The organism is Caulobacter sp. 10L414 (assembly GCF_056395525.1).
Window position 1 is genome coordinate 1 of record NZ_JBFTJR010000036.1, and the last position, 54,142, is coordinate 54,142.

Annotated in this window: 46 protein-coding genes and 2 pseudogenes; 24 read left to right on the forward strand and 24 right to left on the reverse strand. The window is 69.5% G+C overall.

What is annotated here, in order from left to right; genetic code table 11:
* A pseudogene (locus AC1DCG_RS15145) lies at nucleotides 1-351 on the reverse strand (hypothetical protein); the annotation flags it as partial.
* 47 nt (nucleotides 352-398) lie between these two features.
* Nucleotides 399-2,450 (reverse strand): TonB-dependent receptor domain-containing protein, encoded by a 2,052-nt coding sequence (locus tag AC1DCG_RS15150; protein WP_477027740.1) that lies wholly within the window; start codon nucleotides 2,448-2,450, stop codon nucleotides 399-401.
* 251 nt (nucleotides 2,451-2,701) lie between these two features.
* Between AC1DCG_RS15150 and AC1DCG_RS15155 the strand changes: the two genes are divergently transcribed.
* Nucleotides 2,702-3,232 (forward strand): dihydrofolate reductase family protein, encoded by a 531-nt coding sequence (locus AC1DCG_RS15155; RefSeq protein ID WP_477027741.1) that lies wholly within the window; start codon nucleotides 2,702-2,704, stop codon nucleotides 3,230-3,232.
* Between the two features lie 153 nt (nucleotides 3,233-3,385).
* Here the strand turns inward: AC1DCG_RS15155 and AC1DCG_RS15160 are convergent, their stop codons facing one another.
* The gene (locus AC1DCG_RS15160; RefSeq protein WP_477027742.1) at nucleotides 3,386-5,182 is read right to left on the reverse strand and encodes a DUF885 domain-containing protein; all 1,797 of its coding nucleotides are present in this window, start codon (nucleotides 5,180-5,182) and stop codon (nucleotides 3,386-3,388) included.
* A gap of 100 nt (nucleotides 5,183-5,282) precedes the next feature.
* On the opposite strand from AC1DCG_RS15160, the gene AC1DCG_RS15165 reads away from it, so the two are divergent.
* The 5 genes from AC1DCG_RS15165 (at nucleotide 5,283) to AC1DCG_RS15185 (ending at nucleotide 10,228) form a co-directional block, all read left to right on the forward strand.
* Complete coding sequence (locus tag AC1DCG_RS15165; protein ID WP_477027743.1) at nucleotides 5,283-5,705, forward strand: DUF2946 family protein; 423 nt, start codon at nucleotides 5,283-5,285, stop codon at nucleotides 5,703-5,705.
* 122 nt (nucleotides 5,706-5,827) lie between these two features.
* Nucleotides 5,828-7,873, forward strand: coding sequence for a TonB-dependent receptor family protein (locus tag AC1DCG_RS15170; RefSeq protein WP_477027744.1), 2,046 nt, complete (start codon nucleotides 5,828-5,830; stop codon nucleotides 7,871-7,873).
* Nucleotides 7,870-9,204 (forward strand): PepSY-associated TM helix domain-containing protein, encoded by a 1,335-nt coding sequence (locus AC1DCG_RS15175; protein WP_477027924.1) that lies wholly within the window; start codon nucleotides 7,870-7,872, stop codon nucleotides 9,202-9,204. Before AC1DCG_RS15170 ends, AC1DCG_RS15175 begins: the two co-directional genes overlap by 4 nt.
* Before the next feature lie 2 nt (nucleotides 9,205-9,206).
* Nucleotides 9,207-9,644: a copper chaperone PCu(A)C gene (locus AC1DCG_RS15180; RefSeq protein WP_477027745.1), complete on the forward strand. Its 438-nt coding sequence runs from the start codon at nucleotides 9,207-9,209 to the stop codon at nucleotides 9,642-9,644.
* A gap of 2 nt (nucleotides 9,645-9,646) precedes the next feature.
* On the forward strand, nucleotides 9,647-10,228 hold the full coding sequence (locus tag AC1DCG_RS15185; RefSeq protein WP_477027746.1) for an SCO family protein: 582 nt from the start codon (nucleotides 9,647-9,649) through the stop codon (nucleotides 10,226-10,228).
* Between the two features lie 64 nt (nucleotides 10,229-10,292).
* Here AC1DCG_RS15185 and AC1DCG_RS15190 read toward each other — a convergent pair whose 3' ends face one another.
* Complete coding sequence (locus AC1DCG_RS15190; RefSeq protein ID WP_477027747.1) at nucleotides 10,293-11,270, reverse strand: zinc-binding dehydrogenase; 978 nt, start codon at nucleotides 11,268-11,270, stop codon at nucleotides 10,293-10,295.
* Nucleotides 11,271-11,306: 36 nt separating this feature from the next.
* On the reverse strand, nucleotides 11,307-11,900 hold the full coding sequence (locus tag AC1DCG_RS15195) for a TetR/AcrR family transcriptional regulator (protein ID WP_477027748.1): 594 nt from the start codon (nucleotides 11,898-11,900) through the stop codon (nucleotides 11,307-11,309).
* Nucleotides 11,901-12,048: 148 nt separating this feature from the next.
* Between AC1DCG_RS15195 and AC1DCG_RS15200 the strand changes: the two genes are divergently transcribed.
* Both AC1DCG_RS15200 and AC1DCG_RS15205 read left to right on the forward strand, forming a co-directional pair.
* Entirely contained in the window at nucleotides 12,049-12,831 is a 783-nt protein-coding gene (locus tag AC1DCG_RS15200) for an EndoS/ChiA family endoglycosidase (protein ID WP_477027749.1), read from the forward strand.
* Between the two features lie 41 nt (nucleotides 12,832-12,872).
* Nucleotides 12,873-14,180: a hypothetical protein gene (locus tag AC1DCG_RS15205; RefSeq protein WP_477027750.1), complete on the forward strand. Its 1,308-nt coding sequence runs from the start codon at nucleotides 12,873-12,875 to the stop codon at nucleotides 14,178-14,180.
* Nucleotides 14,181-14,238: 58 nt separating this feature from the next.
* Here the strand turns inward: AC1DCG_RS15205 and AC1DCG_RS15210 are convergent, their stop codons facing one another.
* Together AC1DCG_RS15210 and manD are read right to left on the reverse strand one after the other, a co-directional pair.
* A complete protein-coding gene (locus AC1DCG_RS15210) occupies nucleotides 14,239-14,991 on the reverse strand; it encodes a FadR/GntR family transcriptional regulator (protein ID WP_165256972.1) in 753 nt (250 codons plus the stop codon).
* 102 nt (nucleotides 14,992-15,093) lie between these two features.
* Nucleotides 15,094-16,305 carry a D-mannonate dehydratase ManD gene (gene manD / locus AC1DCG_RS15215; protein WP_477027751.1) on the reverse strand — a complete coding sequence of 404 codons (1,212 nt, stop codon included), beginning with the start codon at nucleotides 16,303-16,305 and terminating at the stop codon, nucleotides 15,094-15,096.
* Between the two features lie 221 nt (nucleotides 16,306-16,526).
* On the opposite strand from manD, the gene AC1DCG_RS15220 reads away from it, so the two are divergent.
* On the forward strand, nucleotides 16,527-18,668 hold the full coding sequence (locus tag AC1DCG_RS15220) for an alpha-glucuronidase family glycosyl hydrolase (RefSeq protein WP_477027752.1): 2,142 nt from the start codon (nucleotides 16,527-16,529) through the stop codon (nucleotides 18,666-18,668).
* A gap of 302 nt (nucleotides 18,669-18,970) precedes the next feature.
* On the forward strand, nucleotides 18,971-21,175 hold the full coding sequence (locus AC1DCG_RS15225) for a TonB-dependent receptor (RefSeq protein WP_477027753.1): 2,205 nt from the start codon (nucleotides 18,971-18,973) through the stop codon (nucleotides 21,173-21,175).
* Nucleotides 21,176-21,214: 39 nt separating this feature from the next.
* On the opposite strand, the pseudogene AC1DCG_RS15230 reads toward AC1DCG_RS15225, so the two are convergent.
* Nucleotides 21,215-21,378: pseudogene (locus AC1DCG_RS15230) on the reverse strand (hypothetical protein).
* Between AC1DCG_RS15230 and AC1DCG_RS15235 the strand changes: the two are divergent.
* The gene (locus AC1DCG_RS15235; RefSeq protein WP_477027754.1) at nucleotides 21,377-22,708 is read left to right on the forward strand and encodes an amidohydrolase; all 1,332 of its coding nucleotides are present in this window, start codon (nucleotides 21,377-21,379) and stop codon (nucleotides 22,706-22,708) included. The pseudogene AC1DCG_RS15230 and the gene AC1DCG_RS15235 overlap by 2 nt on opposite strands.
* Nucleotides 22,709-22,887: 179 nt before the next feature.
* On the opposite strand, the gene AC1DCG_RS15240 is transcribed toward AC1DCG_RS15235, so the two are convergent.
* The 6 genes from AC1DCG_RS15240 to AC1DCG_RS15265 all read right to left on the reverse strand — a co-directional run bounded on the left by AC1DCG_RS15240 (nucleotide 22,888) and on the right by AC1DCG_RS15265 (nucleotide 28,786).
* Nucleotides 22,888-23,550: a TetR/AcrR family transcriptional regulator gene (locus AC1DCG_RS15240; RefSeq protein ID WP_240903354.1), complete on the reverse strand. Its 663-nt coding sequence runs from the start codon at nucleotides 23,548-23,550 to the stop codon at nucleotides 22,888-22,890.
* Between the two features lie 20 nt (nucleotides 23,551-23,570).
* Nucleotides 23,571-24,755 (reverse strand): urate hydroxylase PuuD, encoded by a 1,185-nt coding sequence (locus AC1DCG_RS15245; protein ID WP_477027755.1) that lies wholly within the window; start codon nucleotides 24,753-24,755, stop codon nucleotides 23,571-23,573.
* Entirely contained in the window at nucleotides 24,756-25,277 is a 522-nt protein-coding gene (gene uraD, locus AC1DCG_RS15250; protein WP_477027756.1) for a 2-oxo-4-hydroxy-4-carboxy-5-ureidoimidazoline decarboxylase, read from the reverse strand. It abuts the gene before it with no gap.
* Nucleotides 25,274-26,188 (reverse strand): allantoinase PuuE, encoded by a 915-nt coding sequence (gene puuE, locus AC1DCG_RS15255; RefSeq protein ID WP_477027757.1) that lies wholly within the window; start codon nucleotides 26,186-26,188, stop codon nucleotides 25,274-25,276. Before puuE ends, uraD begins: the two co-directional genes overlap by 4 nt.
* A gap of 142 nt (nucleotides 26,189-26,330) precedes the next feature.
* Nucleotides 26,331-27,548: a pyridoxal-phosphate-dependent aminotransferase family protein gene (locus AC1DCG_RS15260; RefSeq protein WP_477027758.1), complete on the reverse strand. Its 1,218-nt coding sequence runs from the start codon at nucleotides 27,546-27,548 to the stop codon at nucleotides 26,331-26,333.
* A complete protein-coding gene (locus tag AC1DCG_RS15265; protein ID WP_477027925.1) occupies nucleotides 27,545-28,786 on the reverse strand; it encodes an allantoate amidohydrolase in 1,242 nt (413 codons plus the stop codon). The genes AC1DCG_RS15260 and AC1DCG_RS15265 overlap by 4 nt, the downstream gene beginning before the upstream one ends.
* Before the next feature lie 269 nt (nucleotides 28,787-29,055).
* Here AC1DCG_RS15265 and AC1DCG_RS15270 point away from each other — a divergent pair, with 269 nt between their 5' ends.
* Complete coding sequence (locus tag AC1DCG_RS15270; RefSeq protein WP_165256957.1) at nucleotides 29,056-29,625, forward strand: demethoxyubiquinone hydroxylase family protein; 570 nt, start codon at nucleotides 29,056-29,058, stop codon at nucleotides 29,623-29,625.
* Here the strand turns inward: AC1DCG_RS15270 and AC1DCG_RS15275 are convergent.
* The 5 genes from AC1DCG_RS15275 to AC1DCG_RS15295 form a co-directional block, all read right to left on the reverse strand.
* Complete coding sequence (locus AC1DCG_RS15275) at nucleotides 29,622-30,722, reverse strand: mechanosensitive ion channel family protein (protein WP_477027759.1); 1,101 nt, start codon at nucleotides 30,720-30,722, stop codon at nucleotides 29,622-29,624. The two genes, AC1DCG_RS15270 and AC1DCG_RS15275, sit on opposite strands and share 4 nt — an antisense overlap.
* Nucleotides 30,723-30,771: 49 nt before the next feature.
* Nucleotides 30,772-31,512, reverse strand: coding sequence for an anti-sigma factor (locus tag AC1DCG_RS15280; protein WP_477027760.1), 741 nt, complete (start codon nucleotides 31,510-31,512; stop codon nucleotides 30,772-30,774).
* Nucleotides 31,509-32,063 carry a sigma-70 family RNA polymerase sigma factor gene (locus AC1DCG_RS15285; protein WP_477027761.1) on the reverse strand — a complete coding sequence of 185 codons (555 nt, stop codon included), beginning with the start codon at nucleotides 32,061-32,063 and terminating at the stop codon, nucleotides 31,509-31,511. The genes AC1DCG_RS15280 and AC1DCG_RS15285 overlap by 4 nt, the downstream gene beginning before the upstream one ends.
* A 66-nt stretch (nucleotides 32,064-32,129) precedes the next feature.
* On the reverse strand, nucleotides 32,130-32,540 hold the full coding sequence (locus tag AC1DCG_RS15290; protein ID WP_477027762.1) for a DUF2177 family protein: 411 nt from the start codon (nucleotides 32,538-32,540) through the stop codon (nucleotides 32,130-32,132).
* A gap of 13 nt (nucleotides 32,541-32,553) precedes the next feature.
* Complete coding sequence (locus AC1DCG_RS15295) at nucleotides 32,554-33,651, reverse strand: SAM-dependent methyltransferase (protein WP_477027763.1); 1,098 nt, start codon at nucleotides 33,649-33,651, stop codon at nucleotides 32,554-32,556.
* A 148-nt stretch (nucleotides 33,652-33,799) separates the two neighbouring features.
* On the opposite strand from AC1DCG_RS15295, the gene AC1DCG_RS15300 reads away from it, so the two are divergent.
* Nucleotides 33,800-35,134, forward strand: coding sequence for an NAD(P)/FAD-dependent oxidoreductase (locus AC1DCG_RS15300; RefSeq protein WP_477027764.1), 1,335 nt, complete (start codon nucleotides 33,800-33,802; stop codon nucleotides 35,132-35,134).
* Nucleotides 35,131-35,967, forward strand: a complete 837-nt coding sequence (locus tag AC1DCG_RS15305) for a DUF1365 domain-containing protein (protein ID WP_477027765.1) — start codon at nucleotides 35,131-35,133, stop codon at nucleotides 35,965-35,967. The genes AC1DCG_RS15300 and AC1DCG_RS15305 overlap by 4 nt, the downstream gene beginning before the upstream one ends.
* On the opposite strand, the gene AC1DCG_RS15310 is transcribed toward AC1DCG_RS15305, so the two are convergent.
* Nucleotides 35,942-39,352 (reverse strand): TonB-dependent receptor, encoded by a 3,411-nt coding sequence (locus AC1DCG_RS15310; protein WP_477027766.1) that lies wholly within the window; start codon nucleotides 39,350-39,352, stop codon nucleotides 35,942-35,944. The two genes, AC1DCG_RS15305 and AC1DCG_RS15310, sit on opposite strands and share 26 nt — an antisense overlap.
* A gap of 426 nt (nucleotides 39,353-39,778) precedes the next feature.
* Here AC1DCG_RS15310 and AC1DCG_RS15315 point away from each other — a divergent pair, with 426 nt between their 5' ends.
* The 4 genes from AC1DCG_RS15315 (at nucleotide 39,779) to AC1DCG_RS15330 (ending at nucleotide 42,891) form a co-directional block, all read left to right on the forward strand.
* A complete protein-coding gene (locus tag AC1DCG_RS15315) occupies nucleotides 39,779-40,318 on the forward strand; it encodes a sigma-70 family RNA polymerase sigma factor (protein WP_165256943.1) in 540 nt (179 codons plus the stop codon).
* Nucleotides 40,315-41,337 carry a FecR family protein gene (locus tag AC1DCG_RS15320; RefSeq protein WP_477027767.1) on the forward strand — a complete coding sequence of 341 codons (1,023 nt, stop codon included), beginning with the start codon at nucleotides 40,315-40,317 and terminating at the stop codon, nucleotides 41,335-41,337. The genes AC1DCG_RS15315 and AC1DCG_RS15320 overlap by 4 nt, the downstream gene beginning before the upstream one ends.
* A gap of 90 nt (nucleotides 41,338-41,427) precedes the next feature.
* Complete coding sequence (locus AC1DCG_RS15325; RefSeq protein ID WP_477027768.1) at nucleotides 41,428-41,991, forward strand: helix-turn-helix domain-containing protein; 564 nt, start codon at nucleotides 41,428-41,430, stop codon at nucleotides 41,989-41,991.
* Between the two features lie 36 nt (nucleotides 41,992-42,027).
* Nucleotides 42,028-42,891 (forward strand): alpha/beta fold hydrolase, encoded by an 864-nt coding sequence (locus tag AC1DCG_RS15330; RefSeq protein WP_477027769.1) that lies wholly within the window; start codon nucleotides 42,028-42,030, stop codon nucleotides 42,889-42,891.
* 2 nt (nucleotides 42,892-42,893) lie between these two features.
* Here the strand turns inward: AC1DCG_RS15330 and AC1DCG_RS15335 are convergent, their stop codons facing one another.
* The 3 genes from AC1DCG_RS15335 to trmFO all read right to left on the reverse strand — a co-directional run bounded on the left by AC1DCG_RS15335 (nucleotide 42,894) and on the right by trmFO (nucleotide 45,533).
* A complete protein-coding gene (locus AC1DCG_RS15335) occupies nucleotides 42,894-43,307 on the reverse strand; it encodes a helix-turn-helix domain-containing protein (RefSeq protein WP_477027770.1) in 414 nt (137 codons plus the stop codon).
* A 7-nt stretch (nucleotides 43,308-43,314) separates the two neighbouring features.
* Complete coding sequence (locus AC1DCG_RS15340; protein ID WP_165256933.1) at nucleotides 43,315-44,019, reverse strand: hypothetical protein; 705 nt, start codon at nucleotides 44,017-44,019, stop codon at nucleotides 43,315-43,317.
* A gap of 113 nt (nucleotides 44,020-44,132) precedes the next feature.
* Complete coding sequence (gene trmFO / locus AC1DCG_RS15345) at nucleotides 44,133-45,533, reverse strand: methylenetetrahydrofolate--tRNA-(uracil(54)-C(5))-methyltransferase (FADH(2)-oxidizing) TrmFO (RefSeq protein ID WP_477027771.1); 1,401 nt, start codon at nucleotides 45,531-45,533, stop codon at nucleotides 44,133-44,135.
* Between the two features lie 89 nt (nucleotides 45,534-45,622).
* Between trmFO and AC1DCG_RS15350 the strand changes: the two genes are divergently transcribed.
* The 4 genes from AC1DCG_RS15350 (at nucleotide 45,623) to AC1DCG_RS15365 (ending at nucleotide 49,328) form a co-directional block, all read left to right on the forward strand.
* Nucleotides 45,623-46,573, forward strand: a complete 951-nt coding sequence (locus AC1DCG_RS15350) for a hypothetical protein (RefSeq protein WP_477027772.1) — start codon at nucleotides 45,623-45,625, stop codon at nucleotides 46,571-46,573.
* Between the two features lie 115 nt (nucleotides 46,574-46,688).
* Nucleotides 46,689-47,468: a hypothetical protein gene (locus tag AC1DCG_RS15355; RefSeq protein ID WP_477027773.1), complete on the forward strand. Its 780-nt coding sequence runs from the start codon at nucleotides 46,689-46,691 to the stop codon at nucleotides 47,466-47,468.
* A 2-nt stretch (nucleotides 47,469-47,470) separates the two neighbouring features.
* Nucleotides 47,471-48,337, forward strand: a complete 867-nt coding sequence (locus tag AC1DCG_RS15360; protein WP_205691505.1) for a hypothetical protein — start codon at nucleotides 47,471-47,473, stop codon at nucleotides 48,335-48,337.
* A 70-nt stretch (nucleotides 48,338-48,407) separates the two neighbouring features.
* Nucleotides 48,408-49,328 (forward strand): hypothetical protein, encoded by a 921-nt coding sequence (locus AC1DCG_RS15365; RefSeq protein ID WP_477027774.1) that lies wholly within the window; start codon nucleotides 48,408-48,410, stop codon nucleotides 49,326-49,328.
* A 78-nt stretch (nucleotides 49,329-49,406) separates the two neighbouring features.
* Here the strand turns inward: AC1DCG_RS15365 and uvrA are convergent, their stop codons facing one another.
* Nucleotides 49,407-52,316, reverse strand: a complete 2,910-nt coding sequence (gene uvrA, locus AC1DCG_RS15370; protein WP_477027775.1) for an excinuclease ABC subunit UvrA — start codon at nucleotides 52,314-52,316, stop codon at nucleotides 49,407-49,409.
* Nucleotides 52,317-52,610: 294 nt separating this feature from the next.
* Between uvrA and AC1DCG_RS15375 the strand changes: the two genes are divergently transcribed.
* Together AC1DCG_RS15375 and AC1DCG_RS15380 are read left to right on the forward strand one after the other, a co-directional pair.
* Complete coding sequence (locus tag AC1DCG_RS15375; protein WP_477027776.1) at nucleotides 52,611-53,246, forward strand: hypothetical protein; 636 nt, start codon at nucleotides 52,611-52,613, stop codon at nucleotides 53,244-53,246.
* Between the two features lie 123 nt (nucleotides 53,247-53,369).
* Nucleotides 53,370-54,142, forward strand: a 773-nt coding sequence (locus tag AC1DCG_RS15380) for an ATP-binding cassette domain-containing protein (protein WP_477041537.1), incomplete at its 3' end; no start/stop codon positions are given.

Here is a 54,142-nt window from a genome sequence, read left to right on the forward strand (position 1 = left end):
GGCGGCGGCCGGCACGGCGGCCCGGGCCGCGGCGGGGGCGGCCTGGCGCGGGGCCTCGGAAGGCGGTGTCGGGGAAGGCGGCGCGGACTTGGGCGCGGCCGTCGTCAGCCAGCCGTCGGGACGCGGCGGCAGGGGCTTGGGCGCGGGCTTTTCCGGCTGCGAAGGCTGCGGCGGGACGGGCTCGGTTTCCGGCGTGGGGGCCGGTGCGGCGTCGGGCGAGGTCGCGTTGTCCGTGGCGTCGAGCGCCGGATCGCCGAGCGAGATCAGCATGGCCGCGTCGTCCATGGGCGCGAGGACGGGCCTCTGCTCCCACTGGACGACGGCGAGCCCGAGGGCGCCGTTGATGACCAACGACGCCCCCGTCGCCCAGGCTCGAACATGCCAGGGCGTCTTCATCTTCAGAACGTGCGGCCGAGCGTGAGCTTGACCGTGCGGCCCTCGGCGTCGAGCGACGACAGGTGGCGGCGGAAGGTCTTGTCGAACAGGTTGTCGACACCGGCCTGCACCTCCAGGCCCTTCAGAACGCCGTCCTGCGGCTTCCAGGCCAGGAACAGGTTGTGCACCGCATAGCCCGGCGTGCGCAGCGAGGCGGTGGTCGTCTCGTTCTGGTCGTCGGCGAACTCGCCGCGCCAGCCCACGGTCAGGTTCTGGGCCGGGAAGACGTAGCCGAGCGTCAGGTTCAGGGTGTCGGCCGGGATGGTGTTCAGCGGCAGGTTCGTCGTGCGGTTCTCGCCGTCGATCACCGACAGCGCGCCGCGGGCGAAGAAGCGCTTGGCGCCGTACTCGGCCTCGACCTCGACGCCCGAATAGCGAGCCTCGCCGATGTTGACGAAGTAGCTGGAGGTCGAGGTCCCGCGCGCGATCAGGTTGCTGACGTCATTGCGGAACAAGGTGGTCTTGATCCGCGCCTGGTCGCCCTGGCCGAACAGGTTGCGGAACTGCAGCGTGCCGCCGACCTCGTAGTTGTCCGACTCCTCGGGCTTGAGGTTCAGGCTGTAGTTGGTCGAGGCCGTCGCGGTGCGGCTGTAGATCTCGTCCAGCACCGGCATGCGCACGGTGTGGGCGATCGAGCCGAACACCGAAGCCCATTCGGTCAGGGTGTAGAGGGCGGCGATCTTCGGCGAGACGCCGTCGTCATTCACCTTCCTGGTCGTGGTCACGCCCAGGCCAGGCTGCAGCTTGGTCCAGTCGACGCGCACGCCGGGGATCACGGTCAGCTTGCCGTAGGTGACCTCGCCCTGGGCGAACAGGCCGTACTTCTCCATGTCGCCTTCGGGGTGGGTGGCCGCGCCGTGGTTGGTGCCGGTGGCCGTGCGGCGCGGATTGCGGCGCTCCTGCTTGTAGGCCTGGGCGCCGACGGTCAGGAAGGCGACGCCGTCGCCGCCGAACTGGAACTCCGAGGTGTTCTGGGCGCGGCCCTGGTAGGTCTTGTACGAGAACTCCGACTCCAGCACCCCCGACAGGAAGGTGGTGTCGGTCTGGTTGACCTTGCTGTTGGCGTAGGAGACCTGGGCCTCGAAATCGAGCAGGTCGTTGCCTTCGAAGGCGTTCTGGTAGCCGATGACGGCGGTGTCGTCGGTGGTCTTGCGGCGCACCGAGGTCGTGGCCATGGCTTCGGACTGGTCGTAGATCTGGACGCCGTCGTTCTTCCAGTTCTGGTACGAGGCCCAGACGCTGTGGTCCTTGCCGAAGGTGTAGCGGCCCTTCAGCAGGTAACTGTCGGAGCTGGCTTCCGAGGCCGGCACGACCTCGCCGCTGCCGTTCTCGTACTCGTCGCTGCGGCGGCTGGTGTACATGCCCAGCACCTCCAGCTTGTCGGTCGGCTTGAAGGCCAGGATGCCCGAACCGAAGCGGGCCTCGGCGTTGCTCTCGACGCCGCCGCGCAGGCGCACGGCGAAGCGGTCGTCGCCCTGCAGGAAGTCCGAGGCGTCCTTGCTGGCGAAGCTGACCACGCCGGCCAGGGCGCCCGCGCCATAGAGGGTGGACGAGGCCGGACCGCGCAGCACCTCGACGCGCTTGTAGAGCTCGGGGTCGCTGAAGAACGCGCCCATCCGGTACTGCTCGAAGAACTTCGTGACGCCGTCGATCTGCATCAGGATGCGGCTGTCGCTGTCGGCCAGGCCCGTGCCCATGCCGCGAATGTTGAAGCCCTGGCCCAGCGAGCCGACGCCGCCCATGGTGTTGACGCCCGGGATGCCGGCCAGCAGGTCGCCGATGGTCGAGGCCTGGGCCTGGTCGATGTCGTCCTGGTCCAGCGTGGTCACGGCCTGGGGCGTGTCGATCGCCACCTTCTCCTGGCCGGCCGAGACGACGACCTTGCCCAGCGACAGCTTGCTGGTGGTGACGGCCTCGTCGGCCGCATCAGCGGTCTGGCCGTGGGCGAGGCCGGCGAGAACGAGATTGGCGACGCCGGCCAGTAACAAGCCGCGCGTCCGGTTGGAAATGCGCATACGACTATCCCCGTATATTAAGCGAATAAGAATCATTCGCATCATATGGGCGAGCGACTCCCGACAGAGCGCTTCGCCGAACGGCGACGCTTTTGGTCGCCTTTCGGCCTTAATGCAAGTGACTCTTAATAGCGAGTTGATGCGAAGGCGCAAAAGTGGGCGAAGAGGGGTGCTGGCCCTTTGTGCCCGGGCGCGTTTCCGCGCAACCTCGATCCGGGCCTTGCCTGAGGGGCCAGGATGGAGATCGCGGCATGGCCAAGCTCGTCTTCGGCATGAACCAGTCCCTCGACGGCTATGTCGACCACATGGCGTTCGGGCCCGATCCCGTGCTGTTCCAGTACTTCGTCGATCAGGCGCGGAGTCTCACCGGCAGCCTCTACGGCCGCCGCCTCTACGAGATCATGAGCTACTGGGACGAGGAGCATCCCGATTGGGACGAGGCGCGGCGCGACTTCGCGATGGCCTGGCGGGGCTGTCCGAAATGGGTGGCGTCGCGCTCGCTGACATCGGTCGGCCCGAACGCCACGCTGCTGGAGGGCGACCTCGAGACGACCGTCCGCGCGCTGAAGGATCGCCACGAGGGGGTGATCGAGGTCGGCGGGCCGGACCTGGCCCGCAGCCTGACCGCGCTGGGCCTGATCGACGAGTACCGGATCTACCTGCACCCCGTCGTGCTGGGCGAGGGGTCACCGTTCTTCGCGGGATCCAGGCCCAAGCTGCGGCTGGTGGACAGCACCCGCATCGGCGACGAGGTGGTCAGGCTGACCTACGTGCCGCTTTAACTCGCCAACTGCCCGTCGAGGAAAACTTGTCATCCCGGCCGGAGGAGCGCGTCAGCGGTCCGCAGAGCCGGGATCTCCCGCGTCGGCAGGATCTGAAACGTGGGAGGTCCCGGCGCTCCGCTTCGCTGCGGCCGGGATGACAGGATAGGGGCGCTACGACCCCTTCCACTCGTCGATCACCGAGGCCAGGACGTCGAGCGGCATGGTGCCGGCGGTCAGGCCCGTGTCGTGGAAGCCCTTTAGGCTGAACTTGTCGCCCAGCCGCTTTTGCGCGCGGGCGCGGCTGTCGGTCCAGGTGCGCCAGCCCAGCATGTAGCTGGACGCCTGGCCGGGCTGCACGCAATAGCGCTCGACCTCGCGGGTGACCGAGCTTTCGGCGTCGCCGAGGGTTTCCGACATGTAGGCGATGGCCTTCTCGCGGCTCCAGCGCTTGGCGTGGATGCCGGAGTCGAGCACCAGTCGCGAAGCGCGGAACAGCATCGAGGCGACATAGCCCAGCTGGCCCAGCGGATCGTCCTTGTAGGCGCCCATCTCGTCGGCCAGCTGTTCGGCGTAGAGCGCCCAGCCTTCCGAATAGCCCGAGAAGATCGGCAGGCGGCGCAGGGTGGGGATGCCCGGCGCCTCCATCATCAGGGCGTTCTGCAGGTGGTGGCCGGGAATGGCCTCGTGGAACACCAGGGTCGGCAGGTCGAAGCGCGGCTGCTCGGCCGTGTCGCGCAGGTTGATCGAGAACAGGCCGGGGCGCGAGCCGTCCAGGCTGGGCGGGGTGTAGTAGGCGCCGGGCGCGCCGCTCTCGATCGACGGCGGGATACGCTGGATCTTCACGCCGGCCTTGGGCAGGCGGCCGAAATAGCCGGGCAGGCGCTCGCGCATGGCCTGGGTCTTGGCCTCCAGGTCGGCCAGCAGGGCGGCGCGGCCGGCCTCGTCGTTGGGATAGAGATTGGTCGGGTCGCGTCGCAGGGCGGCGATGCGGGCGCCGACCGGGCCCTTGGTCAGGCCGCGGGCCTTGAGGATGGCGTCGGCGCGGGCGGAAAAGCGGGCCACCAGCTCCAGGCCCAGGCGATGGATCTCCTCGCCGGCGAGATCCGTGGTCGTGGCCGAGCGCACGGCGTAGCGGTAGTAGGCCTCGCCGTCCGGCAGGCGCCAGACGCCGGCGTCGTGGGTGGCCGTGGGCAGGGCGGCGGTCAGCAGGTCGGCCTGGCGGCGCAGGGCCGGATAGACCTCGGCCTCGACGATCCTGGCCGCGCGCGCCTCCCAATCCCCGGGGATGGCGGCGATGCGGCGGGTCAGGCCGGTGACCAGTTCCGACTGGGCCGGCGCCGGGGCGAGCAGGGCCGAGAACTGCGAGAGCGTGGTGCGCAGCACGAAGTCGGGCGGCGTGGCGCCCTTGGCGAAGTCGGCGCGGGCGCGACCCGTTTCCTGGTCGAGCAGCACGGCGAAGGCCGAAAGCCGCGACAGGTAGGCCTCGGCGTCCTCCCTGGTCTTCACCGGATGGGTGTCGGCCAGGAAGCTGGGCACGGCGCGATAGGCGCCCGACAACTGAGAGACGATGTAGGGCACGGCGACGCCGACGTTCGGGTCGCCGAACGGCATGGCGTAGCTCTGCAGGGTGGTGTCGGCCAGATAGGCGGCCGAGCGGTGGTTGACCCGGTCCATGCCGGTCAGCGCCTTGGCGTCGAAGGTCGCAAGCTGGGTCTGAAGGTCGACGAACAGCTGGCGGGTGCGGGCGATCCCGGCCGGCGAGCGGTCGTCCAGCTTGCCCCGCGCGGCGGCGTTGGGGCCGGCGTCCATGCCCGTCAGGGTCATCAGCTGCGGCGAGTCGAGCATCGCCTTCTGGATCAGGCCTTCCAGCACGCCGGTCAGGCGCTCGCCCTCGGTCTCGCGGGCCAGGGCGGGGAGGGGCGCGGCCAGGGCGGCGGCGGACGCAAGGAAAGAACGACGGTCGATCATGGGCTCGGTTGTACCCTGCGTCGCGTTTCGCGCCAGGGATGATGTGGCTGGGACGGAATGACCAAGGACAAGCCGCGTCGCTTGGGCTAAAGCCTGAAGCGTGACCCGGCCGACCCGCCATCGCTGGACCAACGCCCGCGCCGTCTTCATGACGCTCGCGGCGCTGGCGGTCGTCTTGAAGGTGCTGGTCCCGGCCGGCTTCATGACCGCCCCGGAACCCCGCAACGGCCTGCCCTTCGCCCTGGTGCTCTGCACCGGTCAGGGAGCCATGGTCGTCGCCCCCGGCGAGCGCCTGGATCACAAGAAGGACGGCGCCGACGAGAAGCCCGCCGACGCGCCTTGCGCCTTCGCGGCCCTGGGCGTTGCGATGGGCGCGCCGCCGGCCGACCTGGCCGTCGCCCCGGTCGAGTTCGTCGCCTACGCCGCCCAGCCGCAACCGGCCAACGCCGTGCACCTGGCCCCCGGCCGGGGCCTGGCCGCGCCGCCGCTTCCCGCCAGGGGACCGCCCAGCCAGCTGATCTGACCGCCGGTCGCATGACCGGCCAAGCCCGGCCGCGCGCCGGGTTCGCAACGCCGCGCGCCAGACAGCGCCCGGCCAGATCCGCCTGCTGATGGCCATGCCGGGCATGGTCCAAGGACCCGAAGATGAAATCCGTTCTCCTGGCCGCCTGCGCGTTGTCCGCGCTGGCGCCCGCCGCCGCTCTGGCGGCTCCCGACGACGCCGAAAGCGCCGTTTCGTCGGTGATCGTCACCGCCCGCCGCAACGCCGAGGACCCCTCCGTCGTCGCCGACGCCCGCAAGCGCCTGTCCGAGACGCCTGGCGCGGTGTCGGTGATCTCGCAGGAATCCTACGCCAGCCGCCAGGCCTTGGCGTTGGACGACATGCTGCGCGACGCCCCCGGCGTCTACGCCCAGCGCAAGTGGGGCGGGGACGTGCGCATCTCGATCCGCGGCTCGGGGATCGGCAACGCCAACCACAACCGCGGCCTGCTGCTGGCCCAGGACGGCGTGCCGCTGAACGAAGCCGACGGCTACGGCGACAGCCAGATCGCCGATCCGCTGAACACCCGCTACGCCGAGGTCTATCGCGGCGGCAACGCCCTGCGCTTCGGCGGGGCCCTGCTGGGCGGGGCGGTGAACATGGTCACGCCGACGGGCAAGGACGCCGGCTTCAACGCCCGCGTCCGCATCGACGGCGGCTCGTTCGGCCTGATCCGCGAGCACGCCGCGATCGCCGGCCAGTCAGGCGACTGGGACCTCTATGCCGCCGCCACCAACCAGACCAGCCAGGGCTGGCGCTCGCAGAGCCAGCAGAACATCCAGTTCGCCACGCTGAACCTGGGGCGCAGCTTCGGGCAGGACCGCGAGGTGCGCTTCGTCCTCAACGGCTCCAACATCGCCCAGGAGATCCCCGGGGCCCTGACCCTGGCGCAGTTCCAGGCCGACCCGCGCCAGAGCGCGGCGGCCAGCCTCGCCGCCGACCAGGGCCGCAACCAGCGCGGCCTGCGCGGCTCGCTGCGCACCACCTGGCGGCTGGACGAGCACACCGTGTTCCAGGGCGCGGTCTATGCCGTCTGGAAGGACCTCGACCACCCGATCTTCCAGGTCATCGACCAGCAGAGCCGCAACTACGGCGCCTTCGGGCGGCTGGACTGGGACGGCGAGGTCGGCGGGCTGAAGGCCGACGCCTATGTCGGCGCCTGGTACCGCCAGGGCGACCTGGACTCGGCCTTCTACACCAATGTCCGGGGCGGGCGGGGCGCGCTGCAGTCGCTGTCGCTGCAGAACGCCAAGGCCGCCGACGTGTTCGGCGAGGGCCGCCTCTTCGTCACCGATCACGTGATCCTGGTCGGCGGCCTGACCTGGGGCCGGGCCGAGCGCGACTACCAGAGCTTCAAGGTTCCCGCCGCAGCCACGACCTTCAATCTGGCGGCCGACAAGGACTACGAGTGGGTGTCGCCGCGCGTGGGCGTGCTGTGGCAGGGCGACGACGGTTCGCAGCTGTTCGCCAACGTCACCCGTTCGGTCGAGCCGCCCAACTTCAGCTCGCTGTCGCCGAGCAATGTGGGCTTCGCGCCGATCCAGGCGCAGGAAGCCTGGACCGCCGAGGCGGGCGCGCGGGGCCATCGCGGGCCGTTCACCTACGACCTGACCGCCTATCGCGCCAAGCTGAAGAACGAGCTCCTGCAGTTCGCCGTCGACAGCCAGCATCCGGCCGCCACATTCAACGCCGACGACACCATTCACCAGGGGATCGAGGCGGCGCTGGACTGGGCCTTCGCGCCGCGCTGGCGCCTGCGCCAGACCTACACCCTGTCGGACTTCCGCTTCGACGGTGACGCCCAGTACGGCGACAACCGCCTGCCCATCGTGCCCGAGCACTTCTACCGGGCCGAGCTGCGCTACGACGCGGCCGCCGGTTGGTTCCTGGCCCCGTCGGTGGAGTGGTCGGCCCGCGACCAGTGGATCGACTACAAGAACACCAAGACCGCGCCGTCCTACGCGATCCTCAATCTCAACGCCGGCTGGAAGGCGACTGACAGGGTCTCGCTCTTCCTCGACGCCCGCAACCTGACGGACGAGGCCTATGTCTCCAACGTCCAGGCGGCCACGACCTGGACCGCCGCCACCGCCGCCGTCTGGCCCGGCGACGGCCGTTCGGTGTTCGGCGGCGTGACGGTGTCGTTCTGACCATGGCGGCGGCGAGCGAAACCCCGGCCGGCGAGGTCTATCGCGCCTTCTGGCGCTGGCACTTCTACGCCGGCCTGCTGGTGCTGCCGGTCCTGATGCTGCTGGCGCTGACCGGCGGGCTCTACCTGTTCAAGGACGAGCTGGCTGCGATCGTCCAGCGGCCCCTGGCGGTGGTCGCCGACGGTCCGGGTAGGGCCCGGCCGTCGGTCTGGATCGCGCAGGCCGAGGTCGCGGCGGGCGGCAAGGTCCGGCAGCTGGTCATCCCCACGCGCGGCGACCGCGCCGTGCAGCTGGCGCTCGATACAGACGACGGCGCGCGGACGGCCTATGTCGATCCGCATACCGGCCGGGTGCTGGGCGTCGGCGCGCCGGGCGGGATCATGGGCCTGGTCAAGCGCCTGCACAGCCTGGACATCGCCGGACCCGTCGCCAACCTGCTGGTCGAGATCGTCGCCGGCTGGGCCATCGTGCTGGTCGCCACGGGGGTCTTCCTGTGGTGGCCGCGCGGGCGGGGCGGCGGCGTCGTCACCGTCCGCGGAACGCCGGCCAAGCGCATGTTCTGGCGCGACCTGCACGCCGTGACCGGCGTCTTCGCGGGGCTGGTGATCGTGTTCCTGGCGGTCACCGGCATGCCGTGGTCGGCCGTCTGGGGCAAGGAGGTCCGCCAGCTGACGACCCAGGCCGGCTGGGGCCGTCCCCGGCCGCCGGTCGCGCAGCCGCACCATGCCGGCGAGGCGCCGAGCGAGGGCGTGCCGTGGGCGCTGCAGGCGCATGCCGCGCCCGCCTCGGGCCATGGCCACATGAGCCTTGGCGTCGACGCCGTCGTCGCCAAGGTGAAGGCCGCCGGCCTGACCGACGGCTTCACCCTGACCCTGCCCAAGACCCACGGCGGAACCTGGACGGCGGCCTACATGCCCGACCGGGTCGAGCGCACCCGCACCCTCTATCTCGACGGCGGCGACGGCCGGGTGATCGCCGACCTGCGCTATCGCGACTTCGGTCCGGCGGCCAAGGTCATCGAGTGGGGCATCGCCGTGCACCAGGGCCAGCAGTTCGGCCTCGCCAACAAGCTGGTGATGCTGGCCGGCTGTATCGCGGTGTGGCTGCTGGGCGTGTCGGCCGTGGTCATGTGGTGGAAGCGCCGTCCGAAGGGGCGGCTGGCCGCCCCGGTCCCGCCGGCCGATCGCCGCGCCTATTGGGGGCTTCTGGCCCTCGTCCTGCCCCTGGCCGTTCTCTACCCGCTCGTCGGCGCCTCGCTGGCGGCGGTCCTGTCGCTTGATCTCATCCTGCGCCGCCTTTCCCCCCGGCGGCGCCTCGAGGCTGGAGCCTGACCATGAAGACCCTCTATCTCCCCATCCTCGCCGTCGTCGCGCTGGCCGGCGCGGCCCAGGCGGCCCCGCCCGCCAAGGTGACCGTCGAGGGCGCCTGGTGCCGGGCCGCGCCGAAGGGCGCGCCGGCCGGCGGCTGCTACCTGACCCTGACGGCTCCGGCCGCCGACCGCCTGGTGTCGGTCGAGACCCCGGCCGCGGCCCGGGCCGAGATCCACACCATGTCGATGGACGGCGGGGTGATGCGCATGCGCAAGCTGACCGACGGCCTGGCGCTGCCGGCCGGCCAGGCCGTGGCGCTGAAGCCGGGCGCGGAGCACCTGATGGTGATCGGCCCGAAGATCGATCTGGCGGCGGGGGGCACCGTGCCGCTGACGCTGCGTTTCAAGTCGGCGCCGCCGGTGACGGTCAACGCGCCGGTCAAGGCCGTGGGAGGCAAGTAGACGTGCGTATCCTGTCCAAACTCGTCCTGGCGGCGCTGATCTGCACCGCGCCCCTGGCCGCCTGCGACCGCGCCGAGGAGCACGCCAAGGCCGCCTCGACGGCCAATGTCGGCGGGCCGTTCCAGCTGGTCGACCAGGACGGCAAGGCGGTCACCGAGAAGGATCTGCTGGGCAAGCCCACGGCGATCTTCTTCGGCTTCACCTTCTGTCCGGAAGTGTGCCCGACCACCCTGACCGAGATGACCGGCTGGCTGAAGGACCTGGGTCCCGACGCCGAAAAGCTGAACGTGGTGTTCGTCTCGGTCGACCCCGAGCGCGACACGCCCGCCCAGCTGAAGCTCTATCTGTCGAACTTCGATCACCGCATCCGAGGCCTGACCGGCACGACGGCGCAGACCGACGCGGCGGCCAAGGCCTACCGAATCTATCACCGCAAGGTGGCGATCGAGGGCGGGGAGTACACGGTCGACCACTCGTCGGCGGTCTACCTGTTCGACGCCAAGGGCGCCTTCGTCGAGCCGATCGGCTACGGCGGCCCGCCCGAACGCGGGCTGGCGCAGCTGAAGGCGCTGCTGAAGAGATAGGCTCTCGTCATCCCGGGTCTGCGGCGCTACGCGCCTTCGCCCGGGATGACGAGATAGGAGTGCGTCAAGGCCGCAGCAGGACCTTGCCGGTCTTGCCCGGGGTCAGCGAGGCCTTCACGGCGTCCGACACCTGGTCGAGGCCGTAGACGCCGTCGGTCGGCAGCTTCAGCTTGCCGGTCGCGACCTGGGTCAGCAGTTCGCCGATCAGGCGGCGGCGCTGGTCGGCGGTCATGTTGGCCGAGACGGTCGAGCCCCAGAAGCCTTTCACCGTCAGCTGCTTGAAGATCACCGTGCCCGACGAGATCTGCATCGGCTCGCCGGTCATCGAGCCGAACGAGATCAAGAGGCCGTTCTCGCCCAGCAGGTCGGCCATGTCGCCCGAGGCGGTTCCGCCGATGGAGTCGACGGCGGCCTTGATCGGCGCGCCGCCGGTGATTTCGGCGACCTTCTTCTTCCAGTCGGCGTCGGCGGTGGAGACGGCGTTGTCGATGCCCAGCTGCGCCAGTTCGGCCACGCCCGCGTCGCGGCGGACCAGGTTGATGACATTGACGCCGCGGGCCTTGGCCAGCATGGCCAGGGTCTTGCCGACCGCGCCGTTGGCGGTGTTCTGGGCGACCCAGTCGCCGGCCTCGACGTTCAGGGTCTCGAGCAGCGTGATGGCGCTGAACGGCATGGCGATCAGCTGGGCGGCGGCCTCGTCGGGGATGGCGTCGGGCACGGGCACGAGGCCGGCGGCCGAGGCGATGAAGAACTCGGCCCAGCTGCCGTGCACCCCGGCCACGGCGAAGCGCTGGCCGACCAGGGCCGCATCGACGCCTTCGCCGACGGCGTCGACGATCCCGACGGCCTCGCTGCCGCCGATGGCGGGCAGGGCGGGCTTGTAGCCGTAGTTGCCGCGCACGGTCCAAAGGTCGTGGTTGTGAATTGGCGAGAGCAGGGTGCGCACGCGCACCTTGCCGGGGCCGGGCTCGGGGATCGGGCTGTCGGCCAGGGCCAGGACTTCGGCCGGATCGCCGAACACGTCGTGGATCGCGCTGCGCATGGGTGTTCTCCTTATCGTCGTGAAGGGGGAGCGGCCTCAGGCGGCCGCGAGCAGGATCTCGGTGGTGGCCATCGCCTCGCGCAGGGGCGTCTGGTCCTTGGAAAGCTTGGCCAGGATGGCCGCGCCCAGCCACAGGGCGTACATCGCCCGGGCGGTGGCGACCGGATCGCCCGAGCCGGGCAGGGAGCCGTCGTCGCGGCCTTCGACGATGACGGCGGCGATGCGGCGCACCAGGCGCTCGACGCCGGTGTCGAGGATCGACCGCATGTCTTCCGACAGGTCGGACACCTCGGCGCCCAGCTTCACCACCAGGCAGCGATCGGCCATGCCGCAGGCCGTGTCGCCGTCGAGCCAGACGTTCCAGTAGGCCATCAGCCGCTGGCGGCCGCTGGCGTCGGCGTCGAACAGCGCGGCCAGCTTGGCCCCGTACTCGGCGCAATAGTCTTCCAGCAGCGCGCAGCCGAACGCCTCCTTGGAGGCGAAGTAGTAATAGAACGAACCCTTGGGCACGCCGCTGGCGTCCAGCAGCTCCTTCAGGCCCATGCCCCCGAACCCTTGGCGCAGCACCAGGTCGCGGCCGGTGGCCAGGATATGTTCGCGGGTGATCTCTGACTTCTTGCGGGCGGTCATGATCGTTATCTAGGAAATAATAGACCGGTCGTCTAGTTCCTGCATTTGCGAATTTTTCTCACCCTTGGGTTGCGTGTGCTGATTCGCACATCTATCAGGTGTATAGAATTCATTATCGCCCCAAGGTTGTTTTTCGGGGGGCTTTGGAATGACCAGTCAGATCTTCATGGCCTACTGGCTCGGCTACAACGAGGGCGGGCCGCCGCCCGAGGCCGCGCCGGCCTCGGTGGGCGTCGTGGCGCTGGCCTTCGCGGTGAACGCGCCGAGCGACCAGGGCGACACCATCACGCTCGACTTCCTGACCAGCAAGCACAGCGCGCAGGAGATCCGCGCCGGCGCCAAGGCCCTGCAGGCGCGGGGCGTCAAGGTCCTGATGTCGATCAACGGCAGGCCCAACTGGGACGGGCATCCGGGCGGCTGGGGCAATCTCGACCCGACGGCCTACGCGGCCAACGTCAAGGCGATCGTCGTCGACGACTGGGGCCTGGACGGCGTCGACCTCGACAACGAGGACGTCGACTACACGCCCGACGAAAACTTCGTCGACGTGATCAAGGCGCTGCGGGCGGCGCTGGGGCCGGCGGCGCTGATCACCCTGCCGGTCTATCTGGGGACGACGCGCGACGCCTACCTGGCGAACGTCAAGGACCAGATCTCGTTCGTGGCCACCATGGCCTACTGGAACGACGTGCAGGGCCAGACGGCGATGTTCGACCAGTACGCGGGCCTCGTCGGGCCCGAGAAGGTCGCCATCGGCGTCGCCGACGCCGCCAATCCTGGCCAGAACACCGCCTTCGCCGACCTGGCGCCGCTGGCGGCCTGGAACCCGCCCGGCGCTTCCAAGGCCGGGATCATGCTCTGGAACCTCAACGCCCCGCCCACGGACCAGACCGCGGAGTGGTGCGCCGAGATCTCCGAAAACCTGTCCTGAGTGCGAGTTCGAAACCCGAGTTCAATCAAGGAGGAAACATCATGAACGCCATCGTCTCGACCGACACCGCCGCCATCGGCCTCGTGCTCGGCGCCGCCGTCTTCAACACCTCGCCGCCGACCACCCAGGGGCTGTCGATCTCAGCCCTCGGCGGTTCGCCCGTCGGCGATCACCAGCGCCTGGGCAACAACGACGCCGTCACCGTGCAGTTCAACCTGGACGCCAACGCCTTCACCAAGACCCTGGCGGTGCGGGTGAACGGCCTGGTGTCGCGCAACGGCAATCAGGAGGGCTTCTCGCCGATCTCGCTGCAGGTAAACGGCGGCCAGATCGTCTCGGGCTTCACCATGCCGGGCGGCGGCTTCGGGCCGCAGGACGCGATCTTCCCGATCCCCGCGGCCCTGCTGAAAGCCGGCCCCAACGCCCTGCAGCTGCAGGTGGCCGGCAACGCCCAGACCTTCTTCTGGCTCTACGGCCTGGAGATCGACTTCGTCTCGGGGCCCTATGTGGGCAAGGCCCTGGCGGCCAACCTGCGCGTCTCGCCGGTGGCGCTGAGCGCGGGCCTGTCGATCACCACCAACGGCGGGACCTTCGCAGGCGATCACTACAAGTACGCCCAGAACGCCAGCTTCGGCCTGCAGTTCTCGCTGACCGACCTGGGCCCGGGCGCGCAGGTCAGCGTCGCGCTGTACGGCCTGGTGTCGCGCAACGGCAACCAGGACGGCCACTCGCCGATCTCGCTGATCTTCAACGGCAAGCCGATCCTGGCCGACTACACGGTGCCGGGCGGCGGCTTCGGGCCGCAGTGGGTCGAGGTGGCTGTGCCCGCCGAGCTGTGCGTGTCCGGCGCCAACACCATCGTCATGACGGTGTCGCCCGACGCCACGACCTTCTTCTGGCTCTATGACTTCGCCGTCTCCAAGGGCCAGTTCTACACCCCCGTGGCCACAGCCGACTTCTCGGTCTCGCCGCCGAAGACCAATCAGCTGACGGTCTCGCAGAACGACGGCAGCTTCGCCGGCGACCACGTGAAGATCGCCCAGAACGGCGTGGTGTCGGTGACCTATCAGGCCGCTTCGGCCTCGGCGGCGCTGATGTTCGAGTTCGACGGCCTGGTGTCGCGCAACGGCAACCAGGACGGCAACGCCCCGGTCAGCCTCAGCGTCAATGGCACGCAGATCATCGCCAACTACGTCGTGCTCGGCGGCGGCTTCGGCTACCAGGCCAACTACTTCGTGGTGCCGCCGCAGCTGGTGAAGGCCGGCGCCAACACCTTCAGCCTGCAGGTCGCCAGCACCGGCACGACCTACTTCTGGCTCCGCGGCATGGCGGTCCGCACGCCGACCTAAGGTCGCGGCTTCCACGCGCAACCGCGCCCCGGCGTTCGTCGCCGGGGCGTTTTGCGTTCTAGATCGCCACGCGCTTGGCGATGGCGTCGCGGCGGGCGTTGGTTTCCTGCTGGGCGCGCTCGACGGCTTCGGTCTCGGTGGCGTGCAGCAGGTGCTCGATGACGCGTTCCAGGTGGTCGCGCATGGCCTGGCGGGCGGCGGCCGGATCGCGGGCCTTCAGGGCGTCGACCACGCGGCGGTGCTCGGCGATGCGGGGCTCCAGGCCCATGCCGCGGGCGCGGGTCAGGATGTTGCGGGCCAGGGGCGAGCGGTTGCGCCAGTCCCACAGGTTCTCGATCGTGGCGATGATCGCGCCGTTGCCGGTGGCCGCGGCGATGACGAGGTGGAACTCGCGGTCGGCGTCCTCGCCCCGGATCTCCTCCTCCTCGTGCATGCGCTCGAGCAGGCTTTCCAGCTGGGCGATCTGTTCCTCGCTGATCGAGGTGGCGGCCAGGGCCGCGGCCTCGCCCTCGAACAGGCGGCGGGCCTCGATCAGCTCGAAGGCGCCGATCTCGGTCTCGCGTTCGGCCGGTTGCGGGGCGACGGGGCGGACATCGCCGGTGACATAGATGCCCAGGCCGTGGCGGGCCTCGATCATGCCCAGCATTTCCAGGGCGATCATCGCCTCGCGCAGGGTGGGGCGCGAGACGCCGAACTGCTCGGCCAGCTCGCGCTCGGTCGGCAGGCGGTCGCCCAGCTTGTACTGACCCGCCTCGATGGCGTCGGCGACGGTGTCCGCGATCTTGCGGTAGAGCTTGACGTTGTCCGACATGGCTTCCTGGAATCGACGCTCGGAACCGATGGTCCCTCCTCGATACCATAACCCTTGTCGGACGCCCCGGCTATTTGGTCTGACAAGATCGCGGCGGCGATCTCACCAGTCGTGCATCGACCCGTCCTCGCGGCGGGCCACGGGCAGGTAGGCGCGGCTGTAGGGGTATTTCGCCGCCAGGTCCTCGTCGATGTCGACGCCCAGGCCCGGCGCCTCGCCCGGATGCAGCATGCCGTCCTCGAAGCTGTAGGCGTGGGGGAACACCGCGTCGGTCTCGGCAGTGTGGCGCATGTACTCCTGGATGCCGAAATTGGGGATCGACAGGTCGAAATGCAGGGCCGCGGCCATGCAGACGGGCGACAGGTCGGTGGCCCCGTGGCAGCCGGTGCGCACGCCGTGCATGTCGGCGAAGGCGGCCACCCGGCGCAGGTGGGTGATCCCGCCGGCGTGCACGACGGTGGCGCGGATGTAGTCGATCAGCTGTTCCTCGATCAGCTGCTTGCAGTCCCAGATCGAGTTGAAAACCTCGCCCACGGCCAGTGGCGTAGTGGTGTGCTGGCGGATCAGGCGGAAGTTGGACTGGTTCTCGGCCGGGGTGGCGTCCTCCATCCAGAACGGGCGGTAGGGCTCCAGATCCTTGCCCAGGCGCCCGGCCTCGATGGGCGTCAGGCGATGGTGCACGTCGTGCAGAAGATGGATGTCCCAGCCCAGTTTCTCGCGGGCGGCCTCGAACAGCGGCGGCACGCTGCGCAGGTACTTTTCCGTCGACCACAGGCTTTCGCTGGGCAGGGCCGCGTCGGCCGGCTCGTAGAAGAAGCGGTCCTTGGAGACGCCGTAGACGGTCTTCAGTCCGGGTACGCCCGACTGCAGGCGGATGGCCTTGTAGCCCTGCTCGGCATAGACGGCGGCGTTGTCGAGGGTCTCCTCGATGGTCGCGCCGTTGGCGTGGCCGTAGACCATCACGCCGGTGCGGCAGGCGCCGCCCAGCAGCTGGTAGAGCGGCAGGTTCGCCACCTTGGCCTTGATGTCCCACAGGGCCATGTCGACGGCGGCGATGGCCGACATGGTCACCGGACCGCGTCGCCAGTAGGCGCCCTTGTAGAGGTACTGCCAGATGTCCTCGATCTGGTGGGCGTCGCGGCCGATCAGGCAGGGGATGACGTGATCGTTGAGGTAGCTGGCCACCGCCAGCTCGCGTCCGTTCAGGGTGGCGTCGCCGATCCCGTACACGCCGTCGCTGGTCTCGATCTTCAGGGTGACGAAGTTGCGGCCCGGACAGGTGACGATGACCCTGGCGGCGGTGATCTTGAGCATCGGCGTCTTTCTGCGGCGGCGCCGGTTTGGCCGGCGACGAGGTCTTGGCGGACGCTGGGCCCGCGAGCGATCTGGCCCCCTTTCGTTTAAACGCGGCGGGGAGGTTGTCAATCCATTGGTCAGACCAATAATGTGCCGGAGACTCGACCACCTCGCCGGATGTCCGGCGATAGTTCCAGGCCGCGCCAGACGGCCGCCGCGTATGACGACGGGGAGATGCGATGCGACCCAGCCACCTGCTTCGAGGGCTCTGCCTGGCCGCCGGCCTGCTGTTGGCGCCGTTGGCCGCGCGGGCCGAGGACGGCCATGACCTGTGGCTCCGCTACCGGCCGGTGGCGGCGGGCGAGGCGGCCGCCTATCGCGCCGCCGCCGGATCGGTGGCCCCGGTCGCCGATACGCCGACCCTGAAGGTCGCCCGCGCCGAGCTCGAACGGGGCCTGGCGGGCCTGCTGGGCGAGCGCCGCGACGGCGGCGGGGAGATCCTGCTGGGCACGCCGCAGTCTTCGCCCAGGATCGCCGTGCTGAAGCTGTCGCTCGACGCCGTCGGGGACGAGGGCTACCGCATCCGGTCCATGACCGACGGCGGGCGGCCGCTCACGGTGATCGCCGCCAACACCGACGTCGGGGTGCTGCACGGCGTCTATCGCTACCTTGCGCTGATCCAGACCCGCCAAGCCGTCGGCAGGCTGGATCTCGCGGACGCTCCCAAGGTCCGCTACCGGCTGCTCAACCACTGGGACAACCTGGATCGCAGCGTCGAGCGCGGCTATGCGGGCCAGTCGATCTGGGACTGGTGGCGGCTGCCCGACGTGAAGGATCCGCGCTATGTCGACTACGCCCGGGCCAACGCCTCGATCGGCGTCAACGGGGCGGTGCTCAACAACGTCAACGCCAAGTCCGACAGCCTGACCGCGCCCTATATCGCCAAGGCCGCCGCCCTGGCCGACACGTTCCGCCCCTACGGGATCAAGGTCTATCTGTCGGCGCGGTTCTCTTCACCCATCGAGATCGGCGGGCTGAAGACCGCCGACCCGCTGGACCCGGCCGTGCGGGCCTTCTGGAAGGCCAAGGCCGACGAGATCTACAAGGCCATTCCCGATTTCGGCGGCTTTCTGGTGAAGGCCAATTCTGAGGGGCAGCCGGGTCCGCAGGACTATGGCCGCACCCACGCCGACGGGGCCAACATGTTGGCGCAGGCGGTGGGGCCGCACGGCGGCGTCGTGATGTGGCGGGCCTTCGTCTACTCGCACGAGCAGCCCGACGATCGCGCCAAGCAGGGCTATTCGGAGTTCAAGCCGTTCGACGGAAAGTTCGCCGAAAACGTCATCGTCCAGGTCAAGAACGGGGCGATCGACTTCCAGCCGCGCGAGCCGTTCCATCCGCTGTTCGGGGCCATGCCGAAGACCAACCTCGGCATGGAGTTCCAGATCACCAAGGAATATCTCGGCTTCTCCACGCACCTGGCCTACCTCGGCCCCATGTGGGAGGAGGTGCTGAAGGCCGACACCTTCGCCGCCGGCCAGGGCTCGACCGTGGCCAAGGTGGTCGACGGAAAGCTGCACGGCTATTCCCGCACCCTGATGGCGGGGGTGGCCAACATCGGGACCGATCGCAACTGGAGCGGCTCGCAGTTCGACCAGGCCAACTGGTACGCCTTCGGGCGCCTGGCCTGGGATCCGGAAGCGTCCTCGGAAGCCATCGCCCGCGACTGGGCGGCCATGACCTTCACGCCCGACAGGCGCTTTGTCGGTCCGGCCGTGACGATGATGATGGGCTCGCGCGAGGCGGTGGTCGACTACATGACCCCGATGGGCCTGCATCACCTGATGGGCCGCAGCCACCACTATGGGCCGGGGCCGTGGGTGACCGGCGGCGAGCGCGCCGACTGGACCAGCGTCTACTACCACAAGGCCGACAAGGCCGGGATCGGCTTCGACCGCACGGCCGGGGGCAGCAACGCAGTGGCGCAGTACGCGCCGCCGGTGGCGGCCGCCTTCTCGGATCTCTCGAAGATCGACGAGAAGGACCTGCTGTGGTTCCACCACCTGCCCTGGACCTACCGCACGAAGTCCGGTCGTCCGCTGTGGGACGAGTTGGTGACGCGCTACTCGCGCGGGGTGAGGGCGGTGGACGGCATGCAGGCGACCTGGGCGGATCTTTCGCCCTACGTCGATCCCGAGCGCCATGGCGAGGTGGCGACCTACCTCGCCATCCAGCGTCGCGAGGCCCAGTGGTGGCGCGATGCGTCCGTCGCCTATTTCCAGTCGATCAACGGCCTGCCCCTGCCCAAGGGCGAGGCTCCCCCGCCGCTGAGCCTGGAGGCCTACGAGGCGATGGCCTTCCCTTACGCGCCGGGGATCTGAGCGCTCCTACAACCGTCGTCATCCCGGAAGCCTCGCAGAGGCTATCCGGGACCCAGGGGCCGTCGGCAGTGCGCCGGCGGCCCTTTTGCTTGCGGCTGAACTGGTGGTGCGCGGCCCCTGGGTCCCGGCTCTCCGCTTCGCTGTGGCCGGGATGACGAGTGGGGAGGCGCCCATTCCAAGGGCGCCGATATCGATTCAAATAATATCGATACAAAAGCGTTGACATATTTTCGCCGCGTACCCCAGCCTGGGACTGACCCGCCTTCAGAGCGGGCGCTCTCATGCATGCACTGGGGAATGTTATGCGTACCGATCTGAAGATCCTGCTTTCCACCGCGGCCCTGGCCGCCCTGGCTGCGCCGCTGGGGGCGGCCGCCCAGACGCCTGCCGCCAAGCCCGCGGCCGACGAGACCGTCGAGGAGATCGTGGTCACCGCGCTCAAGCGCTCGACCACCCTCCAGACCACGCCGATGAGCATCAGCGCGGTGACCGGCGACAGCCTGCAGAAGATCGGTGCCACTGGCCTGCAGGACTATTTCCGCTCGGTGCCGGGCGTGAACCTGACCCAGGGCCAGCTTGGCCAGAGCCGCGTGACCATCCGCGGCGTGCAGGGCTCGGGCGAGGCGACGACGGGCCTCTATTACGACGAGACCTCGGTCACCGGCCCCTCGGGCACCACCCAGGATCCGGCCAACAACGCCGCCGACCTCAACCTGTTCGACGTCGAGCGGGTGGAGGTGCTGCGCGGCCCGCAGGGCACGCTGTACGGCGGCGGCTCGATGGGCGGCACCATCCGCGTGATCTACGCCAAGCCCGACAGCAGCCAGTTCGGCGCCTCGATCGAGGGCCAGGCCAGCGCCACCAAGGGCGGCTCGCGCGGCTCGTACCTGAAGGCCATGGGCAACATCCCGCTGATCGAGGGCAAGCTGGCCGCCCGCATCGTGGCCTATACCGAGGACCGCCCGGGCTTCGTCGACAACGTCCGCACGGGCGCCAAGAACGTCAACGACAGCCACGCCGACGGCTATCGCGCCATGCTGGGCTTCACGCCCACCGACGACATCTCGCTGGTCGTCACCAAGGTTCACCAGAACTCGTCGGCCGACGACCTGGAGGGCTGGTACGACCGCCTGGGCGGCTACAACACCGACAGCGCCGTGAAGCTGCCGCTCGACACCGAGATGGACATGACCAGCGTCACCGGCAAATGGTCGAGCCCGGTCGGCGAGGTCACCGCGTCCAGCGCCTACTACAAGTACGACATGCTGCGGACGATCGACTTCACCCCGCAGTACAAGCCCTATATCGGCAGCGCCTATGGCGTGATCGGCTACCAGCCGGCCTATCTGGGCGCCTGGAACCACGAGTTGCGGCTGTCGTCGAAGGGCGAGGGCCAACTGCAGTGGACGGTCGGCGGCTACATGGAGCTGCGCAAGGACCACATCGACAGCAACACCGTGCTGACCAGCCTGACTACGGGCCAGCCCTACAGTCCGATGCAGTACCTGCAGGGGCGCTACGTCAACACCGGCGTCAAGCAGACGGCCCAGTTCGGCGAGGCGACCTGGACCCCGCCGCAGATCGAGGGCCTGTCGCTGACGGTGGGCGCACGCCACTACGACTACACCAAGACCACCGGCAGCGCCGGCACCCAGAGGAACGCGCTGACCGGCGCCGCGCCGGCCGCCTATTCCGAGCAGACCGCCGAAGCCTCGGGCTGGGTCTACAAGTTCAACGCCAGCTACAAGGTCACCTCCGACGTCATGGTCTACGCCACGGCGGCGGAAGGCTTCCGGCCGGGCGGGGCCAACAACGTGCCGGGCCTGAACGGCGCGCTGGTGGTCTACAATCCCGACAGCCTGTGGAACTACGAGGCCGGCGTGAAGACCACCTGGCTGGGCGGCAAGCTGACCGCCAACGCGGCGGCCTACCGCATCGACTGGAAGGACCGCCAGACCAGCGCCATCACCGCCGACGGTCTCTATTCGTTCATCACCAACGCCGGCGCGGCGCGGATCGAGGGCCTGGAGCTGGAGGTCTCGGCCCGCCCGATCCACGGCCTCTCGCTCAACGGCTCGATCGGCTACACTAAGGCCGAGCTGACCGAGGATCAGGCCAACGCCAACATCCTGGTCGACGGCTCGACCGGCAAGAAGGGCGACCGCATCGCCAACGTGCCCGACTGGACGGCCTCGGCCTCGGCCCAGTACGTCTGGCCGCTGCCGGTGGCGGGCCTCAACGGCCTGGTGCGCGCCGACTACGCCTACACCGGCGAGATGGTCTCCACCTTCCGGCCGACCTACGTCTATTTCGACAAGTTCGGCAGCTTCTCGACCGTGAACCTGCGGGCCGGGGTCGAGGGCGAGGACTGGGGCGTCTACGCCTTCGTGACCAACCTCACCGACGCCGAGGGGATCATGAACAAGAACAGCAACGTCGGGTACCAAGACCTGCTTTATGGATTGACCCCGCGCACCGTCGGGGTGAACGCCCGTAGGAAGTTCTGATCGATCCTCACGGTCGTCATCCCGGAAAGCCCGAAGGGCTTATCCGGGACCCAGGGGCCGCCGCACCGCGGTCGCCCCTGGGTCCCGGCTCTCCGCTTCGCGGAGCCTGTCCTCGGGCGCGCTTCGCGCGACCCGGGGGGGCCGGGATGACAAGAGTTTTCAGCGTAAAAACAGAAGGGCGCGGTCCGCCGCGCGAGCCGCATGACCTCCAAGACCTTCACCCTCGCCGCCGCCATGGCCCTGCTGGCCGCGCCCGCCATTCCTTCAGTGGTTGGCGCCGCGCCGCTGAACGTTCCGGCGACCAAGGCCGCGATCCAAGCCCAGCTCGACCGCGACTACCCGCAACTCGACGCGCTCTACAAGGACCTGCACGCCCACCCGGAGGTCGGCTTCCAGGAGGTCGAGACCGCCAGGAAGCTGGCAGAGCAGATGCGCGCGCTGGGCTTTTCGGTCACCGAAGGCGTCGGCAAGACCGGCGTGGTGGCGGTGCTGAAGAACGGCGAAGGGCCCTCCGTGCTGGTCCGCACCGAGCTCGACGCCCTGCCGATGGAGGAGAAGACGGGCCTGCCCTACGCCAGCCGCGCCAAGACCACCTGGAACGGCGCCGAAGTGTTCGTCGCCCACTCCTGCGGCCACGACGTGCACATGGCCGCCTGGATCGGCGCGGCCCGTCAACTGGTGGCGCAGAAGGCCAAGTGGAAGGGCACGCTGGTCTTCGTCGCTCAGCCGTCGGAAGAGACGGTCAGCGGCGCCAAGGCGATGATCAACGACGGCTTCTTCCAGAAGTTCGGCAAGCCCGACTACGGCTTCGCGCTGCACGTGGGTCCCGGCGCGGCCGGGCAGGTCTACTACAAGGCCGGCGTCCTAACCTCGACCTCCGACGCCCTGGAGCTGACCTTCAACGGCCGCGGCGCGCACGGCTCGATGCCGGCCGCCTCGATCGACCCGGTGATGATGGCCGCCCGCTTCACCGTCGACGTGCAGAGCGTAATCAGCCGCGAGAAGGATCCGGCGGCGTTCGGCGTCGTCACCGTCGGCTCGATCCAGGCCGGCAGCGCGGGCAACATCATCCCCGACAAGGCCAAGGTGCGCGGCACGATCCGCACCCAGGACGACGGCGTGCGCGACAAGATTCTGGCCGGGGTGACCCGCACCGCCAAGGCCGTCGCCGAGATGTCGGGGGCGCCGGCGCCCGACCTGGAGATCGTTCCGGGCGGCAAGGCCGTGGTCAACGACGCGGCCCTGACCGAGAAGACCGCCGCCGTCTTCAAGGCCGCCTTCGGCAAGGACGCGGTGGCCGTGCCCTCGCCGGGCTCGGCCAGCGAGGACTATTCGGAGTTCATCATCGCCGGCGTGCCGTCGGTCTACTTCTCGATCGGCGGCTTCGACCCCAAGGCGATGGCGGACGCGAAAGCGGCCGGCAAGCCTCTGCCCGTCAACCACTCGCCCTTCTTCGCCCCGGTCCCCGAGCCGTCGATCCGCACGGGCGTGGAGGCGATGACGCTGGCGGTGATGAACGTGATGAGCCGTTAGAAAACCTCTCCCATGGGGAGAGGGAGGGGCCCGCGCCGACAGGCGTGGGAGGGTGAGGGGGTAAGACGTTGGCCGTCCCATCCCCCTTTTGTGTGCGCCCTGTCCGGAACGGTCCCTAACCCCTCACCCTCCCATGCTGCGCATTGGCCCCTCCCTCTCCCTCTGGGAGAGGGGGATTTTCAAGCCGCCGTCAGGTACCCCTCCAGCACGTCCAGGGCGTGCTGGAGCCTGGCCCGGCGCCATTCGGCGGTGCTCATGTCGGTGTCCAGCGTGACCGACAGCGACCAGCCGTTGGCCAGGTGGAAGCGGCTCATGGCCGCGATGGTGACGTAGATCTGGATCGGGTCGAGGTTGTCGCGGAACAGGCCCTGTTCCTGGCCGCTCTCGATCAGCCGCTCGATGGTGCGGCGCAGGGGGAAGGCCGTCTCGGTGACCTTGCGGCTCTGCGCGACGAACTTGCCCTGCATCAGGTTCTCGTTGCGCAGCAGGCCCTCGAAGCGGGGGTTCTTCTCGAAATACTCGAAGGTGAAGCGCTGAAGTTCGAGGAAGCCCTCGAGCGGCTTGTCGAAGTCGATCTTCAGCTCGGCCTCGCGGTTGCGCAGGTCCTCGTAGGCGGCCTCCAGCACGGCGACGTAGAGGCCCTTCTTGTCGCCGAAGTAGTGGTAGAGCATGCGGATGTTGCACTTGGCGGCCTTGACGATCCGCTCGATGCGCGCGCCCGCGAAGCCGGCCTGCGAGAACTCCTTCAGCGCCGCCGACATGATCGCCTTGCGCGTCCGCTCGGCGTTGCGCTTGCGCGGCGCCGGGGCGTCGGGAGCGACCTCGTGATCGGCTTCGGACAAGGGGGCGGCCTCCAGGGTGCTCAGGGCAGTTTGGCCCCGGATTCGATCCAGGCGCCAAGCTTGGCGCGCTCCTCATCGGTCATATGGGTCTCGTTGCCAAGCGGCATGCTGGTGCTGATCACCGCGCGTTCCTTGATCTTGGACGCATAGCGGGCGATGTGCTCGGGACTGTCGAAGGTGACGCCGTTGGGCGGGGCGCCGAAGCCGCGGTGGGTGGGCTTGGCGGCATGGCAGGTCACGCAGTGCTTTTCCACGATGGCCTGGGCCTCGAAGAAGCTGACGGGGCCCAGCACGGCGGGCGCCTTGGGCTTCTGGCTGGCGATGACGCTGACGGCGAACATCAGCATGGCCCCATAGAACAGGAAGTCGTGCCGGATGATCCCGTGGTGGCGCAGGTTGAAGAAGTGGCGGATCGAAATCCCGGCCATGCCCACCAGCGCCAGCAGCAGCCAGGCCAGCGGATGGCCGGTGATCGCCGGATAGTGGTTGCTGATCATGATGAACAGGATCGGCAGGGTCATGTAGTTGTTGTGCACCGAGCGCTGCTTGCCCGCCGCGCCCAGGCGCGGGTCGACGGGCCGGCCCGCCAGCATGTCGGCGACGATCTTCCGCTGGTTGGGAATGATCGTCAGGAAGACGTTGGCCGCCATGGCCGTGCCGATGATGGCGCCGACATGGATGAAGGCCCCGCGGTCGGTGAACAGGTGCTGCAGCGCCCAGGCCGCGCCGATCAGCGCGCAGAACCAGACGACCCCGAACAGGCGGGGGCGCTCCACCAGCGGCGAGCGGCACAGGGCTTCGTAGACGGCAAGGCCGCCGAAGATGAAGGCAAGGCCCACGCCCACCGCCTGCCAGTGGCTGAAGGCGTGCTTGGCCGGGTCGATCAGGTAGACCGGCGCGCCCCAGTAGTAGAGCACGAACAGCAAAGCAAAGCCCGACAGCCAGGTGGTGTAGGCCTCCCACTTGAACCAGTGCAGGTGGCTGGGCATGTGCGCCGGCGCGGTCAGGTACTTCTGCGAGTGATAGAAGCCGCCGCCGTGCACGGCCCAAAGTTCGCCCTTCACGCCGTCCTTGGCCGGTTCGGGTGCGCGCAGGTTGTTGTCGAGCCAGACGAAGTAGAACGAGGCGCCGATCCAGGCGACGCCCGCGATCACGTGCAGCCAGCGGAGCGCCAGGTTCAGCCAGGCGGCGAGATCATAGTCCATCTAGGCGGTCACGGCGTCTTGGATGCGAAGCTTGGAGATCAGGCCGATCTGGGCGATCGCCTCGGCGATCTCGGCCTCGCGGTCGTTGGACAGGCGCGTCTGCATGGCCCGCAGGATCGAGCTCTTGTCGTTCAGCCGCACGCAGATGATGAACGGAAAGCCGAAGGCCTTCGCATAGGCGGCGTTGAGGTCGTGGAAGCGGGCGAACTCTTCCGGCGTCAGCCGGTCGAGCCCGGCGCCGGCCTGCTCGGCCGTGCTTTCGGCGGTCAGGGTCTTGGCGATCGCCGCCTTGCCCGCCAGTTCCGGGTGGGCGCGGATCAGGGCCAGCTTGTCGTCGGTCGAGGCCGCGTTCAGCACGTCCATCATCGCGCCGTGCATGGCCTCGATGCTGGGATAGGGGCGGGCGTCCCAGGCGCGCTCGACGACCCAGGGCGACAGCTCGAAGGCGAAGCCCAGGGCGGTGACGAAGCCCGTTTGGTTCATGCTGTTTAGCCGGGCCAGGGTGAGGGGCGGGGCGCTCATGCCTTGGCTCCGTAGGGATGGGTCGCGATCCAGTGGCGGGCGATGTCGATCCGCTTGGCCACCCAGACCTTGTCGTGGCGGGTCACGTGTTCGAGGAACCGGCGCAGGGCCATGATCCGGGCCGGCTTGCCGACGATGCGGCAGTGCAGGCCGATGCTCATCATCTTCGGCGCGGTCTCGCCTTCCAGATACAGGGCGTCGAAGGCGTCGCGCAGATAGGCGAAGAACTGGTCGCCGCTGTTGAAGCCCTGGGGGGCGGCGAAGCGCATGTCGTTGGTGTCGAGCGTGTAGGGCACGATCAGCTGGGGCCGGCCGTGCTGGTCGTCCCAGTAGGGCAGGTCGTCGCTGTAGCTGTCGGCGTCGTAGACGAAGCCGCCTTCCTGGGCGACCAGGCGGGCGGTGTTGGGACTGGTGCGGCCCTGGTACCAGCCGAGCGGGCGCTCGCCGGTCAGGCGCTTGTGCACCTCGATGGCCTTCTCGATGTGCTCGCGTTCCAGGTCTTCGGGGAAGTGCTGGTAGTCGATCCAGCGATAGCCGTGGCTGGCGATCTCCCAGCCCGACTTCATCATCGCCTCGACCACGTCAGGCGCACGCTCCATGGCTTGGGCGACGCCGTAGACGGTCAGCGGCAGGCGAAACTCCTCGAACAGGCGCCGGATGCGCCAGAAGCCGGCGCGCGAGCCGTATTCGTAGAGGCTCTCCATCGACATGTGGCGCATGCCCTCGATGGGCTGGGCGCCGACCATCTCCGACAGGAAGTATTCGCTGACCTTGTCGCCATGCAGCACGCTGCGCTCGGCGCCTTCCTCGTAGTTCAGCACGAACTGCACGGCCACGCGCGCGCCGCCCGGCCATGCCGCGTGCGGCGGGTGTTCGCCATAGCCGATGAGGTCGCGGGGGTAGGTCGTCATGCCAAGGCCCTCCCCCTGAAGGGGGAGGTGTCGCCGAAGGCGACGGAGGGGGAAGTAGGACGGACATGGGAAATCGCTTCCCCCTCCGACCGCTTCGCGGCCACCTCCCCCTTCAGGGGGAGGGTCTTGAGCGTCGTCGCCATCATCCGAACACCCCCAGCGCCGCATCCACGCCCGCGCCGGCCGGCGCGCTGAAGCCTTCCCAGCGCAGCACCGCTTCCAGCGCCGCCAGGGTCTGCAGCACCGCGTGCTTGCGGGCGTTCACGCCCATGGTCCCGATCCGCCAGATCTTGCCGGCGAGGGGGCCGAAGGCCGCGCCGATCTCGATCTCGAATTCGGTGCGCATGCGGGCCTTCACCCGGTCGTAGTCGACCCCGGCCGGCGCGATCACGCCGGTGACATTGGTCATCTTGTGGGCCTGGTCGCCGTAGACCTGCAGGCCCAGGGCCTCGATGCCGGCGGTCATGGCCGCGCCGGCCTGCCTGTGGCGGGCGAAGCGGGCCTCGAGCCCTTCCTCCAGCACGATGCGGGCGCATTCGCGGGCGGCGAACAGCATGCTGGCCGCCTCGGTGTGGTGGTTCAGGCGCTTGTCCGACCAGTAGTCCATGATCATGGCCAGGTCGAAGTAGTTGGAGGCGATGCGGCGGCCGTTCCCGGTCATGCCTGCGGTCGCCAGGCCCTTCTCCACATGGCGGCGGGAAAAGATGTGCTCGGCGGCCTTGTCGCTGATGGTGATCGGGGCCGAGCCCGACGGGCCGCCCATGCACTTCTGAAGGCCGGCGGTGACGATGTCGGCCTTCCAGGCGTCGACCGGCACGCTCATGCCGCCCAGCGTAGCGGTGGCGTCGACATAGAGCAGCGCGCCGTGCCGCTGGCAGATCTCGCCGATGGCCTCGATCGGCTGGGCGATGGTGGTCGAGGTGTCGCCGTGCACGCAGGCCACCAGCCGCGGCTTCACGCGCGCGACCGCGTCCTCCACCGCCTGCGGGTCGACGACCTCGCCCCACTCGCCCTCGACGAAGGTGACCTTGGCGTCGCAGCGCTCGGCGATCTCGGCCAGCAGCAGGCCGAAACGCCCGGCGTTGACCACCACCACGTCGTCGCCCGGCTGCAGGGTCGAGACCAGCGCCGCCTCGATGCCGGCCCGCGAGGTGCCGTCGACCACGAAGGTCCACGGGTTCGTGGTCTGGAAGACGCCGCGATACAGCGCCATGACCTCGTTCATGTAGCCGGTGAACTCGGGGTCGAACTGGCCCAGCAGCTGCACCGACATGGCCCGCAGCACGCGCGGGTGCACGTTGATCGGGCCGGGGCCCATCAGCAGGCGGGCGGGGTGGTCGAGTTCTTTGAAGGTAGTCATGCTTGCGTCTTCGAGAAATCGTTGCGCGTCGCCAGTCGTTCGACGAACCCGACCATGGCCTGGGCGGCCAGGGCGCAGTCGGCGTCGGTGACGGCTTCGGCGGGGTTGTGGCTGACGCCGCCCTCGCAGCGGATGAACAGCATGGCGGTGGGGCAGAGGTCGGCGATGACCATGGCGTCGTGGCCGGCGCCGCTGGGCAGGCGGCGGGCGGCTTGGCCCCCCAAGTCCTGCACGTCGCCGACGGCGGCAGCCAGCAGGTCGGTCAGGCCCGCGTCGCAGGGGCTTTCGGCCAGTTCCTGCATCAGGGTGACCGAGACCGGCAGGCCGCGGCGGGCGGCGATGGCCTCGACCTCGGCGGTGATCGCGGCGACGGCGGCGTCGCGGGTGGCCGAGGTCTCGGCGCGGATGTCCATCGAGAACTCGACGGCGCCGGGAATGACGTTGAAGGCGCCGGGCAGGGCGGTCATGCGGCCGACGGTGCCGACGAGGCCGTCGGTTCCGCCCAGCGGTCTTTCGCGGCAGATCCGCTCCAGGGCCAGCACCGCCTCGGCGGCGGCCGGGCCGGGATCCTTGCGCAGGCCCATCGGCGTGGTGCCGGCGTGGCCGGCCTGGCCCTTGAAGCGCACCAGGATCCGCTTCTGGGCGGCGATGGCGGTGACGACGCCCAGCGCCAGATCCTCGGCCTCCAGCACCGGGCCCTGCTCGATATGGGCTTCGAGGAAGGCGAAGACCTCGCCAGGCCGGCGGGCGGCCTCGACGAGGCGGGTGGGATCCAGGCCGAAGGCGGCGTAGGCCTCGGCCAGGCTCGTGCCATCGGCGTCGGTCATCTCGACCACGTAGGGATCGACCGTGCCGGCGACCGCGCGGCTGCACGCCATCGAGGCGGGGAAGCGCGAGCCTTCCTCGTCGCCGAAGGCGATGGCCTCCAGCGCGAAGGGCAGGCGGCGGCCCTGGCGGTGAAAGGTCTCGATCAGGTCGACGGCCAGCATCACGCCCAGCGCCCCGTCGTAGCGGCCGCCGTTGCGCACGCTGTCGATGTGCGAGCCGATCAGCAGAGCGGGGGCGTCGGGCGCCTGACCCTCGTAGCGGCCGACGAGGTTGCCGGCCGGATCGAGGCGCACGGCCATGCCGGCTTCCTCCATCCAGAACTTCAGGGTGTCGAGCGCGGCCTTGTGGGCCGGGGTGAGAAAACGGCGAACGAGCATGTCGTCGGCCTCGCTGAAGGGCGCCGCGCCCATCAGGTCGCAGCGGGCCTTGGCCCTGACGCCGATCTCGAACGCTTGAGTCACTCCGCTCCCCGCCGTTTCGTCGCCTCACCCGATAGCAGGCTGCGCCCGCCGGTCCGCCTCGGCAAGCGCCGGGACGGCCAAGTCTCCGCCGATTGCCCGCGCAAGCGCCAGCCGGCCGTCCGGGCGCCTGCTTGTAAGTCATAAATCACTTACTTCATGGGTGGCTAGGGCGTCGGCGCCACCTTGCCGTGTTCGGCGACCGGCTACATGTTGCGGGCATGGCCGCGCCCCTGAACCGCACCGTCGACGCCCGGATCCTGCGCGTGAACCATGGCGGCGAGCACGGCGCGATCCGGATTTATCTCGCCCAGATCGCCATGGCCCGCCTGCGCGCGCCCGACCTGCTGCCGTTCCTGACCCGGACCCTGGCGCACGAGCGCGAGCACCTGGCGCGCTTTCGGGCCCTGATGCCGACCCGTGCGGCCAAGCCCTGCCGGCTGATGTGGATCTGGTCGATCGGCGGAGGCGCGCTCGGCGGACTGACCGGCCTGTTCGGTCGCAAGGCGATCCTGGTCTGCACCGAGGCGGTCGAGCGCACCGTGCACAGGCATCTCGACGACCAGCTGGCCTGGCTGGGCGATCGCGACGTCGAGATGGCGGCCACGATCCGCGAGATCCAGCAGCAGGAGCTTGGCCACCTGCGCTATGCCGAAAAGGAGCGCGGGGCGGCGAACACGCTGACGGCGCTGCTGGACGGCGCGATCTGCCTGGCCGTCGAGGGGCTGATCTGGCTGTCGACCCGGGGCGATTCCGTTCGCCTGGCCCGGACCCTGCGGGCGGCCGCCTAGGCGCCGCCCTCCGCCGCCAGCGCCAGCCGCTTCTTCGGGAAGGCGTCGGGCAGTTCCTCGCGCAGGAAGGCCATCATCTTTTCCCGCACCTCGCAGCGCAGGTCGAAGGTGGTGGGCGCGTTGCGGGCGCTGACCAGGCAGCGCACCTCCATGACCTCGGGCGTGATGTCGGTGACGGCCAGGTTCACCACCTTGCCGTCCCAGCGGGGCGAGGCCTTGGCGATCTCCTCCAGCTTCTCGCGCAGGCGGTCGACCGGCGCGGACGCGTCGACATAGAGCATGGCCGTGCCGATCAGGGCCGCGCTCTCGCGGGTCCAGTTCTGGAACGGGGTCTGGATGAAGTAGCTGAGCGGCAGCACCATCCGCCGCCAGTCCCACAGCCGCACCACCACGTAGGTGGCGTTGATCTCTTCGATATTGCCCCACTCCTTCTCGACGATGACGGCGTCGTCGATGCGGATCGGCTGGGTGACGGCGATCTGGATGCCGGCGATCAGGTTGGTCAGCAGCGGCTGCAGGGCCAGACCCACGATCAGCGAGGCCGCGCCGCCGGCGGCCAGCAGGCTGACGCCCCACTGGCGCACGCCGGGAATGGTCATCAGCGCCAGGGCCAGGGTGAAGATGCCGATCAGGATCGCCATCGCCCGGCGCAGGATGCGGATCTGGGTGATGTGCTTGCGGGCCAGCAGGTTGTCTTCGACGTCGACCTTGAAGCCGCGCATGTAGAGCGCCGCGCCGATGTCGAGCGCGGTCATCGCCATCCAGCCCAGCAGGATGATGAACATCACCAGCAGCAGGTGCTTGGCGGTGGCGGCTTGGGATACGTCCAGCGGCGCGATCGAGACGGCCGCGCCCAGGGCGGCGACGATGAAGGCCATGCGCGTGGGCCGGCGGGTGCGGGCGATCATCGCCTGCCAGAAGGCGTCGCGCTTGGCGAAGCCGTGGCGGACGACGCGCACGGCCACCGCGTGCAGGGCCAGCGCGGCGGCGATCGCCAGGACGATCAGGGCGAGGCTGACGATCCAGGGCGGCGCCCAGGCGATCAGCCACACGGAGTCGTTCAGCCAGTCAGGCAGCCAGGCGGGAAGATCCTTCATGACCGGGGCCAACGCGCCCGGCCCCTGATGGCTCCCCGAAAAACGGCGTTCAGGCCTTGGCGAACTTGCCCGCCGCGCGCACCGAGCCGGTGGCCACGCCCGTGGGCGAGCCGCCGATCGGCTCGTCGGTGACGGCCAGCAGCGCGGTGTAGGTTCCTTCGCCGCGCAGGTCCTTCGGCATCGGGATGCGCATCGGTTTGTCCATCGGGATCACGCCCAGCGAGATCGCCTTCTGGCCCTCGGGGATGATCCACAGTTCGGCGTCGCGGCCCTGCGGCATCTTCATGCCCATGGGCGTCAGCATCACCTGGTCCATGCCGTGGTCGAGGGTGGCGACGATCATCGGCTTGTTGGTGGTCGGATCGGCGATCAGCGCCACCTCGGCCGCCTGCGGCCTGGCCGGCGCGGGCGCCACTGCCGGCGGCTGGGCGGGGCGGGGCAGGATGGCCACCACGACGCAGGCGGCGGCCAGGGCCATGGCGCCGGCGGTGAGGCCGCGCCAGAGGGTCACATTGCTCCAGGCCGAGGGCTTCAGGGGCTCGGCGATCAGGTTCTGGATGCGCGGCCACAGGCCTTCGGACGGCTGGGTCGAGGCGGCGTCGGCGGCCAGCGGCGTCAGGCGCTCCTCCCACCAGGCCACGGAGCGGGCGAAGGACGGGTCGGCGGCCAGCCGGCGTTCGGCCTCGGCGCGTTCGGACGCATCCAGCACGCCCAGAACGTACTCCCCGGCCAGGGGGCGCTCTTCGGAGCTTTCGGGGCCTTCCGGCGGAATGTCGGTCGCGTCGGTCATGCTTCGAGACAGGCTCGCAGGCTGATCAGGCTACGCCGGATCCAGCTCTTCATGGTGCCCAGCGGCACGCCGACCGCCTGGGCCAGGGCGTCGTAGGTCAGGCCCTCGAAGAAGGCCTTGCGCACGGCGCCGGAATGCTTGGGGTCCAGCTGGTCGAGGCAGCCGTCCAGGCGTTGGCGGTCCTCGTCGGCCTCGACCCGGGCCGAGGCCAGGGGCGCTGCGTCGGGCAGGGCCTCGGCCTCTTCGACGCCGGTCATGACGCGGGTTCCGCGCGCGCGCAGCCGGTCGATGGCGCGGTTGCGGGCCAGGCTGACCAGCCAGGTGATGGGGCTGGCCTTTTCCGGGTCGAACCGGTCGGCCTTGTTCCACACCGTCAGATAGACGTCCTGCAACACGTCCTCGGCCTCCTCGCGATCGTTCAAGATACGCAAGACGACGCCCAATAGCTTCGCGGAGGTGTGCCGATAGACGTATTTGAGGGCGTCATGATCGCGGTTGGCGACGCGGGCGATTGCGCGCGAAAGCAAGGCGCGGCTGCTGTCAGCGTCCAAGCGACGTCCCCTCCGGCATGATGCCCAGAGCGGACGCTCGCATGCTCCTCCATGGCTGGCAACGGCTTACCGGCTCGCCAGCCGACTGGCGACGAAATAGCCGGCGCTGGCCGCCGCGGTAGTGACGAAGGCGCCCCAGGCCATATCGGCCAGGGTGACGGTCGTGGACCAGGTCTTCAGCGTCGCCTGGTTGGTCAGGTCGTAGGTGGCGTAGGCGGCCAGGCCGAACAGCGCGGCGTTGGCCAGCAGGCGCGGCCAGCCGCCGTCGGGGCGCAGGGCCGGCGCGATCGCGAACCAGGTCACCGCGCCGATGTAGATCAGGTAGAAGACCACGGCCGGCGGCAGGCTGGGCGTATCGGCCATCAGCGCCCCGATGCGCGGGCGATAGAGGCGGTCGGCCATCTGGGTCAGCCAGACGGCGTCCAGCGCCAGGAAGACGACGGCGGTCGACAGATAGCCGAGAACATAGCGCAGCATTCGCGGGGCTCCTTCAGGCGACCGGCCGCAGGCGGTAGTGGCTGACGCCCCACTCGGCGCCGCCGCGATGGCCGAACAGTCCGGCCGTGGCGAGGAAGAACAATCGCCAGCGCCGCCGCCAGATCCGCGCCTCGGGGCCATAGACCTCGGCGAGCAGCGGATCGATCACGTCGCGGGCGGCGTCGAAGCGCTCCAGCCAGTGCAGCGCGGTGCGGGCGTAGTGGTCGCCGCTCCAGCGCCAGTCCATGGCCACCTCGAACAGGTCGGGGAACTGCCGGATCAGGTCGTGGCTGGGCATGATCCCGCCGCTGAAGAAGTGGCGGGCGATCCAGTCGTCAGGGTCTTCGGTCTCGAAGCGGTAGGGCGTGCCGGCGTGGGAGAACACGTGCAGGAACAGCAGGCCGTCGGGCTTCAGCCAGGACCGCACCCTGGCCAGCAGTTCGCGCCAGTTGCTCATGTGCTCGAACATCTCGACCGAGACCACGCGGTCGAACCGGCGGGCGGTGTCGAAGACGTTCATGTCGGCGGTGACGACGGACAGGTTGGTCAGGCCGCGTTCGGCGGCGCGCGCCTGGATGAAGGCCCGTTGCGAGGTCGAGTTCGACACCGCCGTGATGGTCGAGGCGGGAAAGCGCTCGGCCATCCACAGCGACAGCGAGCCCCAGCCGCAGCCGAGCTCCAGCACCGCCTGGCCGTCGCGCAGGTCGGCGTGGCTCTCGGTCTCGCGCAGGGCGGCGGCCTCGGCCTGCGCGAGGGTGACGACGCCGGGCGCATAGAGGCCGCTGGAGTATTTCAGGTGCGGGCCCAGCACCGCCTCGAAGAAGGCGGCGGGCAGCTCATAGTGCTGGGCGTTGGCGTCGGCGGTGTGGGTGGCGATCGGGCCGTCGGCCATCGCCTCGGCGAACTGGGCGGCGGCGTCCGGCGGGGCGCTCTCCAGCGAGCGCCGCGCCCCGGAGACCAGATGATGGATGGCCAGGCGCGAGAGGAAGTCCGGCACGGCGGCGTCCTGGGCCAGGCGGACCAGGGCCTGGATCGGTCCGCCGCCGCTGCGGCCGAGGGCCTCGTCGCGGGCGGGCGCCCTGCCGGTCAGGTCGCGCGTCGTGTCCGTCATCGTGCCTCCGTCCATGGCGGCCGCGCCCCGTCTGTCGGGCCGGCGACCTTCGGATGGAGCTACGTGCGAAGACCGCGTTCGGATGCATGCGTCCAAATCCCCGTCTGCTCCGTAGCTGCGAGGAAGCCTTGCCGACGGAGCACCAGCCTTGCCGACCTCCAGCCCAAGCCCGCGCCAGCGCATCGCCGTGGTCGGTTCAGGAATCTCCGGCCTGTCGGCGGCCTGGCTGCTGGCCAAGCGTCACGAGGTGGTGCTGTACGAGGCCGACGACCGCCTGGGCGGCCACGCCCATACGGTGCAGGCGGGCGGGGTGGCGGTGGACACCGGCTTCATCGTCTACAACGAGCCGAACTATCCCAACCTGACGGCGCTTTTCAGCCACCTGGGCGTCGAGACCGCCGCCAGCGACATGTCGTTCGGGGTGTCGCTGGACGACGGGGCGCTGGAATATTCCAGCAACCGCCTGCTGGCCCAGAAGCGCAACCTGGTGAACCCGCGGTTCCTGGGCATGCTGCTGGACGTCATGCGCTTCTATCGCGCCGGCGCGCGCGACGCCCGCACGCTGGGCGACGACGGTTTCTGCCGGCTGGCCGACTATCTGGACGCGCAGGGGTTCGGGCGTGCCTTCCAGGAGGATCACCTGCTGCCGCAGGCCGCGGCGATCTGGTCGGCCTCGCTGCGCGACATCCGAGAATTCCCGGCCGGCGCCTTCCTGCGCTTCTTCGACAATCACGGCCTGATGCTGCCGATCGACAAGCGGCCGATCTGGCGGACGGTGGTCGGCGGCAGCGCCCGCTATGTCGCGGCCCTGGCGGCCGACCTCGACGGCGAAATCCTGCTGTCGCGGCCGGTGAGGCGGATCCTGCGCCGGCTCGACCACGTGGTCGTCGAGGACGTCGGCGGCCAGGCGCGAAGCTTCGACCAGGTGGTGATCGCCGCCCACGCCGACCAGGCCCTGGCCATGCTGGCCCAGCCGACCCAGGAAGAGGCGGCCCTGCTGGGCGCCTTCCGCTACAGCCGCAACCGCGCGGTGCTGCACGGCGACGCCGGGCTGATGCCGCGCCGGACGGCGGCCTGGGCCAGCTGGAACCATGTCGGCCGCCGTGGCGTGCGGGGCGAGGGCGGGGTGACCTACTGGATGAACCGCCTGCAGCCGTTGGGCGAGGCGGCGCCTTGCTTCCTGTCGCTCAATCCCGATCGCGCGCCCGGCGCCGTGCTGCATGACCAGGTCTATGAACATCCGCTGTTCGACGCGGCGGCCATGGCCGCGCAGTCGCGACTGTGGTCGCTGCAGGGCGTGCGCCGCACCTGGTTCGCCGGGGCCTATTTCGGTTCGGGCTTCCACGAGGACGGCCTGCAGGCGGGTCTGGCCGTGGCCGAGCAGCTGGGCGGCGTGCGCCGTCCCTGGCTGACGCCCGACCCGTCGGGTCGGATCTTCGTCGACGCGCCGTCGGCGAGCCGGGACGCGGAGCTGGTCGCATGAGCCCGCGCTCGGCGCTCTACAGCGGCGTGGTGGCGCACGAGCGCGGCCGGCCGCGCAGGCATCGCCTGCGCTATCGCGTGTTCATGCTGCTGGTCGACCTCGACGAGCTGGACGCGATCGCGGCTCGCCTGCGCCTCTTCTCGCACAACGCCCTGAACCTGCTGAGCTATCACGATCGCGACCACGGAGGGCGGCGGGCCGCGCCGGTGAAGCCGCAGATCGAGGCGCTGCTGGCGGCGCGCGGGCTGGGCCCGCCCGGCGGCGCGATCCTGGCCCTGTGCATGCCGCGCCTGCTTGGCCACGGCTTCAACCCGCTGACCGTCTATTTCTGCCACGACCGCGACGAGCGCCTGGCGGCGGTGGTCTATGCCGTCAGCAACACCTTCGGCGAGCGCCACGACTATGTGCTGCCCGCGGCGGCGCGGGACGACGGGCTGGTGGTCCAGGGCTGCGACAAGACCTTCTACGTCTCGCCCTTCCTGCCGATGGACCTGCGCTACGCCTTCACGATCGCGCCGCCGGGCCAGGACGTGCGGGTGGGTGTCGACGTGCACGACGAAGCAGGGCGGGTGCTGACGGCCAGCTTCACCGGACGGCGCGAGCCGTTGAGCGACAGGGCGGTGCTGCGGGCGGCGCTGGGCCATCCCTGGCAGGTCGTGGGCGTGCTGGCGGCGATCCACTGGGAGGCGGTGAAGATCCTGCTGAAGGGCTTCGGGTTCTTCGCCAACCCGCGTCTGGCCAAAGAAAAAGCGGCGCAGACCTTGGTCCGCGCCGCCAGTCGTTTCGGGGAGAAAGACGCGATCGGCGTCAGTAGACGAAGCGCGCGCCCATGAAGATCGAGCGACCGGTGGCGGCGTAGCGCGACACGACCGGATCGTCCTGGTAGGCCCAGCGCTCTTCCTTCTGGTCCGTCAGGTTCAGGGCTTCGAGCGACAGGGTGATGTTCTTGGTCAGCTTGTAGGTGGCCGAACCGTCGAGGTTGAAGGTCTTCTTGCTGCCAGCGAAGTCGTTGACCAGCGGGCTGTCGCAATAGCCCGGGTCGCAGGTGCCGGCGGCGACCGGATAGGTCTGGCTGTAGCCCTTGCGGTAGGACGACGACAGGCGGGCCGAGAACTTTTCGACTTCATAGAAGACCGTGAAGTTGAAGGCGTCCGGCGAGGCGCCCGTGAACGGGGCCTTGGCGGTGATCGCCGCCGCGCCGGTGCGGGCGTTGGCCGGGGTGACGATGTATTCCAGTTCCGACTCCAGGTGGGTGGCGTTGAACTGGACGCCCAGGTTCTTGAAGTACCAGGGCAGGAAGGTCAGGTTCTGCTGGTAGTTGACCTCGATGCCGCGGATGTAGCCGCCCGGCGCGTTGTCGAACTGGCGGATGTCGAAGGTGTTGTCGGCGTCGATATAGGCGATCGCGTTGACGTTGGTCTGGGCGGCCCGCAGGGCGGCGATGCCGTCGGCGTCGAGGATCTGGCTCAGCGGCGCGTTGTTGATCAGCGTCTGCGGGAAGTTGTTGATCTGCTTGTCGAAGATCGCCACCGACACCAGGGCGCCCGAGGTGAAGTACCATTCGAAGCTCAGGTCGTAGTTGACCGCGCGGAACGGGTCGAGCTTCGGGTTGCCGACGGTCATCGAGCCGCCGACGGTGGCGCCGGCGCCGGTGGGGACGCTGATGGCCGTGACGGCGGGCGACAGGTTGCCCAGCATCGGCCGGGCCATGACCTTAGCCGCGCCGAAGCGGATGTACATGTTGTCGGCCACCTCGTAGGCGGCGTTCAGCGAGGGCAGGATGTCGGTGTACTTGTTCTCGCCCGAGATCGGCCGCGAGCCGTTGGTCAGGCCGTCGGATTCCAGTTCGGTGATGGCGTAGCGGGTGCCGACGTTGCCGCGCAGCTCGCGACCGAACAGCTCGGTGTTGTAGTCGAACTGGACGAAGGCGCCGGTGTCCTTCTCCTCGACCGAGTAGCGGTTGGCCGCGCTGCTCAGGTACGACAGGCGCCAGTCGCCCCACTTGTTGACGCAGTTACAGTCGAAGTCGAACAGGCTGACCATCTTCTGCAGGTCGGGCGCCAGGAAGGCGGTGGTGCCGCCGGACGGGACATTCAGGCCGGTGCCCCAGTTGATGACCTTGCTGACCGAAGCGATGTTGGTGCCGGCTTCCTTCAGGCTGGGGTTCAGGGTCTCGCCGCTCAGGCGGCGATATTCGGCGGTGTCGAAGCCGTACTTGCGCTGGCTGACGCCGAAACGGACCGCGTAGTTGTCGTCCAGGTCGTACTTGAAGTCGACGCGCAGGGTCTCGTAGTCGTTGTTGGTGAAGCGCTGGAAGTGGCGCAGGGCCGAGTAGCCCTTCACGAAGTCCCACGCCGAGGCCTGGGTCGCGTCGAAGCCCAGGTTCAGCAGCGGCATGTCGCCGCCGCCGCGCGCGTCGTAGACGAGGTAGTCGTCGCCGGCCACGCCCTGGCCCGAGTCCAGGCGGATGAAGTCGGCCAGCAGGCCTTGGGTCTTGTTCTTCGACGACGACTTGCCCCAGACGGCGCTCATCGTGAAGTTGTCGCTGAACTCGTGGTCCAGCTTCAGCGACGACTGGCGGAAGTAGGTCGTGAAGAACGCCGCGTCGGCCGCCGAGCGCAGGTCGACATTGCCAAGCTTCAGATAGTCGGCGTTGGCCCCGGTCGACGACAGCGCCGCATCGATCAGGCGCACGCTGGGACGGCCGATGAACTTGTCGACCATCGCCGTGCCGTTGGCGCTGGCCACGTAACCCACCGACGAGAGGCTGTTGTAGTAGTCGTACGGATCGAGGTTGAACGGGTTGTAGCTGTTGGTCGTGCCGGCGACCAGGGCGCCGCCGTTCAGCTGCTGGCCGCAGTCGATGGCGTCACGCACTTCATTGGCGGCCTGCGCGGTGCACGACGAGTAGAACGCGCGCTTCTGGGCGGGCGTGGTGCTCGGGTTCAGCGTGTAGAAGGGGTTGTTGGTGCTGTTGTTGGTGTTGTTGCGGTTCAGGCCGACGGTCTGGACCTGATAGTTGACCGACGACTGCTGCAGCTCCGAATAGACCCAGTCGTACGAGATCGTGGTGCGGCTGGTCGGGCGCCATTGCAGGGCGCCGGTCAGGCCCAGGCGTTCCTGCTCCAGGTCCTGCTGGTTCAGCGTGGCCAGGGCGGGGATGCGGGTCAGCGGACCGGGCGCGGTGATCGAGCCGGTGCCGGTCAGGCTGGTGGCGTTGGTCGTCGCGCTCGAGGGATTGTTGATCAGGTTGTAGGCGGCCGCGTTCGAGCCGACCAGCATCGAGCAGATCGCTGTGTTGGTGATGTTGATGCCCGGGATCACGCCGCCGTTGCACGAGGTGCCGATCGGGGTCGCGAAGCCTTGCCGGCGCGGCGAGGTGGCGGTCGAGTTGGTCGCCAGGAAGGTCGACTGGCGATAGGTGTAGTCCGACTGGCCAGCCTGGCGCTGGTAGCTGTCGATGATCTGGTTGCGCTTGTTGTAGGCGACCGAGAACAGGGCGCCGAAGTCGCCCCAGTTGGTTTCCCAGCGGTCGGAGACCAGGCCCGCGAAGCGCGGCGAGTGGGTGCCGCCGTTCTTGTAGTAGGCGTCCTGCACCGACAGGGCCAGGCGACGATCCTTGAAGTTCAGCGGCTTGCCGGTCTCCAGGTCGACCGTGGCGCCCAGCGAGCCTTCGTCGGTCTCCGCCGAGGCGGTCTTCTGGACCTTCAGGGCGCTGAACAGCTCCGAGGCGAAGGTGTTGAAGTCGAAGCCGCGCGAGCGGTTGGCGGCGTCGCCGGCGATCGACGGGCCGGCGGTCGACAGGGCTTCCAGGCCGTTCAGGCGAACGCGGGTGAAGTCGCTGCCCAGGCCGCGGACGGTGATGGTGCGGCCTTCGCCGTTCTCGCGGTCGACCGACACGCCCGGCAGGCGCTGCAGCGACTCGGCGAGGTTGGCGTCGGGGAAGTCGGCGATGTCCTCGGCGTTGATGGCGTCGACCATCACGTTCGAGCTGCGCTTGAGGCTGAGGGCGCTCTGCAGGGCGGCGCGATAGCCGGTGACGACGACTTCCTCGACGGCGGTCTCTTCGGTCTGGCCGGAGGCCTGAGCGGCGGGGGCGGCGTCTTGGGCGAAGGCGGTTCCGGCGAGCAGCAGGCTGCCTGCGATGGTCAGGGCGCCGAGCGACGCACGATCGCACAGCACGCGGGCGCGGCTCCGCCGCGAAGTGACTTGCAACATTTTCCCTCCCAGTTCTTCCCGACGGGCAGGCTCTTAAGTGGCCGACCCGTGATCTCTGTTCTTGTTGGTAGCGTTATCCGCCACCGGTGTCATTAAAATAGCTACCGGTGTCATTAAGCCGAAAGGGCCGCTCGGGATCAAACCGAAAAATGGCCGCTCGGTGGCGCGGACGGCAAATATGCGGCCGAGCGTAGCGGCGAAGCAACAAAACGCCGGTTTGCGAACCTGGGGCGAAACGCCGCGCAGGGGCGCCTTGCTCGACACCGGGGGCCTGGCGGCGTAACGGAGTTTCGCGAGGGGCCAAGGCGCGCCGCGACATTCCTGGATCCGGTCGATGAGGATTTTGGCTCCGCCTGCGTGTTCAGACGTGAAGGCCGCCCTTCGGATCCGCGTTCGCGGATCTTCGCGGCGTGCGTGGAGCGTTCAGTGGCGGTGATCCATCCGCAGTCGACGGACGGTTCGAACGGGACGCCCGCCGATCCCGCGCGGGCGCTTGCCCTGCACGCGGCCGTATCCGCCTTCTTCCGTCGCCGCCTGGGCGCCGACGCCGAGGTCGAGGACCTGGTGCAGGAGGTGTTCGTACGCGCCGCCGACCAGGTCGGGCTGGACGACGAGGAGTACGCCCGCGCCTATGTCTTCCGCACCGCCGCCAGCGTCTGGGCCGACCGGCACAGGCGGCGGCTGGCCCGGCGGGCCGACCAGCACGTGCCCTTCGATCCCGAGCGTCATGGCGAGACCGACGACGATCCGGCCGGCCGCTTCGATGCGCGCGAGACCCTGCGCGCGGCGAGCGCGGCGCTGCTGACCCTGCCCGAGCGCACGCGGACGATCTTCGTGCTGCGGCGGATCGAGGGGATGACCGTTCGCGAGATCGCCAGCCGGCTGGGCATATCCGGCAGCGCCGTTGAAAAGCACATGGTCAAGGCGCTGGAGCGCCTGCTGGACCGGACGGGGGACCTGCGATGAGCGCCTATTCCCTCGATCCCGCCGAAATGGCCGCCCTGCCGCGCGACGAGGCCGCCGCGCTGCTGTGGCTCAATGTCGACGAGTCCGATCCCGCCCAGGCGGCCATGCTCGACGCCTGGCTCGACCGCGAGCCCGGCAACCGCGAGGCCTGGCTTCGGGCGCAGGCGATCTGGGGCGGCTTCGACGCAGCCGGCGACGATCCGACGATGCGGGCGTTGCGCCGCCGGGCGCTGAAACCCTCGCGCGGTCCGGCGCCGGGCTGGATGGCCGCGGCGGCGGTGTTCGTGGCCGCCATCGGTCTGGGGCTGTGGCTGGCCGAGCGGCCGACTCCGGCCCCGCCGCCGCCCGTCCCCCAGGCCTCGGCGATGTTCGGCGAGCCCGACCTCGTCACCGGCGCGCAGATGCGCACCTTCGACCTGCCGGACGGCAGCAAGGCCAGTCTCGCGCCCGGCAGCGCTCTGGACCTGGCGTACGACCACGGCGGCCGCGCCCTGCGGCTGGTCAGGGGGCGGGCCTTCTTCGACGTGGTGCCCGATCGGGAACGGCCGTTCACGGTCGAGGCGGGCGGACGGCGGATCACCGCGCTGGGCACGCGGTTCGACGTCCGCCTCGACGACGGGCCGCTGCGGGTGACGCTGGTGGAGGGCCACGTCTCAGTGGCCCGCACGGTCGACGCCCCCGACGGACCGGGGCGGCCGGTGGCGCTGGCGGCGGGCCAGCAACTGACGGCCGCGCCAGGACGCGACGTCGTCTCTCCGGCGACGGGGGCCGGCGCGTCGGAGTGGCGCGAGACGTCGATCACCTTCGAAGACCGGCCCCTGTCCGAGGTGGTGGCCGAACTGAACCGGCACAGCGCCGCCAAGCTGGTCATAGACGATCCGAAGGTGGCCGCGCTGCGGGTGACGGGACGGTTCCGCACCGGCGATCCGCAACGCTTTCTGCGCATCCTGGCCAAGGTTCTGCCGGTGCGTGGGGAAGCCGCAGGCCCGGGCCGCTACCGGATCGTGCGCGCCGATTGAGGAAATTCGCATAACGATGGTGTGGGTTTCGCCCGCCGCTGCGTGTTCTCCCCCGGGAGCCGGTCGTGCTCCCGTCGTGGGGACGAGGCGATGGAACGGCAGGTGGGCTGCGAGCGGGCGTCGGCCAAGGTCGGCGCACTGCTGGAAGAAATCCAGCAGAGGCTGTTCGACGATGTCGAGGGCGCCCGGCGCCTGATCGACCAGGCGCTGCGGGTGCTGCAGGCGCCCGCCGACGCCGGTCCGCCGCGGACCGGAGGCCTGGCGCCGTGGCAGGCGCGGCGGGTCGCCCGCTACATCGACGAGAACCTCGAGCGGGCGCTGACCGTGGCCGAACTGGCGGCCGTCGGCGGCGTCCGGCCGGGCTATTTCGGCAAGGCTTTCAAGAGCAGCTTCGGCGTCAGCCCCCACGCCATGGTGCTGCAGCGGCGCGTGGCGCGGGCCAAGATCCTGATCGCCGAGGGCGATGATCCGCTGAAGGACATCGCCCTGGCCTGCGGCTTTTCCGACCAGTCGCACCTGACCAACCGCTTCCACCGGCTGGCGGGCATGACGCCGGCGGCCTGGCGCCGGCTGCACGCGGCCGCGCCGGCGTTTCACGCGCACGGCGACGATCGCGGCGGCTCCGTCCAACTCGGCCTGCGCGCCCAGGCCTAGGGTCGGGGCCGTTCAATCCTGCCTGCGAGGTCTCCCATGAACGCCGTCGCTTCCATCCACCACGCCGTCTCCGCGCCCAACCAGTTCGTCGAGGTCGGCGGACGCACGCTCGCCTATCGCTCGATCGGCGAGGGCCGGCCGCTGCTGCTGTGCACCCGCTTCCGGGGCAATATGGACGTCTGGGACCCCGCCTTCCTCGACGGCCTGGCCGACGAGGGGTTCCGGGTCATCACCTTCGACTATTCGGGCCTTGGCCTGTCGACCGGCGAGGCGACCTACAATCCCGCGCAGATGGTCCGCGACCCGATCGACCTGATGACGGCGCTGGACCTCGGCGACGTCGTGCTCGGCGGCTGGTCGCTGGGCGGCATGGTCGCCCAGGTGGCCCTGGCCGTGGCCGGCGAGCGGATCAGCCACCTGCTGCTGATCGGCACCACCCCGCCCGGGCCGCTGGTCAAGCCGGCCGAGCAGCTGTTCTTCGACACCGCCGTCATCGAGGACTACGCGCTGAGGGAAGAGGAGATCCTGTTCTTCGAGCCGAAGTCGCAGGCCAGCCGCAAGGCCGCCGCCGAGTCCTCGGCCCGCATCGCCGAACGCACGGAGGGGCGCTCGCCGCCGGTGCCGATCGCGTTCGCCCGCGCCAACATCGGCGACGGGCCCAAGAACCCGATCTTCCCCGCCGACGCGGTGCTGGAGGTGCTGAAGACCACGACCAAGCCGGTCCTGCATCTGGGCGGCGACCACGACATCATCTTTCCGGTCGAGAACTGGTACGCCCTGAACCAGGTGCTGCCGACCCTGCAGCTGATCACCTATCCCTCGGCGGGCCACGGTCCCCAGCACCAGTATCCGCGAGCCTCGGCCGAGCACATCGGCAGTTTCGTGCGCTCGACCAGCTGAGGTCAGGAGGCCGCCGCGTCCTGGCGTCGTTCGCGGCGCCAGGCGTTGGGCGGCGCGCCTTCCCGCCGCCGGAACAGCCGCGACAGATGGGCCTGGTCGCTGAAGCCGCAGCTGACGGCTATGCCGCACAGCGGCTCGTTCGTGGTCAGCATGATCCGCTTGGCGCGGGTCAGGCGGCGCTCGACGACGTATTTCTGCGGCGACAGGCCGAAGGTCGCCTTGAAGGCGCGCGAGAAGTAGGAGGGGCTGAGCCGTGCGGCGCGCGCCAGGTCGACGACGCGGATCGTCGTCTCCAGTCGCCCCTCCACATAGGCCGCCGCGCGGCTGGCCTGCCAGGGCGCCAGGCCCGCCGGCTTTGCGCCCACGAAGGCGCCGGGCGGCGCGAGGCCGCCCGGCTCGGTGTCGTAGAAGCACATGGCCGGATCAGCGGGTGATCTTGCCGGGCAGGCTGAGGTCGCCCGAGGCCACGTCGAAGATGTCGGAGATGCACAACAGCGGCGCGTGCAGGTTGGCGTTGACCTTCAGGGCCGAGGTGACGCCGTCGAACTTCACCCCCTCGACCGCGCCGATCACGCTGGCCGGCACGCTGACCTCGACGGTGTCGGTGGCCAGGGTTGTGGGGTAGGTCGGGCTGTCGATCAGCAGCGGCACGCCGGGCCAGGTGGCCGGCACCTTGGGCTTGGTCCCTTCGGGGATGTCGCGGACCTTCAGCGCGCCCTTGCCGCAGGCGTCGTCGGGAACCAGCACCACCCAGTGCGGATGCCAGACGTGGCGGTTGACCCCGCCATAGGCCGCGTCGTCGAAGTCGGGGTGGAAGGTCACCGCCAGGGCCAGGATGCCCTGGTCGCCCTCGAAGCCCACGCTGCTGCTGTTGAGCGAGGTTGGCCAGACATAGCTCCACACCGCGCTGCCGGCGAACTGGCCGACGGCCTTGGGCTTCATCTCGCCGGCCTTGCCGCGCACCTGCACGCGGAAGACGACGTCGGGGCCGACGCTTTTGACCTCCGTGCGGACGATGTCGAAGGACGCCATGATCGCGTCCTTGGTCGGCGAGACCACGTCCTGGGCGAGGGCGGGGGTGGAAAGCAGGGCCGTTGCGGCGACGGCGGCGCTGAGCTTGCGGAGCATGGGCGATCTCGCATGAGACGCCGCGCCGGGGCGCGGCCGGGAACCCCAAGGTTCCACGGCCGCGCTTCTCCGCCTTGGACCGGGCGGAGGCCGATTTCTTCAAATCCGGGGGATCAGTTCCCCAGCCAGGCGTCCAGGTCCTTCAGCGCCCGGATGCTCATCAGCCGCTTCTTGGCGCGGCCGCGTTCCTTCAGCGGGATCTTCTTGCCGTCCTCGTCGACCTTGGGGGCCTCCAGCGGCGGCAGCAGGCCGTAGTTGATGTTCATCGGCTGGAACGAGCCGCCGCCATGGCCGGCCTCCAGGTGGCCGCCGGTGATGTGCTCGACCAAAGCTCCAAGAGCAGTCGTCGGGGGCGGGGCTTCCAGCGAACCGCCCTTGCGCTCGGCGGCGGCGAAACGACCGGCCAGCAGGCCGATGGCGGCGCTTTCGACATAGCCCTCGACGCCGGTGACCTGGCCGGCGAAGCGCATGCGCGGCGAGGCCTTCAGGCGCAGGCCCTTGTCGAGCAGCTTGGGCGAATTGATGAAGGTGTTGCGGTGCAGGCCGCCCAGCCGCGCGAACTGGGCGTTCTCCAGGCCCGGGATCATGCGGAAGGTCTCGGCCTGGACGCCGTGCTTCAGCTTGGTCTGGAAGCCGACCATGTTCCACAGCGTGCCGAGCGCGTTGTCCTGGCGCAGCTGGACGATGGCGTAGGACTTCACCGTCGGGTCGCGCGGGTTGGTCAGGCCGACCGGCTTCATCGGGCCGTGGCGCAGGGTCTCGCGGCCGCGCTCGGCCATCACCTCGATCGGCAGGCAGCCGTCGAAATAGGGGACGTGCTCCCACTCCTTGAACTCGGCCTTGGGCCCGTCGAGCAGGGCGTCGATGAAGGCCTCGTACTGCTCCTTGTTCATGGGGCAGTTGATGTAGGCCGCCGCGTCGCCGCCGGGGCCCTCCTTGTCGTAGCGCGACTGGCGCCAGGCCTTGTCCATGTCGATGGATTCAAGGTGGATGATCGGCGCGATGGCGTCGAAGAACGACAGCTGGCCCTCGCCCGACAGGTCGAGCACCGCCTGGGCCAGGGCCGGCGAGGTCAGCGGACCGGTGGCGACGATGACGTTGTCCCAGTCTTCGGGGGGAAGTCCGGCGATCTCCTCGCGGACGATGGTGACCAGCGGGTGGGCTTCCAGGCGGCGGGTGACCTCGGCCGAGAAGCCGTCGCGGTCGACCGCCAGGGCGCCGCCGGCCGGCACCTGGTGCTGATCGGCCGCCGACATGATGATCGAGTCGCAGCGCCGCATCTCGGCGTGCAGCAGGCCGACGGCGTTGAACTGCCAGTCGTCCGAGCGGAACGAGTTGGAGCACACCATCTCGGCCAGGCCGTCGGTCTGGTGGGCGTCGGTGGTGACTTTGCCGGTCGCGTCGTCGCGACGCATCTCGTGCAGGATGACGGGAACGCCGGCCTGGGCGATCTGCCAGGCGGCTTCGGAACCGGCGAGGCCGCCGCCGATCACGTGAATGGGGGAGGTGGTCATGGCCGCCCTCATACCCTCGCCCTCGCCAAGACGGAACCGCCGTGTAAACTTCCACCCGGGCGAGTATCCGGTTTCTGGGGGTCTTCAGGGTGGCGAAGAAGTTTTCCGCGGCGTCGGCGGCCGTGTCGGGCTGGGCGCTGGTCGGGCGCAAGCCGCTCGCGGTCGTGGTGTGGGGCGCGGTGATCCTGCTGGGGCTCTTTCTGCCCGCGGTGCTGCTGTGCCTGCCGGTCTTCGACCTGTTCGCCGAAATGATGCGCACAATGCCGCTGGGCGGCGAGGCGGCGGACCAGGAAGCGATGGCGCGCATCATGAGGATGCAGAGCCGGCTCAGCCTGGTGAACATCGGCATGATGGTCGTCCAGGTGGTCGCGCCGACCATCGTCATGGCCGCCGCCTTCCGCACCGTGCTGCGTCCGGACGAGGCGCGAGGCTTCTTCCTGCGCGTCGGCGCCGCCGAGGGCTGGATGATGCTGGTGGGCCTGATCCTCAGCTTCGGCGGCAACATCGCCGCGATCGCCGCCATGCTGCCGGGGATCGCCCTGGGCCTGATCGCCTTCCTGGTGATGGCGATCGCCGGCGACAACGAGGCCGGCGCCGTCGTCGGCGTGGTGGTGGGCGTGCTGGGCGTGATCGTCGGCTTCCTGGCGCTGTTGTGGGCGTTGCTGCGGCTGTCGATGGCCCTGCCGATGACCTTCGCCGAGCGGCGCTTCATGCTGTTCGAATCCTGGGCCCTGACCAAGGGCCAGAGCCTGCGGCTGCTGGGCATGCTGCTGCTGGTGGGGCTGACCCTGCTGGCCGCCCAGCTGGTGATCGGGGCGATCGTGATCGGCGTGGTGGCGTTCGCTGGTCCGGGGCTGGCCAAGACGCTGCCGAGCGCGCGCACGGCGGCGGAGGTGCTGGCCCTGGTCTGGCCGATCGCGGTGGTCATCGCGCCGGTGGCGGCGATCGCCCAGGCCGTGGTGCTGGTGGTCTGCGCGACGCCCCTGGCCAGCGTCTACCGGGCGTTGAAGGCGGGCGACGAGGTCGAAGCCGCCGCCTGACAGCGGCCTTCCCGCCACGGCGCGGCAAAATCCGCGCTGACCGGGCCGCGACTCGTCGTTTGATGGCGATGCGCGCGCTAGGATGCCGGCGGCTGTTCGAGGGATCTGGAACGACATGGGCGAGGCATCGGTCGCGATCGGCGCGACGGCGCGGGCCGGCATCGACGGCGTGGGCCGCCTGACGTCGCGCGCCTGGGCGGCGCTGGCCGTGTCCTGCCTGATCGGCCTGGTCGGCCGCTATCTGGGCGGAGCCTGGATCCTGCTCGCCGACTTCCTCGCCGCGGCCCTGGCCTATGGCGCGCTCTATCGCGCGGCCTTCGATGGTCCCGCCGGGCTGGTCGGCCTGCGCTGGGGGCGCGAGGAGGCGCTGATGGCCGGCGTCCAGCTGCTGCTGGGCCTGGTGTTCCTGGTGGTCATCACCGTGCTGCTGGTGGTGGTCGGGGCCGTGGCCCTGGGCGTCGCCCGCGCCGCCGCGCCCGGTTTCGACGCCACCTCGGCCGAGGCCTGGCGGGCGGCGCTGTCGGGACCGCTGGCCGCCTTCGTCACCGCCCTGGCCCCGCTGGCCAGCCTGGCGGTCCTGGCCTGGCTGGCCGCGCGCCTGGCGCTGGCGCCGGCCGCCTCGATCGCCGAAGGGCGCCTTAGGGTGTTCAGCGCCTTCGACCTGACCAAGGGGCGGGCCGGCCTGCTGGTGGTGCTGGGCTTTGTCTTCTACCTGCCCAGCGTGCTGATCGCCGCCAGCGGCAAGGCGGCTTTCGACGGCGGCGTCGCCTTCCTGGTGCAGGCCGCGGCCGTCGGCCTCTATTATTTCTGTGTCGCTCCCGCCTGGACGGCGGCCTGCGTCCACGTCTACAGACACGCTCCGAGCTTGGCCGTCGCCCAGCCGTCAGAAGCCTGATCATGATCGTCTTGTCGCCCGTCGCCGCCGCCCTCGAAGGGCCGCGCACCATGCGCCGCCACCCCGTCTCCCTGCTGATCTGGGGCGGGCTCTACTGGGTGTCGCTGATCCTGCTGGGATTGCTGATCATCGTCGCCTTCGGCAACGAGGTCCGGCGCGACCTGGCCCAGATGCGGTTCTCGGCCGATCCGCGCGAAGTGCTGCAGCTGATCTCGCACCTGGGCGGGGCGATGGCGCTGCTGATCCTGCTGGCGGCGGCGATCAGCGCGGTCCTGGCGGGCGCGATCCTGCGCTCGGTCATGCATCCCGAGCAGAGCCGGGGCGCCTATCTGCGCCTGGGCGCCGACGAGGTCCGGCTGTTCGTCGTGGCCCTGATCGCCTGGGCGACGGCCCTGTTCGTCACCGCCATTCCCAGCGGCGCCCTGACCCTGCTGACCACCACGGTGGCCAACGCCGGCGCGCGCGGGCTGTCGGCCTGGATCGCCTTCCTCGGCGGCCTGGCGGTGATCGGCCTGTCGATGTGGGTGGGCGTGCGCCTGTCGCTGCTGTCGCCCCAGACCTTCGCCGAGGGACGCATCAACGTCCGCGAGTCGTGGGTGCTGACCCACGGCCACTTCTGGGGCCTGCTGGGCATGTTCGTCCTGAACCTGCTGATGGTGCTGGGCGCGACCATGGTGATGACCCTGATCGGCGGCCTGCTGACCGGCCTGATCGGCCTGGCCGGCGTCGCGGGCGGCGGGGCCAAGGCCCTGGCGCTGCTGCTGGGCCTGGTCAATCTGCTGATCTTTCCGCTGATGATCACCGTCCAGACCGTGATCCTGACCGCCGGTCCGGCCCGGGCCTATCGTCAGCTGCATCCCGATATTTGAGCGGCGGGACCTGTCCCTCGTCTTCGAAGCTTGTTACCCCTGGGATCACTAGGGTTTGCAAGGGGCTAAGATGAAGACCTTCTCGGCGACGGACGCGGCCATTTCCGGCTTCGGTCTCGTGCGCGAACACCCCAAGGCCGTGGGGGTCTGGGTGTTGATTTCGACCGTCGTGTCGGTCGTCGTGGCGCTGGTCACGGTCGGCCTGTTCGGCCCGCAGCTGGAGGCTTTCACCGAGCTCAGCCAGGCCAACGGCCAGTCCGATCCCGCGCAGACGCTGGCGATGATGGGGTCGCTGGTTCCGACCATGCTGTTCTCGATGACCTACAGCATCGCCTTCTATTCGGTGCTGATGGCGGCGATCTATCGCGCGGTTCTGCGTCCGGCCGACAGCCGTCAGGCCTATCTGCGCTTCGGCGCGGACGAGCTGCGCCAGGCCGGCGTGTCGATCCTGATGGTCCTGCTGTTCTTCGCCGGCTACCTGGGCATCGTTCTGGTCCTGGCCCTGGCCATCGGCATCGTCAGCGCGCTGTCGCCGCTGGCCGGCGGCCTCGTCGCCCTGTTGCTGGTTCCGGTCGGCCTGGGCGCGCTGGTCTACTTCGCCGTGCGCCTGTCGCTGGCCAACGTCCTGACCTTCGCCAAGGGCAAGATCGACATCTTCGGCTCCATGGCCCTGACCGAGGGCCGCTTCTGGCCGATGCTGGGCGCCTATCTGGTGGCGACCATCCTGGCCGTCGTCGTCTACCTGCTGCTGTTCCTGATCGTCACCCTGCTGGGCGGGGCGCTGAGCGGCTTCAACATGGACACCCTGGGCGCGCTGATGCAGTCGCAGTCCACGTCGCTGGAAAGCCTGATGACGCCGACCGGCGTCCTCAGCCTGGCCGTCGGCGGCCTGATCGCGGTGCTGACCAGCGTGACCATCTACACGCCCTCGGCGATGATCTATCGCGAGATCGGCGCCGACCCGGCGACCGAGAGCGACTACTTCGCCTGACCGGCGACGCGCAGGGCGCAACAAAAGAGGCCGGCGGAGCGATCCGCTGGCCTTTCTCGTTTCGGGGCTCGACCCTGATTAGGCCCGCTTGGATTTCTTCAGGTCGGCGACACGGGCCTGCCGGCGCTCCTCATGCTTGGCCAGCAGTTCCTTGAGGTACTTGCCGGTCCAGCTGGCCTCGACCTTGGCCACGTCCTGGGGCGAGCCCACGGCGACGATCTGGCCGCCGCCGTCGCCCCCCTCGGGACCGAAGTCCAGCAGCCAGTCGGCGGTCTTGATGACGTCGAGATTGTGCTCGATCACCACCACCGTGTTGCCCTGGTCGGCCAGCTCGTGCAGCACCTCAAGCAGCTTCTTGGTGTCCTCGAAGTGCAGGCCCGTGGTGGGCTCGTCGAGGATGTAGAGCGTGCGGCCGGTGGCGCGGCGCGACAGTTCCTTGGACAGCTTCACCCGCTGGGCCTCGCCGCCCGACAGCGTCGTCGCCTGCTGCCCCACCTTGATGTAGCTGAGGCCCACGCGCTTGAGGGTCTCCATCTTGTCGCGGATCGGCGGCACGGCCTTGAAGAAGTCGGCGGCCTCTTCCACCGTCATGTCGAGCACGTCGGCGATGGTCTTGCCCTTGAACAGCACGTCCAGGGTTTCGCGGTTGTAGCGCTTGCCCTTGCAGATGTCGCAGGTGACGTAGACGTCGGGCAGGAAGTGCATCTCGATCTTGATGACGCCGTCGCCCTGGCAGGCCTCGCAGCGGCCGCCCTTGACGTTGAAGCTGAAGCGCCCCGGGCCGTAGCCGCGCGCCTTGCTCTCCGGCAATTGGGCGAACCAGTCGCGGATCGGACCGAAGGCGCCGGTATAGGTGGCCGGGTTCGAGCGCGGGGTGCGGCCGATCGGCGACTGGTCGATGTCGATGACCTTGTCGAAGTTCTCCAGGCCCTCGATCCGCTCGTGCGCGGCGGGGGCGTCCGAAGCGTTGTTCAGGCGACGCGCGGCGGCCTTGTAGAGGGTCTCGATCGTGAAGGTCGACTTGCCGCCGCCCGACACGCCGGTGATGCAGGTGAAGGTGCCGACGGGAATCTCGCCGGTGACATCCTTCAGATTGTTGCCCTTGGCGCCGATGACCTTGAGCGTCTTCTTCTTGTTGATCGGGCGACGCTCTTCGGGGACGGCGATCTCACGCTCGCCGGTCAGGTACTGGCCGGTGACGCTGGCCGGGTTGGCCATGATCTGGTCGGGCGTGCCCTGGGCGACGATCTCGCCGCCATGGACGCCGGCGGCCGGACCCATGTCGATCACGTAGTCGGCGGTGAGGATGGCTTCCTCGTCGTGCTCGACGACGAGCACCGAGTTGCCCAGGTCGCGCAGGCCCTGCAGCGATTGCAGCAGGCGGGTGTTGTCGCGCTGGTGCAGGCCGATCGACGGCTCGTCCAGCACGTAGAGCACGCCCGTCAGGCCGCTGCCGATCTGGCTGGCCAGGCGGATGCGCTGACTCTCGCCGCCCGACAGGGTGCCCGAGCCGCGCGACAGGTTCAGGTAGTCGAGGCCGACGTCGACCAGGAACCGCAGGCGGTCGTTGATCTCCTTCAGGATCCGCCGGGCGATCTCCAGCTGCTTGTCGCTGAGGTGGCCTTCCAGGGCGCTGAACCAGTCGCGGGCCGGACGGATGGCCAGGTTCGAGACGGCGGCGATGTCGAGGCCGTGCACCTTCACGGCCAGGGCCTCGGGCTTCAGGCGCTTGCCGCCGCAGGCCTCGCACGGGGTGTCGGACTGGTAGCGGCCCAGCTCTTCACGCACCCAGCTGCTGTCGGTCTCGCGCCAGCGGCGCTCCAGGTTCGGCAGCACGCCCTCGAAGGGCTTGTCGACCTCGTACTTGCGGGCGTTGTCGTCGTAGGTGAACTTGATCTTCTCGCCCTTGGAGCCGTTCAGCACCACGGTCCGGGCCTTTTCCGGCAACTTGTACCAGGGCTCGTCCATCGAGAAGCCGTAGTGGCGCGCCAGGGCCTGCAGGGTCTGGGTGTAGAGCGGCGAGGGACCCTTGGCCCACGGGGCGACGGCGCCCTTGTGCAGGCTCTTGTCCTTGTCCGGGATGATCAGGTCGGCGTCGAAGGCCAGCTTCGCGCCCAGGCCGTCACAGGTGGGGCAGGCGCCCGCCGGGTTGTTGAACGAAAAGAGGCGCGGCTCGATCTCGGCGATGGTGAAGCCGCTGACCGGGCAGGCGAAGCGTTCGGAGAACAGGAGGCGCTTGGGCTCCTTCTCGCCTTCCTCGATGGTGGCCCATTCGGCCACGGCCAGGCCATCGGCCAGGCGCAGGGCCTGCTCCAGGCTGTCAGCCAGGCGCTGCTCCATGCCGCCCTTGGTCACCACGCGGTCCACGACCACGTCGATGTCGTGCTTGAACTTCTTGTCGAGGGCCGGGGCGTCCTCGATCGGATAGTACTCGCCGTCGATCTTCAGCCGCTGGAAGCCGGCCTTCTGCCACTCGGCGATCTCCTTCTTGTACTCGCCCTTGCGGTCGCGAACGACGGGGGCCAGCAGATAGAGGCGGGTGCCTTCGGGCAGGACGGTGATCTTGTCGACCATCTGGCTGATGGTCTGGCTTTCGATCGGCAGGCCGGTGGCCGGCGAGTAGGGCACGCCCACCCGCGCCCACAGAAGGCGCATGTAGTCGTGGATCTCGGTGACCGTGCCGACGGTCGAGCGCGGGTTCCTGGACGTCGTCTTCTGCTCGATCGAGATGGCCGGCGACAGGCCCTCGATCAGGTCGACGTCCGGCTTGCTCATCAGCTCCAGGAACTGGCGGGCATAGGCCGACAGGCTCTCGACATAGCGGCGCTGCCCTTCGGCGTAGATGGTGTCGAAGGCCAGCGAGCTCTTGCCCGAGCCCGACAGGCCGGTCAGCACGACCAGCTCGCCGCGCGGAATGTCGACGCTGACGTCCTTGAGATTGTGCTCGCGGGCGCCGCGGACGCGGATGAAGTTCAGTTGCTCGGCCATGGTGTCCGGAACGCTCGAAGGTCGGATTGGGAGCCGCGGGGGGAGCGCGGCGCAGCGGCTATATGTAGGGTTCTGGCGCGGCATTAACACAAGAACAAGATGCGAACAAATGCCGCAGCCATCCTGCTGCCAATCCTGCTGACACAAGATGTCAGCAGACGCCCCGCGCAAGGGCCCAAAACGGGCGCCGCGCGGTCGAATTTCGGACGCCATCGAAGCGTGAGCATTCGCCGTAGGGCAATCTTCGGTGGCGGGGCGATGGGGCGGGGGCGAAAGGGTGTCGGTCGATGGGCCGTGGCGGTCCCGGCCGGCGTGGCGGCCAACCTGCTGCTGATCGGCCTGCTGTCGCTGGTCGAGCGCTCGGCGCCGCTGTCCGAGGTTCCGCCGATGCTGTTCGAGATCGACAGGCTGGAGGACGAGCCGCGTCCCGCCGAAAAACGGGCCGCGGCCAGGGCGACGCCCTCCGCCCGCTCGCGGGAGGCGTCTTCGCGGCCCTCCGCGCAGCCCGGCGCGGTCGCGGCGCCTGGCGAAGGCGAGGGCGCCTTGGCCGGCGACCCCGCCGGTCCGCAGATCGATCCGGCGTGGCAGGTCGATCCCAAGGCTCTCGACCGCTGGAAGCTGACCGAGGGCAATCCCAACTTTCGCTGGGGCCGCTATCACCGCGCCTGCCAGGGCCTGAGCAGCGAGCACATGACCGACGAGGAAAAGGACAAGTGCTGGGGCGGCTTCGCCGACAAGGCGCCGCCGACGGAACTGGGGCCTTCGGGCCGCCGCGGTCCGCGCCCGCCTTCGCGCTTCGACGCCCAGGCCCGCCAGCAGGAGCGCTGCCGCGGCTATCGGGGTTCGATCACGCCGGGATCGAAGTCCGGCTCGGTGCTCGGCTTCGGCGGCGTCGCCGATCCGCCGCGCCTGCGCGACGGCGGCTGCTGAGGCGCCGCTTGCCCAGCGGCGTCTCAGCCTCTACATCCGCTGCTCCACCCCTGATGGAGGCCGCCATGATCAGCCAGACGGAAGACCGCTTCGTCCTTCCCGTTTCCCTGCTCGTGGTTTCCCATGCCTGTCGCCCATTTGGCCTTCATCACGCTGGACTCCGTTTCCGCCGCGGCGCCTGACGGCCGCGTCCTCTTCGAAAACCTGAACCTGTCGGTCGGCGCCGAGCGCGTCGGCCTCGTCGGTCGCAACGGCGCGGGCAAGTCGACCCTGCTGGCGCTGATCGCCGGCCTGCGTCCGCCCCTGGCCGGAACCGTCGCCCGCACGGGGACGATCGGCGTGCTGGACCAGACGCCTGACCTGCCCGAGGGGGCGATCCTCGCCGACCGCCTGGGCGTGGGCGAAGCCTGGCGGCGGCTGTCGCGCATCGAGGCGGGGCATGGCGACGACGCCGACTTCGCCGAGGCCGACTGGACCTTGCCTTCGCGGTTGGACGAGGCGCTGGCGGAGGTCGGATTGTCGGGCCTCGACCCCGACCGTCCGGCGGCGGCGCTCAGCGGCGGCCAGCAGACCCGCGCAGGCCTGGCGGCCCTGCTGCTGGCCGCGCCCGACCTGATCCTGCTGGACGAGCCGACCAACCACCTGGATGCGCAGGCCCGCGACCTGGTTGGGCAGGTGCTGGCCCGCTGGAAGGGCGGGGCGATCGTCGCCAGCCACGACCGGACCCTGCTGCGCGGCATGGATCGCATCGTCGAGATCTCCAGCCTGGGCGCGGCCAGCTATGGCGGCGGCTACGACCTCTATGCCGAGCGCAAGGCCGCCGAGGTCGAGGCCGCCGGCCGGGCGCTGGAGAGCGCCGAGCGGGACGAGCGCCGCGCCGCCCGCGACGCCCAGGC

Coding starts and splice junctions, on each gene's coding strand:
- AC1DCG_RS15150 (WP_477027740.1), bottom strand. CDS start 2,450: ATGCGCATTTCCAACCGGACGCGCGGCTTGTTACTGGCCGGCGTCGCC.
- AC1DCG_RS15155 (WP_477027741.1), top strand. CDS start 2,702: ATGGCCAAGCTCGTCTTCGGCATGAACCAGTCCCTCGACGGCTATGTC.
- AC1DCG_RS15160 (WP_477027742.1), bottom strand. CDS start 5,182: ATGATCGACCGTCGTTCTTTCCTTGCGTCCGCCGCCGCCCTGGCCGCG.
- AC1DCG_RS15170 (WP_477027744.1), top strand. CDS start 5,828: ATGAAATCCGTTCTCCTGGCCGCCTGCGCGTTGTCCGCGCTGGCGCCC.
- AC1DCG_RS15180 (WP_477027745.1), top strand. CDS start 9,207: ATGAAGACCCTCTATCTCCCCATCCTCGCCGTCGTCGCGCTGGCCGGC.
- AC1DCG_RS15190 (WP_477027747.1), bottom strand. CDS start 11,270: ATGCGCAGCGCGATCCACGACGTGTTCGGCGATCCGGCCGAAGTCCTG.
- AC1DCG_RS15195 (WP_477027748.1), bottom strand. CDS start 11,900: ATGACCGCCCGCAAGAAGTCAGAGATCACCCGCGAACATATCCTGGCC.
- AC1DCG_RS15200 (WP_477027749.1), top strand. CDS start 12,049: ATGACCAGTCAGATCTTCATGGCCTACTGGCTCGGCTACAACGAGGGC.
- AC1DCG_RS15205 (WP_477027750.1), top strand. CDS start 12,873: ATGAACGCCATCGTCTCGACCGACACCGCCGCCATCGGCCTCGTGCTC.
- AC1DCG_RS15210 (WP_165256972.1), bottom strand. CDS start 14,991: ATGTCGGACAACGTCAAGCTCTACCGCAAGATCGCGGACACCGTCGCC.
- manD (WP_477027751.1), bottom strand. CDS start 16,305: ATGCTCAAGATCACCGCCGCCAGGGTCATCGTCACCTGTCCGGGCCGC.
- AC1DCG_RS15220 (WP_477027752.1), top strand. CDS start 16,527: ATGCGACCCAGCCACCTGCTTCGAGGGCTCTGCCTGGCCGCCGGCCTG.
- AC1DCG_RS15225 (WP_477027753.1), top strand. CDS start 18,971: ATGCGTACCGATCTGAAGATCCTGCTTTCCACCGCGGCCCTGGCCGCC.
- AC1DCG_RS15235 (WP_477027754.1), top strand. CDS start 21,377: ATGACCTCCAAGACCTTCACCCTCGCCGCCGCCATGGCCCTGCTGGCC.
- AC1DCG_RS15245 (WP_477027755.1), bottom strand. CDS start 24,755: ATGGACTATGATCTCGCCGCCTGGCTGAACCTGGCGCTCCGCTGGCTG.
- uraD (WP_477027756.1), bottom strand. CDS start 25,277: ATGAGCGCCCCGCCCCTCACCCTGGCCCGGCTAAACAGCATGAACCAA.
- puuE (WP_477027757.1), bottom strand. CDS start 26,188: ATGACGACCTACCCCCGCGACCTCATCGGCTATGGCGAACACCCGCCG.
- AC1DCG_RS15260 (WP_477027758.1), bottom strand. CDS start 27,548: ATGACTACCTTCAAAGAACTCGACCACCCCGCCCGCCTGCTGATGGGC.
- AC1DCG_RS15265 (WP_477027925.1), bottom strand. CDS start 28,786: ATGGGCGCGGCGCCCTTCAGCGAGGCCGACGACATGCTCGTTCGCCGT.
- AC1DCG_RS15270 (WP_165256957.1), top strand. CDS start 29,056: ATGGCCGCGCCCCTGAACCGCACCGTCGACGCCCGGATCCTGCGCGTG.
- AC1DCG_RS15275 (WP_477027759.1), bottom strand. CDS start 30,722: ATGAAGGATCTTCCCGCCTGGCTGCCTGACTGGCTGAACGACTCCGTG.
- AC1DCG_RS15280 (WP_477027760.1), bottom strand. CDS start 31,512: ATGACCGACGCGACCGACATTCCGCCGGAAGGCCCCGAAAGCTCCGAA.
- AC1DCG_RS15290 (WP_477027762.1), bottom strand. CDS start 32,540: ATGCTGCGCTATGTTCTCGGCTATCTGTCGACCGCCGTCGTCTTCCTG.
- AC1DCG_RS15295 (WP_477027763.1), bottom strand. CDS start 33,651: ATGACGGACACGACGCGCGACCTGACCGGCAGGGCGCCCGCCCGCGAC.
- AC1DCG_RS15305 (WP_477027765.1), top strand. CDS start 35,131: ATGAGCCCGCGCTCGGCGCTCTACAGCGGCGTGGTGGCGCACGAGCGC.
- AC1DCG_RS15310 (WP_477027766.1), bottom strand. CDS start 39,352: ATGTTGCAAGTCACTTCGCGGCGGAGCCGCGCCCGCGTGCTGTGCGAT.
- AC1DCG_RS15320 (WP_477027767.1), top strand. CDS start 40,315: ATGAGCGCCTATTCCCTCGATCCCGCCGAAATGGCCGCCCTGCCGCGC.
- AC1DCG_RS15325 (WP_477027768.1), top strand. CDS start 41,428: ATGGAACGGCAGGTGGGCTGCGAGCGGGCGTCGGCCAAGGTCGGCGCA.
- AC1DCG_RS15330 (WP_477027769.1), top strand. CDS start 42,028: ATGAACGCCGTCGCTTCCATCCACCACGCCGTCTCCGCGCCCAACCAG.
- AC1DCG_RS15335 (WP_477027770.1), bottom strand. CDS start 43,307: ATGTGCTTCTACGACACCGAGCCGGGCGGCCTCGCGCCGCCCGGCGCC.
- AC1DCG_RS15340 (WP_165256933.1), bottom strand. CDS start 44,019: ATGCTCCGCAAGCTCAGCGCCGCCGTCGCCGCAACGGCCCTGCTTTCC.
- trmFO (WP_477027771.1), bottom strand. CDS start 45,533: ATGACCACCTCCCCCATTCACGTGATCGGCGGCGGCCTCGCCGGTTCC.
- AC1DCG_RS15355 (WP_477027773.1), top strand. CDS start 46,689: ATGGGCGAGGCATCGGTCGCGATCGGCGCGACGGCGCGGGCCGGCATC.
- AC1DCG_RS15360 (WP_205691505.1), top strand. CDS start 47,471: ATGATCGTCTTGTCGCCCGTCGCCGCCGCCCTCGAAGGGCCGCGCACC.
- AC1DCG_RS15365 (WP_477027774.1), top strand. CDS start 48,408: ATGAAGACCTTCTCGGCGACGGACGCGGCCATTTCCGGCTTCGGTCTC.
- uvrA (WP_477027775.1), bottom strand. CDS start 52,316: ATGGCCGAGCAACTGAACTTCATCCGCGTCCGCGGCGCCCGCGAGCAC.